The organism is Stenotrophomonas sp. (genome assembly GCF_059505245.1).
In genome coordinates this window covers 1-57,671 of the sequence record NZ_JCACKF010000020.1, presented here as the reverse complement: position 1 = coordinate 57,671, position 57,671 = coordinate 1, and the positions used below count along the sequence as shown (strand labels likewise).

General features: G+C 68.2%; 45 protein-coding genes and 1 pseudogene (1 of these 46 running past the window's edge). 29 read left to right on the top strand and 17 right to left on the bottom strand.

Features of this window, described 5'->3' with window-relative positions; translation table 11 throughout:
• From AC5JLE_RS08840 to AC5JLE_RS08830, 3 genes are all read left to right on the top strand, one after another.
• A protein-coding gene (locus AC5JLE_RS08840) for a lysis system spanin subunit (protein ID WP_014648116.1) crosses the window boundary here: on the top strand, positions 1-345 show its 3' portion. Its footprint begins 120 nt before the window's first position; only the last 345 of its 465 coding nucleotides appear in the window; its start codon lies beyond the left edge, outside the window; the stop codon is at positions 343-345.
• A 49-nt stretch (positions 346-394) separates the two neighbouring features.
• A complete protein-coding gene (locus AC5JLE_RS08835; RefSeq protein WP_032958962.1) occupies positions 395-1,258 on the top strand; it encodes an alpha/beta hydrolase in 864 nt (287 codons plus the stop codon).
• A gap of 84 nt (positions 1,259-1,342) precedes the next feature.
• Positions 1,343-2,281, top strand: coding sequence for an alpha/beta hydrolase (locus AC5JLE_RS08830; RefSeq protein WP_197561394.1), 939 nt, complete (start codon positions 1,343-1,345; stop codon positions 2,279-2,281).
• Positions 2,282-2,337: 56 nt separating this feature from the next.
• On the opposite strand, the gene AC5JLE_RS08825 is transcribed toward AC5JLE_RS08830, so the two are convergent.
• Both AC5JLE_RS08825 and AC5JLE_RS08820 read right to left on the bottom strand, forming a co-directional pair.
• A complete protein-coding gene (locus AC5JLE_RS08825; protein ID WP_014648113.1) occupies positions 2,338-2,760 on the bottom strand; it encodes a response regulator in 423 nt (140 codons plus the stop codon).
• 92 nt (positions 2,761-2,852) lie between these two features.
• Entirely contained in the window at positions 2,853-3,620 is a 768-nt protein-coding gene (locus AC5JLE_RS08820) for a CPBP family glutamic-type intramembrane protease (protein WP_496065224.1), read from the bottom strand.
• A 149-nt stretch (positions 3,621-3,769) separates the two neighbouring features.
• On the opposite strand from AC5JLE_RS08820, the gene AC5JLE_RS08815 reads away from it, so the two are divergent.
• Positions 3,770-4,075, top strand: a complete 306-nt coding sequence (locus AC5JLE_RS08815) for a TFIIB-type zinc ribbon-containing protein (RefSeq protein WP_241884284.1) — start codon at positions 3,770-3,772, stop codon at positions 4,073-4,075.
• Between the two features lie 77 nt (positions 4,076-4,152).
• On the opposite strand, the gene AC5JLE_RS08810 is transcribed toward AC5JLE_RS08815, so the two are convergent.
• The 6 genes from AC5JLE_RS08810 to AC5JLE_RS08785 all read right to left on the bottom strand — a co-directional run bounded on the left by AC5JLE_RS08810 (position 4,153) and on the right by AC5JLE_RS08785 (position 11,154).
• Positions 4,153-4,665: a GNAT family N-acetyltransferase gene (locus tag AC5JLE_RS08810; protein ID WP_069116296.1), complete on the bottom strand. Its 513-nt coding sequence runs from the start codon at positions 4,663-4,665 to the stop codon at positions 4,153-4,155.
• Positions 4,666-4,746: 81 nt separating this feature from the next.
• Positions 4,747-5,757: a copper resistance protein B gene (locus AC5JLE_RS08805; protein ID WP_496065223.1), complete on the bottom strand. Its 1,011-nt coding sequence runs from the start codon at positions 5,755-5,757 to the stop codon at positions 4,747-4,749.
• Positions 5,754-7,565 (bottom strand): copper resistance system multicopper oxidase, encoded by a 1,812-nt coding sequence (locus tag AC5JLE_RS08800; protein WP_075075731.1) that lies wholly within the window; start codon positions 7,563-7,565, stop codon positions 5,754-5,756. The genes AC5JLE_RS08805 and AC5JLE_RS08800 overlap by 4 nt, the downstream gene beginning before the upstream one ends.
• Positions 7,566-7,640: 75 nt before the next feature.
• Positions 7,641-8,024, bottom strand: coding sequence for a CopL family metal-binding regulatory protein (locus AC5JLE_RS08795; RefSeq protein ID WP_049406146.1), 384 nt, complete (start codon positions 8,022-8,024; stop codon positions 7,641-7,643).
• Between the two features lie 204 nt (positions 8,025-8,228).
• Positions 8,229-10,034: a DNA helicase RecQ gene (gene recQ, locus AC5JLE_RS08790; protein WP_032958973.1), complete on the bottom strand. Its 1,806-nt coding sequence runs from the start codon at positions 10,032-10,034 to the stop codon at positions 8,229-8,231.
• Positions 10,035-10,605: 571 nt separating this feature from the next.
• Positions 10,606-11,154 carry a Dps family protein gene (locus tag AC5JLE_RS08785; RefSeq protein WP_005410730.1) on the bottom strand — a complete coding sequence of 183 codons (549 nt, stop codon included), beginning with the start codon at positions 11,152-11,154 and terminating at the stop codon, positions 10,606-10,608.
• An 86-nt stretch (positions 11,155-11,240) separates the two neighbouring features.
• Between AC5JLE_RS08785 and hrpA the strand changes: the two genes are divergently transcribed.
• Complete coding sequence (gene hrpA / locus AC5JLE_RS08780) at positions 11,241-15,323, top strand: ATP-dependent RNA helicase HrpA (RefSeq protein WP_496065222.1); 4,083 nt, start codon at positions 11,241-11,243, stop codon at positions 15,321-15,323.
• 75 nt (positions 15,324-15,398) lie between these two features.
• Here the strand turns inward: hrpA and AC5JLE_RS08775 are convergent, their stop codons facing one another.
• Positions 15,399-15,923 carry a hypothetical protein gene (locus tag AC5JLE_RS08775; RefSeq protein WP_014648104.1) on the bottom strand — a complete coding sequence of 175 codons (525 nt, stop codon included), beginning with the start codon at positions 15,921-15,923 and terminating at the stop codon, positions 15,399-15,401.
• Positions 15,924-16,053: 130 nt separating this feature from the next.
• Between AC5JLE_RS08775 and AC5JLE_RS08770 the strand changes: the two genes are divergently transcribed.
• Complete coding sequence (locus AC5JLE_RS08770; RefSeq protein WP_032958977.1) at positions 16,054-18,210, top strand: RelA/SpoT family protein; 2,157 nt, start codon at positions 16,054-16,056, stop codon at positions 18,208-18,210.
• A gap of 30 nt (positions 18,211-18,240) precedes the next feature.
• A complete protein-coding gene (locus AC5JLE_RS08765) occupies positions 18,241-19,806 on the top strand; it encodes a hypothetical protein (RefSeq protein ID WP_496065221.1) in 1,566 nt (521 codons plus the stop codon).
• On the opposite strand, the gene AC5JLE_RS08760 is transcribed toward AC5JLE_RS08765, so the two are convergent.
• Positions 19,803-21,902, bottom strand: coding sequence for a glycosyltransferase (locus AC5JLE_RS08760; RefSeq protein ID WP_075075735.1), 2,100 nt, complete (start codon positions 21,900-21,902; stop codon positions 19,803-19,805). The genes AC5JLE_RS08765 and AC5JLE_RS08760 overlap by 4 nt on opposite strands.
• A 96-nt stretch (positions 21,903-21,998) precedes the next feature.
• Here AC5JLE_RS08760 and mrcB point away from each other — a divergent pair, with 96 nt between their 5' ends.
• The 4 genes from mrcB to tsaB all read left to right on the top strand — a co-directional run bounded on the left by mrcB (position 21,999) and on the right by tsaB (position 28,283).
• Complete coding sequence (gene mrcB, locus AC5JLE_RS08755) at positions 21,999-24,437, top strand: penicillin-binding protein 1B (RefSeq protein ID WP_032958979.1); 2,439 nt, start codon at positions 21,999-22,001, stop codon at positions 24,435-24,437.
• Positions 24,434-24,970: a hypothetical protein gene (locus tag AC5JLE_RS08750; RefSeq protein ID WP_014648099.1), complete on the top strand. Its 537-nt coding sequence runs from the start codon at positions 24,434-24,436 to the stop codon at positions 24,968-24,970. Before mrcB ends, AC5JLE_RS08750 begins: the two co-directional genes overlap by 4 nt.
• A 541-nt stretch (positions 24,971-25,511) precedes the next feature.
• Positions 25,512-27,560 (top strand): DNA repair helicase YoaA, encoded by a 2,049-nt coding sequence (gene yoaA, locus AC5JLE_RS08745; RefSeq protein WP_496065220.1) that lies wholly within the window; start codon positions 25,512-25,514, stop codon positions 27,558-27,560.
• 9 nt (positions 27,561-27,569) lie between these two features.
• Positions 27,570-28,283 carry a tRNA (adenosine(37)-N6)-threonylcarbamoyltransferase complex dimerization subunit type 1 TsaB gene (tsaB, locus tag AC5JLE_RS08740; RefSeq protein ID WP_032962098.1) on the top strand — a complete coding sequence of 238 codons (714 nt, stop codon included), beginning with the start codon at positions 27,570-27,572 and terminating at the stop codon, positions 28,281-28,283.
• 653 nt (positions 28,284-28,936) lie between these two features.
• On the opposite strand, the gene AC5JLE_RS08735 is transcribed toward tsaB, so the two are convergent.
• Both AC5JLE_RS08735 and gshB read right to left on the bottom strand, forming a co-directional pair.
• A complete protein-coding gene (locus AC5JLE_RS08735) occupies positions 28,937-29,821 on the bottom strand; it encodes an energy transducer TonB family protein (RefSeq protein ID WP_014648095.1) in 885 nt (294 codons plus the stop codon).
• Positions 29,821-30,768: a glutathione synthase gene (gshB, locus tag AC5JLE_RS08730; protein ID WP_014648094.1), complete on the bottom strand. Its 948-nt coding sequence runs from the start codon at positions 30,766-30,768 to the stop codon at positions 29,821-29,823. The genes AC5JLE_RS08735 and gshB overlap by 1 nt, the downstream gene beginning before the upstream one ends.
• A gap of 240 nt (positions 30,769-31,008) precedes the next feature.
• Between gshB and pilG the strand changes: the two genes are divergently transcribed.
• The 7 genes from pilG (at position 31,009) to AC5JLE_RS08695 (ending at position 43,016) form a co-directional block, all read left to right on the top strand.
• On the top strand, positions 31,009-31,410 hold the full coding sequence (gene pilG, locus AC5JLE_RS08725; RefSeq protein ID WP_005418455.1) for a twitching motility response regulator PilG: 402 nt from the start codon (positions 31,009-31,011) through the stop codon (positions 31,408-31,410).
• 18 nt (positions 31,411-31,428) lie between these two features.
• Positions 31,429-31,791: a response regulator gene (locus tag AC5JLE_RS08720; RefSeq protein ID WP_005410717.1), complete on the top strand. Its 363-nt coding sequence runs from the start codon at positions 31,429-31,431 to the stop codon at positions 31,789-31,791.
• Positions 31,791-32,321 carry a chemotaxis protein CheW gene (locus AC5JLE_RS08715; RefSeq protein WP_496065219.1) on the top strand — a complete coding sequence of 177 codons (531 nt, stop codon included), beginning with the start codon at positions 31,791-31,793 and terminating at the stop codon, positions 32,319-32,321. The genes AC5JLE_RS08720 and AC5JLE_RS08715 overlap by 1 nt, the downstream gene beginning before the upstream one ends.
• Positions 32,322-32,362: 41 nt before the next feature.
• Positions 32,363-34,399 (top strand): methyl-accepting chemotaxis protein, encoded by a 2,037-nt coding sequence (locus AC5JLE_RS08710; protein WP_496065218.1) that lies wholly within the window; start codon positions 32,363-32,365, stop codon positions 34,397-34,399.
• 100 nt (positions 34,400-34,499) lie between these two features.
• Positions 34,500-41,231 (top strand): Hpt domain-containing protein, encoded by a 6,732-nt coding sequence (locus tag AC5JLE_RS08705; protein ID WP_496065217.1) that lies wholly within the window; start codon positions 34,500-34,502, stop codon positions 41,229-41,231.
• Positions 41,218-42,555 (top strand): chemotaxis protein CheB, encoded by a 1,338-nt coding sequence (locus AC5JLE_RS08700; RefSeq protein WP_032959096.1) that lies wholly within the window; start codon positions 41,218-41,220, stop codon positions 42,553-42,555. The genes AC5JLE_RS08705 and AC5JLE_RS08700 overlap by 14 nt, the downstream gene beginning before the upstream one ends.
• Positions 42,552-43,016, top strand: coding sequence for a chemotaxis protein CheW (locus AC5JLE_RS08695; protein ID WP_014648089.1), 465 nt, complete (start codon positions 42,552-42,554; stop codon positions 43,014-43,016). Before AC5JLE_RS08700 ends, AC5JLE_RS08695 begins: the two co-directional genes overlap by 4 nt.
• 102 nt (positions 43,017-43,118) lie before the next feature.
• Here the strand turns inward: AC5JLE_RS08695 and AC5JLE_RS08690 are convergent.
• The 3 genes and pseudogenes from AC5JLE_RS08690 to bioA form a co-directional block, all read right to left on the bottom strand.
• Positions 43,119-43,232, bottom strand: a pseudogene (locus AC5JLE_RS08690) (16S rRNA (uracil(1498)-N(3))-methyltransferase); the annotation flags it as partial.
• A gap of 157 nt (positions 43,233-43,389) precedes the next feature.
• Positions 43,390-44,127, bottom strand: a complete 738-nt coding sequence (locus tag AC5JLE_RS08685) for a 16S rRNA (uracil(1498)-N(3))-methyltransferase (protein WP_496065216.1) — start codon at positions 44,125-44,127, stop codon at positions 43,390-43,392.
• Complete coding sequence (bioA, locus tag AC5JLE_RS08680; RefSeq protein WP_032959099.1) at positions 44,118-45,509, bottom strand: adenosylmethionine--8-amino-7-oxononanoate transaminase; 1,392 nt, start codon at positions 45,507-45,509, stop codon at positions 44,118-44,120. Before bioA ends, AC5JLE_RS08685 begins: the two co-directional genes overlap by 10 nt.
• A gap of 77 nt (positions 45,510-45,586) precedes the next feature.
• Here bioA and nudE point away from each other — a divergent pair, with 77 nt between their 5' ends.
• The 8 genes from nudE to AC5JLE_RS08640 all read left to right on the top strand — a co-directional run bounded on the left by nudE (position 45,587) and on the right by AC5JLE_RS08640 (position 51,679).
• Positions 45,587-46,150 (top strand): ADP compounds hydrolase NudE, encoded by a 564-nt coding sequence (gene nudE / locus AC5JLE_RS08675; RefSeq protein WP_005418435.1) that lies wholly within the window; start codon positions 45,587-45,589, stop codon positions 46,148-46,150.
• Positions 46,147-46,950: a 3'(2'),5'-bisphosphate nucleotidase CysQ gene (gene cysQ / locus AC5JLE_RS08670; protein ID WP_014038179.1), complete on the top strand. Its 804-nt coding sequence runs from the start codon at positions 46,147-46,149 to the stop codon at positions 46,948-46,950. Before nudE ends, cysQ begins: the two co-directional genes overlap by 4 nt.
• 13 nt (positions 46,951-46,963) lie before the next feature.
• Entirely contained in the window at positions 46,964-47,803 is an 840-nt protein-coding gene (gene mazG, locus AC5JLE_RS08665) for a nucleoside triphosphate pyrophosphohydrolase (protein ID WP_014648086.1), read from the top strand.
• Entirely contained in the window at positions 47,800-48,129 is a 330-nt protein-coding gene (locus tag AC5JLE_RS08660; RefSeq protein ID WP_014648085.1) for a YnfA family protein, read from the top strand. The genes mazG and AC5JLE_RS08660 overlap by 4 nt, the downstream gene beginning before the upstream one ends.
• A gap of 218 nt (positions 48,130-48,347) precedes the next feature.
• Positions 48,348-48,650 (top strand): Mpo1-like protein, encoded by a 303-nt coding sequence (locus AC5JLE_RS08655; RefSeq protein ID WP_014648084.1) that lies wholly within the window; start codon positions 48,348-48,350, stop codon positions 48,648-48,650.
• A 157-nt stretch (positions 48,651-48,807) separates the two neighbouring features.
• Positions 48,808-49,920, top strand: coding sequence for a glycine cleavage system aminomethyltransferase GcvT (gene gcvT, locus AC5JLE_RS08650; RefSeq protein WP_014648083.1), 1,113 nt, complete (start codon positions 48,808-48,810; stop codon positions 49,918-49,920).
• 93 nt (positions 49,921-50,013) lie between these two features.
• Positions 50,014-50,409, top strand: a complete 396-nt coding sequence (gcvH, locus tag AC5JLE_RS08645) for a glycine cleavage system protein GcvH (protein WP_014648082.1) — start codon at positions 50,014-50,016, stop codon at positions 50,407-50,409.
• 775 nt (positions 50,410-51,184) lie between these two features.
• Positions 51,185-51,679 (top strand): hypothetical protein, encoded by a 495-nt coding sequence (locus tag AC5JLE_RS08640; RefSeq protein ID WP_496065215.1) that lies wholly within the window; start codon positions 51,185-51,187, stop codon positions 51,677-51,679.
• A gap of 119 nt (positions 51,680-51,798) precedes the next feature.
• On the opposite strand, the gene AC5JLE_RS08635 is transcribed toward AC5JLE_RS08640, so the two are convergent.
• Positions 51,799-52,692 carry a LysR family transcriptional regulator gene (locus AC5JLE_RS08635; RefSeq protein WP_032960844.1) on the bottom strand — a complete coding sequence of 298 codons (894 nt, stop codon included), beginning with the start codon at positions 52,690-52,692 and terminating at the stop codon, positions 51,799-51,801.
• 114 nt (positions 52,693-52,806) lie between these two features.
• On the opposite strand from AC5JLE_RS08635, the gene AC5JLE_RS08630 reads away from it, so the two are divergent.
• Positions 52,807-53,565 carry an SDR family NAD(P)-dependent oxidoreductase gene (locus AC5JLE_RS08630; RefSeq protein ID WP_241884288.1) on the top strand — a complete coding sequence of 253 codons (759 nt, stop codon included), beginning with the start codon at positions 52,807-52,809 and terminating at the stop codon, positions 53,563-53,565.
• 102 nt (positions 53,566-53,667) lie between these two features.
• Here the strand turns inward: AC5JLE_RS08630 and AC5JLE_RS08625 are convergent, their stop codons facing one another.
• Positions 53,668-55,068 carry a serine hydrolase domain-containing protein gene (locus tag AC5JLE_RS08625; protein WP_032960851.1) on the bottom strand — a complete coding sequence of 467 codons (1,401 nt, stop codon included), beginning with the start codon at positions 55,066-55,068 and terminating at the stop codon, positions 53,668-53,670.
• A 284-nt stretch (positions 55,069-55,352) separates the two neighbouring features.
• Here AC5JLE_RS08625 and AC5JLE_RS08620 point away from each other — a divergent pair, with 284 nt between their 5' ends.
• Together AC5JLE_RS08620 and AC5JLE_RS08615 are read left to right on the top strand one after the other, a co-directional pair.
• A complete protein-coding gene (locus tag AC5JLE_RS08620) occupies positions 55,353-56,681 on the top strand; it encodes an NTP/NDP exchange transporter (protein WP_032960854.1) in 1,329 nt (442 codons plus the stop codon).
• Positions 56,682-56,757: 76 nt separating this feature from the next.
• Complete coding sequence (locus AC5JLE_RS08615; RefSeq protein WP_014648076.1) at positions 56,758-57,108, top strand: DUF1304 domain-containing protein; 351 nt, start codon at positions 56,758-56,760, stop codon at positions 57,106-57,108.
• Positions 57,109-57,671 lie beyond the last annotated feature (563 nt).

Below are 57,671 nucleotides of genomic sequence, written 5' to 3'. Positions count from 1 at the left end.
CAACAGGCCGGCGCGGTGCAGTCCGAACGGCGGTTGCGCCGGGATCAGGAAGAACGGAGCGAGGCGATGGCCTCACTGGGGGAACAACATGAACAGGATCGTGAGCGCGCGGCCGAGGTGGATGCCGATGTGGTGGCTGCCCTGCGCGCTGGCACTCTCCGCCTGCGCGACGACCTCGCCGCGTGCCATACCGGCCGTCTGTCCGAAGCCGCCGCCCGCACCGGCGAACGTGATGCGGGCGCCCAGTTACGAGCAGAGGTTGCGGCAGCGCTTGTTCGAATCGGACGCGATGCCGACGACCAGCTCCGTGCCTGCCAGGCCGTGATCGAACTGGATCGCCGTTGAGGGCGCCGGCGCAGTTATGCTGGCCGTCCTCTCGAAAATGGAAGTTCGCATGCGCGTCGTCGCTCTCTCCGCCCTGATCCTGCTGGCCGCCGCAGGGCCGGGCCTCGCAGCTGTTCCCACCGTGCCGGCAGCACCGCCGGCATCGACCGCTGCGGCCGCACCACTGGTGATCGGCGAGACCTTCACCGTGCAGTCGAAGGCACTGGGCGAGACCCGCCGCATCAATGTCTATCGTCCGCAGCCCTGGGGCCTGGATCCGAAGGCGCCGCTGCCGGTGCTGTACATGGCCGATGGCGGCATCGGCGAGGATTTCCTGCATGTGGCAGGGCTGGTGCAGGTGCTGACCGGCAATGGCAGCATGCGTCCGTTCCTGCTGGTCGGCATCGAGAATACCGAGCGCCGCCGCGACATGACCGGCCCCAGCAGCGACCCGCAGGACCAGAAGATCGCGCCACGCATCGGTGGCTCGGCGGCCTACCGCAGCTTCCTGCGCGATGAACTGATGCCGCAGGTACGCCAGCGCTACCCGACCACAGACGAGCGTGCGCTGATCGGTGAGTCGCTGGCTGGCCTGTTCGTGGTCGAGACGCTGCTGCAGGAGCCGACGCTGTTCAACAGCTATATCGCGCTGGACCCCAGCCTGTGGTGGAACCGTGGTGCGATGCTGGCCGGAGCATCCCGGCAGCTGCCGGCGGTGACGCGTGCACAGCCGCACGTGTTCCTGGCCAGCAGCGGGCAACCGGAACTGGCCGCATCCACTGCACGACTGGCCGAGATCCTGCAGCAGGCCTCGCCGTCGCCGCTGGTGAAGTACCTGCCGCTGCCGGAGGAAACCCACGCGACCGTCTACCACCCGGCCGCATTGCAGGCGCTGCGCACACTGTTCCCGGCGCCGCCGCCGGCCTCGCCCTGACCGCGCGTGGCGCGGCGCCGCGCGACGTGTGAGGATGCGGTAGCGACGCCACCCGGGTGCGTCGCCCGCAACGGGAGAGTGTGGATGCAGCGTGTGCGTGGATGGAGTGTGGCGGCCTGCCTGGCCATGGGGGGCTGTGCGATGTCGGTGGCGCCACCGGCAACTCCGGATGAAGCGAAGGAAAGCGCGGCCACCGCCGCGCAGGGCGTGGTGCTGCCGGATACCGAGGCGCTGCGCGTGCACGACCCGGTGGGACGCGATTACCCGATCTGGGTGGCGTTGCCGGCCGACTACGCCGCACATCCGGAAAAGCACTATCCGGTGCTGTACGTGACCGATGCGCTGTACAGCTTCCCGCTGGTGCGCAGCGTGCGCAACCTGGTCGGGCAGAAGGGCGTCAACATCGAGGATTTCATCCTGGTCGGGCTGCCGCCGCAGGAGGGGCTGACCTCCAAGCAGAGCCGCTCGCGCGACTACACGCCCAGCACCCCGGCGCGTACGGTCGATGGCTACTACAGCGACGACGTCTCCTACGGCGGGGCCGCGCACTACCGCGATTTCCTGGCGGCGCAGGTGCTGCCGATGGTCGATGCGCGCTACCGCACCGATCCCACCCGCCGCATGTTCGCCGGCCACTCCTATGGCGCGCTGTTCGGCGCCTATGTGCTGACCACCCAGCCGGACTTGTTCAGCACCTACATCCTGTCCAGTCCGTCGCTGTGGTTCGACCAGCTACTGCTGCCACGCATGCAGGACGTTGCCGTCATCCCGGCGCAGCCCACGCGCGTTCTGTTGTCGGTGGGCAGCTATGAAACGGACAAGCCCGGGCCGCGCTATTCAACCGGCAACGACATGCTGCGCCAGACCGCCGACTTCACCGCCCAGCTTCAGCGCAGTGGCCGCAAGCTGAAGGTGGACAACGTGGTGATCGACGGTGAGGACCACCTGACCGTCTACCCGCGGGCGATCACCCGTGCGCTGCTGGAAGTGATGCCGGGCGAGGGGCCGTATACCGGCGGTTGATGGCCGGTGGCATCCACGCATGGCATGGATACCGGGGTGTGGTGTGGATGAATGCCTCAGGCCGCCTGTGCGTCCGGCCCGGTCAATACGCCCACATCGGCGTGCCGGAAGCACAGCCGGATGGCGTCGAGCAGCTCGCTCATGTTGTAGGGCTTGGGCAGGAAATGGATGCCGTCGCGCAGCTGCGGCAGCACCTGGTGCTGGTCCATGCCCGACGTCACCAGGATCGGCAGCTGGGGATACAGGCTGCGGACCCGGTTGGCGGCTTCGATGCCACTGATCGCCCCCAGATTGACGTCGGTGAACAGCAGGTCAAAACGCTCACCGGCCGCCAGCAGGCCCAGCGCCGCTTCGGCAGAGCTCACGCCCACTACGTGGCAGGCCTGGCTTTCCAGCGCCAGTCGGCTCAGCTCGCGGGTTTCCTCGGCGTCCTCGATGAGCAGGACGCGGGGTTCAACGTGGCGCTTGGACAGCAACATGACGCGACAACTCCGGACAGCAACGGTGAAAAGGCGCGCAAGTATGCGCAAGCCGGTAGTGATCCCGACGTGCACGGCAAGCTAAGCGGGCGTTACAGCCCTCTCTGGCGCCTGAGCCGCACGTGCCATGCCAGCACCGCCACCGCGAGCAGGGCGGTGCCGATGCGCAGGCTGGTGGCCTGCCAGCCCAATGCGATGGCGTCATCGAGGCTGAACACATTCCAGGCCAGGTTCATCGAAACATGCAGGACCAGGCCGCACCACAGGGTGTCGCCGTCGAGGTGGTCGAGCCAGGCGAAGATGAAGCCGCCCAGCGCGATCACCGCGCCAATGAACAGTGCGATGCCGCCGCCGTCGAACCCGCCGAAGCCCAGCCAGTGCACCATGCCGAACAGCAGTGCCTGCGGCAGCGCGAGCAACGGCCACGGACCGCGCACGATCTTCACCAGCAGCACGAAGCCGAGGCCACGGAACAGCGCTTCCTCGGCCAGCGGGAACAGCGCGGCCAGCATCGTGGCATCCAGCGCAGTCAGTGCCGTGTTCGGAGTTCCGAGCAGCGCCAGTCCCAGCCAGCAGGGCAGGCTGGCCAGCAGCACCCACAACGGGCCGCCCCAGCCGTTTCCGCGCAGTCCCAAGCTGGCCATCAGGCCCATGTCACGGGGCCGCAGCAGCGCGGCCAGCAGCAGTGCCACCAGCACCGCCAGCGCGTTGTCCAACAGGCTGCCGCCATAGGGGATGGGCAGTGCGGGAACCGGTGTGCCGATGGCCGCGGCGATATCCCGCAGGTTCAGGCCAAGGCCGACACCCAGCAGCACCAGCAACAGGCGCGCGGTGGTGGGCAGGCGGGACAATACGGTCATGTACGCATTCCCTGCGGAACAAGGGCGCAGTGTGCCGCGCGGTACGCATGTGGGCACGCGCCGGAAGTCCCTGTGCCATCGGTCACGCGTTGCCGCACAGTCATCGCGGTGCAGGTACAGTCGAAACCAGACCGACAGGAGCAATACCGATGCTGTGCCCCGTGTGCAAGACCCAGACGCTGCAGATGGCCGAACGCCACGGCATCGAGATCGATTACTGCCCAAGTTGCCGCGGCGTGTGGCTGGATCGTGGCGAGCTGGACAAGATCATCGAGCGCGCAGGCGCCGGTGCGGCCGTACCGCCGCCAGCGCCCGTGCAGGCTCAGCCGGCGTCGCCGCCACTGGTGATGCACCGTGATACCCGCCACCTCGGCCAGCGCTACGAGGACAACCGGGGCCAGGGCTACAAGAAAAAGAAGAAGGACAGCTTCCTGTCGGAACTGTTCGATTTCTAGTTTGTAGCGTCGAGCCATGCTCGACTGGATATTGCAGACCCTGGCCAAGCATGGCTCGACGCTACATGGCTGCATGATCATGGCCGCCGCAGGATGAACTCGCGGTCGTGGGTATCACCGACGATGAAGTCGTACTCGCCGACCTTGCTGCAGCCATAGCGCGCGTAGAAGCGCTGCGCGCCGAAGTTTTCTTCCCATACGCCCACCCACAGGGTGCGGCGCTGCGGCCGGTCCAGCCAGGCCATGAACGCGTCCATCAGGCGTGCACCATGGCCGCCGTTCTGGTGTGCGGCCAGGATGTAGAACCGCTTCAGTTCGATGTCGCCCTCGCGTGCATCGGCGTGCGGCAGGGTGTTGGCACCGGCGGCCAGGTAGCCGACCACGGCGTCGCCGTCCATCAGCAGCCAGATGGCGCTGCGTGGGTCGGACAGTTCAGTGCGCTGCGGTTCGCTGCTGTAGTGCGCCTGCAGGAAATCATGCAGCTCCTGCGCGGGGTACGAGTCGCCCCAGGTTTCGGTGTAGGTGGTGATGGCGATCGCCGACAGGGCATCGACATCGGCAAGGGTGGCGCGGCGGATCTGCAACGACATGGCGGTGCCTGCACTGGAACGTGGCGCAGTGTAGCCGGCCCCGGCGGCTGCCGGGGCTGGCCATTGCGCACGAGCCGCTGCTCAGAACCACATGCGCACGCCGGCCACCCAGCGTGTGTCGCGCGCGTGGTCGCCGGCGTAGTCGGCGGTGTCGCCAAACGTGCGCTCGTGGCTGATGCCGATGTATGGCGCAAAGCGGCGGCTGAACTCATAGCGCAGGCGCAGCCCGGCTTCGACCTTGTTCAGTCCGCGACCAATGCCGTACTCCGGTTCATCCCTGGAAGCGACGGTGGCTTCCAGCAGCGGCTGCAGGATCAGGCGGTTGGTCAGCAGCACGTCGTACTCGACCTCGGCCTTGGCCAGCACCTGGCCGCCGGAACCCATATACAGCGTGGCCGAGCTCTCGAACTTGTACGGTGCCAGCCCCTGGATGCCGATGGCCGCCCACGTGCGCGAGTCGGCCGGGCGGAAGTCCTGGCGCACGCCGACCAGCACGTCCCACCACGGCGACACGCTGCGGCCATACAGTGCTTCCAGCGACGATGACTCGGTGCGGCCGCGGCTGCGTTCGCCATCGGTGCGCAGCCACAGGCGGTTGATGTTGCCACCGATCCAGCCGGTGGCCTCCCAGGCCTGGCCATTGCTGCTCTTGCCGTCCCAATGTTCGAGGCGGTCGATCAGCAGCAGGCTGTTGATCTCCGGCGCATGCTCCATCGCACCGTGCGCGATCGGTGGGAATGCGGCAGCGCGGTCGGCATCGGTCGGCACCGGGATGGGGTCGCGCGGTTCGGTGGGCGCGGGCGTGGCATGGCCCATTGCCCCGTGGTCCATCTGCGAATGGTCCATCGCCGCCGGTTGCATCGCGCCATGGTCCATCTTCGAGTGATCCATGCCGGCATGATCTGTGGCGCCCGAATCCATCTTCGAATGATCCATCTTCGAATGATCGGCCTGTTCGACCGGCGCGTTGGCGGTCTTTGCGGGCGGATCCATCGCGGCCATGTCATGCCCGGCGTGCGACTGCGCGAACACCGGCAATGCGGCGGCCAGGCCCAGGGCCAGCAGGCTGGGGGAAAGCAGTGAGCGGCTCATTCTTCGATCCTCACTTCGCGCATCATGCCCGCTTCCATGTGGTACAGCAGATGGCAGTGGTAGGCCCAGCGGCCGAGCGCATCGGCGCGCACGCGATAGCTGCGGCGGGTGCCGGGCGGCATGTCGATGGTGTGCTTGCGCACCTGGAATTCCTCCTGCGCGTTCTCCAGATCGCTCCACACGCCATGCAGGTGGATCGGGTGCTGCATCATGGTGTCGTTGACCAGCACGATGCGCATGCGCTCGCCGTAGTTCAGCCGCAGCGGTTCGGCGCTGGCGAACGGAATGCCATCGAACGACCAGGAGAATTTCTCCATGTGCCCGGTCAGGTGCAGTTCGATCTCACGGCTGGGCTCGCGGCCATCGGGGTCCTCGAACAGGCTGCGCATCGCGCCATAGGTCAGCACCTGGCGGCCGTTGTCGCGCAGGCCGATGCCGGGGTCGTCCAGCTTCGGTTCGGTGGCCGAGCTCTGCATGTCCACCAGCGGGTTGTTGCGCTCGCTGGCCGGGTGCTTCGGCGCCTTGCTGGCGGTATCGCCACCGGCAGGCGCGCCGTGGCCCATGCTGGCGCCGCAGCCGCCCTCCATGCCCTTCATCGCGGCCATGTCGTGGCCGCCGTGGCCACCACTGCCCATGTCGTGGCCCATGTCGCTCATCGTCAGCAACGGGCGTGGGTCGCGCTCGGGAATCGGCGCCTGCAGGCCATGGCGCACCGCCAGCGTGCCGGCAGCGTAGCCGGTGCGGCCCATGTCCTGGCAGAAGATCGTGTAGGCATCCTGGCCGCTCGGTTCCACCAGCACATCGTAGGTCTCGGCCGGCGCGATGCGGAATTCATCGATGCTGACCGGGTGGATGTACTGGCCATCGGCGGCGACCACGGTCATCTTCAGGCCGGGAATGCGCACATCGAAGTAGGTCATCGAGGCGCCATTGATGAAACGCAGCAGCACCTTCTCGCCGCTGCGGAACAGCCCGGTCCAGTTGCCGGCCGGGGCGGTGCCGTTCATCAGGTAGGTGTAGGTGTGGGCGTTGATGTCGGAGATGTCGGTCGGCGTCATCCGCATCCGCCCCCACATGCCACGGTCGGACAGCGCGGCTGACCAGCCCCCGCGCTTCACGTCACGCAGGAAGTCGGGCAGGGTGCGCTTGTAGTAGTTGTCATGCTCGGCGAGCTTCTTCATGCGCCGGAACAGCGCACCCGGATCCATGTCGGTCCAGTCGGACAGCATGATCACGTGCTCGCGGTCGTGCCGGTACGGCGCCGGTTCGGCCGGATCGATGATCAGCGCGCCGTACAGGCCGGCCTGCTCCTGGAACATCGAGTGGCTGTGGTACCAGTAGGTACCCGACTGCTTCAGCTGGAAGTGGTAGTGGTAGGTCTCGCCGGGGCCGATGCCGTTGAAGCTCAGGCCGGGCACGCCGTCCATGTTGGCCGGCAGCAGGATGCCGTGCCAGTGGATCGAGGTCGGGTGGCGTTCCAGCGTGTTGCGCACGAACAGGTCCACGGTCTGGCCTTCGCGCCAGCGCAGGATCGGCGCCGGCAGCGATCCATTGACGGTGATCGCCGGGCGGGTGCGGCCGGTGAAGTTGGCCAGTGATTCGCCGATGGCCAGTTCGATGCGGGTGTCGCTGAGCACGGCTGGGGCGCCGGCCAGGCGCGGGGTGGCCGTGGCGGCGGCGAGCGCGCGCTGTGGTGCGCCGACGGCGGCGATGCCGGCAACCACGCCGCCGGCGGCCAGGCCCTGCACGAACAGGCGGCGCGACGGCATGGGCACGGCGCCCGGACCGGGGGGAATGCGGGTATTCATGGTGGTGACTCCAGACACGTAAAGACGCCGGCAGGTGGCCGGCTACGGTGCGCAGGGCGCACGGTGCATGTGGAATCAGCCGATGGGAGGGCGTGAGATCGGCGGCAGCGGCGGCGCCGGACGGCCGGTGGCCGGCATCGGCTGCGGGGCCAGCGACAGCGCCGGGCCGGCCATGAACGGCAACGGCTGCACCACCAGCAACGGGTGCTGGGCACAGCTGCGCACGCAGTCCTTGATCTGGCAGTGGGCGTCGTGGGCGGAGGCCTTGGCCTGCGGGGCCGGGTCGGCCTGCATGCCGGCGTGGTGGTGGCAGTCGGCGTCACCGCCAGCTGCGGCGGCCGCGACGGCGTGTGCCATCCGCCCCATTTCTTCATGACCGCTGGCCATGGCCGCGTTCAGCCCGTTGAGCAACAGGCTGAGCATGAGCACGACACGAAGCAGGGTCGAGGCCAGGGACATGGCGCTAATCTAGCCGCAAGCGGGCGCGGATGCACTTCCGGCTGAATGGCCGGTTCAAGGTTGGAGCTGCACCAAGGTGGAGCCGGGGCCGCGCTCGGCTGCTGTTCGCGCAGGGGCAGCCGAGCGTGGGCTCGGCTCTACCGGGGCGCCCGCGCGCCGTTGGGACCATGCCCGGCGGCCGCGCAGCGCGGCAACGCGATACCGTCAGCCCTCTTCGCGCACGATCTCGACCAGGCGCGGGCCGTAACGGCTCAGCTTGGTGCCGCCGATGCCGCCGACCCGTGCCAGTGCATCCAGGCTGGTCGGGCGCTGTTCGGCGATGTTGCGCAGGGTGCTGTCGTGGAAGATCACGAACGCCGGCACGTTCTGTTCGCGGGCCAGTTCGGCACGCAGGCCGCGCAGGGCGTTGAACAGCGCCAGATCCTGCGGCAGTACCGACAGCCCGGTACGCTGCGCACTGCGCTCGCGCCCGCTGGTGCTGCTGGCCGGGTCGCGGCGCATGCTGATCTGGCGGCGGCCGGTCAGTACGTCGCGGCTGGCGTCGGTCAGGCGCAGGCCGCCGTGGCCCTCGCTGTCCACTTCCAGCAGGCTGGCGGCGACCAGTTGGCGGAACACGCTGCGCCAGGTGCGCGCATCCAGATCGCGACCGATCGCATAGGTGCTGAGCTTGTCGTGGCCCTGCTGCTTCACCTTCTCGTTCTCGCTGCCACGCAGGATGTCGATCAGGTGGCCGACGCCGAAGCGCTGGCCGCTGCGGTAGACGCAGCTCAGCGCCTTCTGTGCCGGAATGGTCGCGTCCCACGAGGCCGGCGGTGTCAGGCAGTTGTCGCAGTTGCCGCAGGGCTGGGGGTAGGTCTCGCCGAAACCGGCCAGCAGCACCTGGCGGCGGCACTGCATGGATTCGCAGTAGCCCAGCAGATGGTCGAGCTTGGCCCGCTCCAGCTGCTTGCGCTCTTCGCCGGCCTCGGACTGCTCGATCATCTGCTTGAGCAGCACCACGTCGCCCAGGCCGTAGCACAGCCAGGCCTCGGCGGCCTCGCCATCGCGACCGGCGCGGCCGGTTTCCTGGTAGTAGCCTTCCATCGACTTGGGCAGGTCGGTATGCGCGACAAAGCGCACGTCCGGCTTGTCGATGCCCATGCCGAAGGCGATGGTGGCGCACATCACGATGCCGTCCTCGCGCAGGAAGCGGCGCTGGTTGTTCGCGCGCACGTCCGGCGGCAGGCCGGCGTGGTAGGGCAGGGCGTTGAAGCCCTGGCCGCAGAGGAATTCAGCGGTCTCCTCGACCTTGCGCCGCGACATGCAGTAGACGATGCCGGCCTCGCCACGGTGGCTGCGCAGGAAGTCGGTCAGCTGCTTGCGGGCGTTGTCCTTCTGCACCACGGTGTAGCGGATGTTGGGGCGGTCGAAGGAGCTGACGAAGTGGCGTGCTTCCTGCAGATCCAGGCGCTCGGCGATCTCGCGCTGGGTTGGCGGATCGGCGGTGGCGGTCAGCGCGATCCTCGGGATCTGCGGCCAGCGCTCGTGCAGCACGGTCAGCTGGCGGTATTCCGGGCGGAAGTCGTGGCCCCACTGCGACACGCAGTGTGCTTCGTCGATGGCGAACAGGGCGATCTGGCTGCGCGACAGCAGCGACAGGAAGCGACCGGTCAGCAGCCGCTCGGGAGCGACATAGAGCATGTCCAGCTCACCGGCGAGCAGTTCGCGCTCGACGCGGCCGGCAGTCTCGGCATCCAGGGTGGAATTCAGGTACTCGGCGCGCACGCCGAGCTGGCGCAGGGCTTCGACCTGGTCCTGCATCAGCGCGATCAGCGGCGAGATGACGATGCCGCAACCGTCACGCAGCAGGGCCGGGACCTGGTAGCACAGCGATTTGCCGCCGCCGGTGGGCATCAGCACCAGGGCATCGTGACCGGCAGCCACATGCTCCACGATGTCCTGCTGCGGACCACGGAAATCGTCGTAACCAAAGACGCGTTGGAGCAGGTCGTGCGCGGGACGGGAAGCCATCCGGTTAGTTTACCCCGGAGGGAGGGGTAGGGGTTCGGCAGGGCTGCGCCCTGCACCTGCTGCAAGCCAGTGCAACGTCAAAGGCAACAGCCGGCTCTGGGCTGTCTGCTTATTGGGCGGGGCGGTGTGGGCTTGCAGGACACGCCGTAAACCCGTCCTTGGGGGCTCGATGGCGCCATCCATGGCGCCAACGGTCCTGCAAGCCCACACCGCCCCACCCCCGACAGTTTCCCGGTGACGGGGGGCCAGATCAATCCACGCCATGCGTGGATGAAAACTGTCAGAACTCGACAAACAAAATGGGTCAGATCCGTTTTCCTGGGGAAAACGGATCTGACCCCAATGGCTTTGCCGGCAGATCGCGGAAAACTGCCGAAGGCGGGGTGGGTCCGGTGCCAGGGGTGTCCGCGGCATGGATGCCGCGGCCAAGCCCCCAAGGACGGGTTCACGGCGTCCCCTGCTACCGGACCCACCCCGCCTACCCACAGGAGGCCAGCTTTTGCTCTGGCTCTGGCCTTGGCTTTAAGGCCTCTGCGGGTGCAGGGCGCAGCCCTGCCGGGCCCCCCAACTCTTACTGCAGCAGCGAGCGCAGCATCCAGGCGTACTTCTCGTGGGTCTGCAGCCGCTGGGTCATCAGATCCTCGGTCGGGGCGTCGTCTCCCTTGGCCGCCACCTCCAGCACTTCACGTGCCGTACGGCAGACTGCTTCGTTGGCGACCACCAACTGGCGTACCATTTCACGCCAGTCCGCGCTGTCGGTCAGGCCCGGTTCCTCGGCGATCGAGGTCAGCGCAGCGAATTCCCGGTAGGAGCCCGGGGCATTGAAGCCCAGCGCGCGGATGCGCTCGGCCACGTCGTCCAGTGCCGCCCACTGCTCGGTGTACTGCGTCTCGAACATGGTGTGCAGCGAGTTGAACATCGACCCGGTCACGTTCCAGTGGAAGTTGTGCGTCTTCAGGTAGAGCGTGAACGCATCGGCCTGGAAGCGCGACAGACCGTCGGCGATCTTCTTGCGGTCGCCCTGGGTGATCCCGATATCGATGTTCGGCGCCGACGGTGCCGCCGCTGCAAGCTTCTGCTTGCCGGTCTTGGCCTTGGTCGTGCTCTTGGTCTTCGCCATGGGGTTCCTCCTTGTGGAATCGTTGGCCTTCACAATAAACCGGTCGTGATGACTGGTCGCTATCAAAGTTTTGAACGAACCGATTGATGAACTCTATCGATAAAAATCCATCGTCCCGCCTGCGCCAACAGCGCGCCGCCATCGACGGCGCCATGAGCCGCGACCGGGGCCGTTTGCTGGGGATGCTCTCGCGTTGCCAGGCCAAGCCACAGGATGCGGCGTTGGCCGCTACCTTCGAGCAGGCCTTGCAGGCGTCGGTGCAGCGCCGGCAGGTCCGGGCGCAGCAGCAGCCGTCCATTACTCTGGACCCGCAGCTGCCGATTGCGCGTGAAGCCGACGCCATCATCGGGCTGATCCGCGACCACCAGGTGGTGGTGATCGCCGGTGAAACCGGCTCGGGCAAGACCACCCAGCTGCCGAAACTGTGCCTGGCCGCAGGCCGTGGCCAGGCCGGCATGATCGGCTGCACCCAGCCGCGACGGATTGCCGCACGTGCGGTGGCAAGCCGCGTGGCGCAGGAACTGCAGAGCGAACTGGGCCAGTTGGTCGGCTACCAGGTGCGCTTCAACGACAAGGTCAGCGACGACAGCCGCATCAAGTTCATGACCGACGGCATCCTGCTGGCGGAGATCGCCAGTGACCGCTGGTTGTCGAACTACGACACGATCATCGTCGACGAGGCGCACGAACGCAGCCTCAACATCGATTTCCTGCTGGGCTACCTGAAGCAGCTGCTGCGCAAGCGCCCGGACCTGAAACTGATCGTCACCTCGGCCACCATCGATACCGAACGCTTCGCCCAGCATTTCGACAATGCGCCGGTGATCAGCGTCGAAGGCCGCACCTACCCGGTGGAAGTGCGCTATCGCGCGCTGGAAGGCGAGGGCGAAGACCAGGGCGAACGCACCGTCAACGACGCCATCGTGTCGGCCATCGACGAGATCACCCGCCTGGATGCGCGCGGCGACGTGCTGATCTTCCTGCCGGGCGAACGCGAGATCCGCGATGCGCACCAGTCGCTGGAGCGCCGCAAGTACCGCAACACCGAGGTGCTGCCGCTCTATGCGCGGCTGTCCAACCAGGACCAGGACCGGGTGTTCAATCCCGGGCCGAACCGGCGCATCGTGCTGGCCACCAACGTCGCGGAGACCTCGCTGACGGTGCCGCGCATCCGCTACGTGGTCGATCCGGGCTTTGCCCGCGTCAAGCGCTACAGTCCGCGCAACAAGCTGGACCGCCTGCACATCGAGCCGATCTCGCAGGCCAGCGCCAACCAGCGCAAGGGCCGCTGCGGCCGTATCGCCGAGGGCATCTGTTACCGCCTGTACGCCGAAGCCGATTTCCAGGCGCGGCCGGAGTTCACCGATCCGGAGATCCGCCGCTCCAGCCTGGCCGGGGTGATCCTGCGCATGCTGCAGCTGGGCCTGGGCCGCATCGAGGAGTTTCCGTTCCTGGAAGCGCCGGACGAGCGTGCGGTGGCCGATGGCTGGCAGCAGCTGACCGAACTGGGTGCGATCGACGCCGAGCGGCGCATGACCACCATCGGCAAGCAGATGGCACGCCTGCCGGTGGACGTGAAGCTGGCGCGCATGCTGGTCGCCGCGCAGGCCGCCGGCTGCCTGCGGCCGATGCTGGTGATCGCCTCGTTCCTGGGCATCCAGGACCCGCGCGAACGTCCGCCCGAAGCACGCGGTGCCGCCGACAGCGCGCATGCGCAGTTCGCCGATGGTCGTTCCGAGTTCGTTGGCGTGCTGCGCCTGTGGGATGCCTACCGGCAGGCCCATGAAGACCTGACCCAGTCCAAGCTGCGCGACTGGTGCGGCCGTCATTTCCTCGGCTTCCTGCGCATGCGCGAGTGGCGCGAGCTGCACCGCCAGCTGCGGCTGCTGTGCGAGGAACTGGGCTGGAAGGAAGAGGCCAACGAGGCGTCGATGGCGCCGTTGCTGGCCGGCAGCAGTGCGCCGGCGGCAGCGCGTGATGATGCCGCCGCAGTGAAGGCCACCCGTGGCCAGTTGCACCGCGCTGCACGCCTGGCCCGCGAAGGCAAGGCCGAAGCGGCGCCGACGCCGGTGGCCGTACGTGCACAGAAGGAGCAGGCACCGGCGGGCGGCGGCTTCAGCGAACGCGTGCGCGCGGCTGCCTACCAGACCCTGCACCGGGCGTTGGTGGCGGGCCTGCCGACGCAGATCGGGCACCGCACCGAGAAGGGCGATTTCCAGGCGCCACGCCAGCGCCGTTTCCTGCCGTTCCCCGGTTCGGCGCTGTCCAAGCGCCCGCCGCCGTGGTTGCTGGTGGCCAACCTGCTGGACACGCAGAAGGTCTGGGGCATGACCCTGGCCGCGATCGAGCCGGACTGGGTCATCGCCGAACTGCCGCACCTGCTGCTGCGCAAGCACTTCGACCCGCACTGGTCGCGCGCGCAGGGCCAGGTGCTGGCCTCCGAGCAGATCAGCCTGTTCGGCCTGGTGCTGGCACCGAAGAAGCCGGTGCACTACGGCCGCATCGCACCGGGCGAGGCGCACGACATCTTCGTGCGCCAGGCGCTGGTGACCGGCGAGATCAACACCCGCGCCAGCTTCGTGGCCGACAACCAGAAAGTGCTGGAGGTCGCCCGCGAGGAGGAAGCGAAGCTGCGCCGCGCCGGCATCGTGGCCGACGAGGACTGGCAGGCGCGCTGGTACCTGGACCGGGTGCCGCCGCAGATCCATTCGGCGGCAGGGCTGGATGCCTGGTGGAAGGGGCTGGCGCCGGAACAGCGCAAGACCCTGCACTGGTCACTGGTCGACCTGTTGCCGGGTGAGGGCAGCGAACAGGAGCGCTACCCGAAGTACCTGCCGCTGGGCCAGGCGCGCCTGCCACTGCACTACCGCTTCGAGCCGGGTGCCGATGATGACGGCGTGACCCTGGACGTGCCGCTGCACCTGCTCAACGCGCTGGACCCGGTGCAGCTGGGCTGGCTGGCGCCTGGCTTCGTCGCCGACAAGGCCTCGGCACTCATCCGCAGCCTGCCCAAGGCGATGCGCCGCAACTACGTGCCGGCGCCGGACTTCGGTCGTGCGTTCTTCGAGGCATTCCCGCAGCCCAGCGCCGATGCCATCACTGGCGAACTGGCGCGCTTTTTGTCACGTGCCACCGGCGCGACGGTGACGGCGCTCGATTTCGAACCCGCTTCGATCGAACCGCACCTGCACATGAACCTGCGCCTGCGCGACGAGCACGGCAAGGTGCTGGCGACCTCGCGTGATCTCGATGCGTTGCGCGCGAAATTCGGCGGCCGTGCCGGCGATGCCTTCGCTGCACGCGCGGGGCGCGAGATGGCGGCCGATGGCCTGCGCACGTTCCCGGCCGCGCCGATTCCGCTGCAGGTGCCCGGTGAAGCCGGCGTTCCGGCCTATCCGGCGCTGCTGGACGAGGGCGACAGCGTGGCGCTGCGCATCTTCGCCGATCGCCAGCAGGCGCAGGAGGCCCACCCGCTGGGTGTGCGCCGGCTGCTGGAGATTGCCCTGGCCGAGAAGGTCAAGCAGGCGCGCAAGCAGCTGCCGGTGGGTGCCAAGACCGGCCTGCTGTATGCCGCGATCGAATCGCAGGAACGCCTGCGTGGAGACCTGGTGGATGCGGCGATGAACGCGGTGCTGGCCGAAGGCCTGGAAGACATCCGCGATGCGGCAGCCTTCGAGCAACGCCGCGAGCATTCGGCCAAGGCCCTGTTCGGCGAGGCGATGTCGCGGCTGAAACTGGCCGAGTCCATCCTGGCGCTGGTGGCGGAACTGAAGCCGTTGCTGGAGGCGCCGTTGATGGGCTGGGCGCGTGGCAACCTGGACGACATGGAAGCGCAGCTGGCCGGGCTGATCCACCCCGGCTTCCTGCGCGACACGCCGGCCGACGCGCTGGCGCAGTACCCGCGCTACCTGAAGGCGATGATCCTGCGCACCGAGCGTGCCAAGCGTGATCCGCCGCGTGACCAGGCGCGCATGCTGGAATTGCACCCGTTCCTGGAGGCGCTGGAAGCGGGCGAGCAGCAGGGCCTGCGTGATCGCCCGCAATGGCAGGCGCTGCGTTGGGATCTGGAAGAGCTGCGGGTGTCGTTGTTCGCGCAGGAGCTGGGGGCGCGCACCGGCATTTCGGCGAAGAAGCTGGCGCAGCGGGTGGCTGCACTTCGCCAGGCGTGAACGCGCGCCATGGTCGCCCCATCGGGCGACCATGGCCGCCGGGCATGGATCCGGCACGGCCGGAATGCCCGGGCGTTACTTGGTGCGACGAACCTTCGGTTGCACGTTCACCCCGTCCACCTTCATGTACCAGGCGCCCATCACGCCCGGGCGCATGCTGACGTTCGGCGCTTCCTTGCGGCCACCGGAATAGTGCGTGGCGTCTATCTGCTCCCACTCCTGGCCGTTCTGCAGCACGTAGCGGCGGCCCTGGCCGAAGCCACGGAATTCGCCCTGCAGGGTGCTTTCGATCGGTTCGCTGCTGCCGAAGTCCAGAAAGCCGCGGTTCTTCTTGATCACTTCCTGGCGGCCTTCTTCGCGCGCTGCGGCGACGGCCTGGGTGGTGGCCGCCTCGACCTTGCCCTGCAGCCAGCGGTTGAGCGTGGCCAGTTCAGCGGCGCTGAGCTTGTCCAGGCCGGCGGCCTTGAACTCGGTGGGCGACATCTGCTGCTGCAGGTCGCCCTCCACCACGCGCTGGGCCAGCGCAGGCGCGGACAGGGACAGCAACACGGCGGCACAGGCCAGCAGCCGTGGACGGACGCGCAGGGCAATCGAAGGCATGGCGGGTCTCTCCTGGATGTGTTGGCGAGTGTAGCGGCATGTCTTCATGCCGGGTGATGGTGGCCGCAGTGATTGTCCCTGAACGGCGCCGGCGCTAGTGTAGGGGCCTCTGTCTTGCCTGCTCGATGCTGTGAACCGCGCTTCCGTCCCTGGCCTGGATGCCTTGTTGAACCGTCCCTCGGCAGCGGTGCTGCCTGCTCCGCTGCGCCAGGCCCTGCGCGAGCATTGGGAAGCGCCGGATTGCGACCACCAGATGCGTGCCACATGGTCGGTGCTGGGCGATACCCTCGATGCGCTGGCGATGCTCTCGGCCGACGAAGGCGCGGTGGTGGCAGCATTGCTGTTTGACCTGCCGGGCCTGCGTGCCAGCCTGGACCAGCTGCCGCTGGGCAGCCACCAGGCGGCGGTGATCGGCCTGCTCGACGGCCAGGATGCGGCCGACCCGGTGTGGGCGCTGCACGCCGGCCGTGAGGCCGGACGCAACAGCGAGGGCCTGCGCCGGCTGCTGCTGGCGATCATCCGCGACCTGCGCGTGGTGCCGATCCTGCTGGCGCGCCAGCTCGCGAGGATGCGCGCGGCCGACAAGCTGGACGACGAGCAACGCCGCGCGCTGGCCCAGCTGACCCGGGACATCCACGCGCCCCTGGCCAACCGCCTGGGCATCTGGCAGCTGAAGTGGGAGCTGGAGGACCTGGCGTTCCGCCACCTGGAACCGGAAACCTACCGCCGCATCGCCCGCGAGGTGGACGAAACCCGCATCGCCCGCGAGCGTTACGTCGAGAACGTCAAGAAGGTGCTGTCGCGCGAGCTGGTCGCCCAGGGCATCAAGGCCGAAGTCAGCGGCCGCCCGAAGCACATCTACAGCATCTGGCGGAAGATGCAGAAGAAGCGGCTGGCCTTCGACCAGCTGTATGACATCCGTGCGGTGCGCGTGATGGTCGACGACGTCGCCGCCTGCTACGCCGCGCTGGGCGTGGTGCACGCGCTGTGGGCGCCGGTACCAAGCGAGTTCGATGATTACATCGCACGCCCGAAGGCCAACGACTATCGCTCGCTGCATACCGCCGTGGTCGGCCCGGAAGGGCGCACCATCGAAGTGCAGATCCGTACCCATGAAATGCACTCGCAGGCAGAGCTGGGCGTGGCCGCGCACTGGAAGTACAAGGAAGGCGGCAAGGGCGCGGAGAAGTCCTTCGATCGCAAGATCACCTGGATGCGCCAGCTGCTGGAGCAGGCGCAGGACGGGCAGGGCAATGAACTGGCCGGGGCGCTCGATGCCGAGCTGACCGAGGACCGGGTCTATGCGCTGAGCCCGAAGGACGAGGTGCTGGACCTGCCGCAGGGCGCTACGCCGCTCGATTTCGCCTACCAGGTGCACACCATGGTCGGGCATCGCTGCCGCGGCGCCAAGGTCAACGGCCGTATCGTGCCGCTGACCTATCGCCTGCGCAGCGGCGACCGCGTCGAAATCCTGACCGGCAAGGAGGCCGACCCGCGCCGCGACTGGCTGATGCCGGCCAATGGCTTCCTGGCCAGCAACCGCTCGCGCGAGAAGGTGCGCAGCTGGTTCCACAAGCTGGACCGCGCGCGCAACGTGCAGGCCGGTCGCGAGCTGCTCGAGCGCGAGCTGAAGCGGCTGGGCCTGCAGCACTCGGACCTGGCCGTCGCGGCCAAGAAGTTCCATGCCGACAGCGTCGATGACCTGTACATCCAGGTGGCGCTGGGCGATACCGGCCCGAACCAGGTCAGCCGGACGTTGCTGGAGGCGGAACGTGCCGCCAGCCAGCCCGCGCCCGCGCCGACCCTGCCGCGGCCGACCGCGCGCCGCGAGAACCTGGGCAAGTCCAAGTTCACCGTGCAGGGCGTGGGCAACCTGCTGGTGCAGCTGGCACGCTGCTGCCAGCCGGTGGCCGGCGAGCCGATCGTCGGCTACCTGACCCGTAGCCGTGGTGTCACTGTGCATCGTGCAGACTGTGCCGCGCTGGCCCGGCTGGCCGCCGCCAGCCCGCAGCGCATCCTGCCGGTGGAGTGGGGCCAGGCCGGTGGCGGCTACGAAGTGGACGTGGTGGTCGACGCGGTCGACCGCCGCTGGTTGCTGAAGGACATCACCAACCTGATCGCCCAGGAAGACGCTTACGTGCTCGACATCCACAGTGACAACGTGCGCAACAGTGGCCGTGCTCATCTGCGGCTTCGGCTGAAGGTCAGCGACTACGGGCAGTTGTCGACGCTGCTGGGCAAGCTTGATGCGCTGCCGGGCGTGAGCGAGGCGCGTCGCCTCGGCTGAGCTTCACGCTGCCCCGGCTACCCTGCACGCATGGAACGCGAGCCCCCGCATCGCCCGCATGGCGCTGAACATCCTGCGCTGGACCGCGTCCGTCGCGAGGGCCGCTGGTGGTGGCTGCAGGCACGCCATGCGCGCCGGGTCTGGCGCTGGGCGCTGCTTGCGGCGCTGGCCGTGTTCGTGCTGCTGGTCCTGCTGCGCAAGCCGCTGGCCGACTGGTTCTGGGATGAGCCGCAGATCGAACAGCTGCTGGCCGAGGGGGATCGTGCGCTGGCCGCCGGTCGTTTGAGCGATGCCGATGGCAGTGGTGCGCGCGAGCGCTACCAGGCGGTGCTGGCGCTGGACGGTGATCGCCCGCAGGCGCGCCAGGGCCTGGCCAATACCGGCGCGGCAGCGCTGCAACAGGCGCGCGATCGCCTGCACGCCGGTGACCTGGACGGCAGCGCGCAGGCACTGGCACTGGCCCGTGAGCTGCAGGTGCCGCAGGGCGAAGCCGATGCGGTCGCCCGCCAGCTGCAGGCGCGACGCAGTGCCGGAGCCGGTATTGGTGCGTTGTTGGCCCAGGCGCGCAACGCGTTCGCGGCCGGACGCCTGGATGATGGCGACAGCAGTGCGTTGCCCTTGTTCCAGCGCATCCTTGCCCTGCAGCCGGACAACCTGCCGGCGCTGGAAGGGCGCGAAGATGCGCTGAGCGACCTGCTGCTGCAGGCACGCACGCTGGCAGGGCGCGGAGAGCTGGCCGAGGCGGCCGCGATCCTGCGTCGTGCCCGCCAGTTCGATGCCGGTCATGCCGATCTGCCGGCCAGCGAGGAAGCCCTGGCGCGCGCGGTGGACCAGCGCCTGCAGCAGGCGCAGCGGGCACTGCAACGACAGCAGCTGGACGCCGCAGCCCAGGGTTTCCTGGCAGTGCTTGCGGTGGCGGCCGATGATCCCAATGCCCAGCGGGGGCGTGAGCAGGCGCTGCAGGCGGTGGTCGTGCGCAGCCAGACATCCGCCGACGACTTCCAGTTCGATGCGGCGCAACGCGATGCAGCCCTGGCGGCGGAGCTGGGCGCTTCGCAGGCAATCCGGCAGCAACTGGCACAGCGCCTGCAGCGTGCGCGCCAGGCGCAACAGGCCCTGCAGCAGCCCGCGACCAGTACGGCGCAGCGCGAACGCCAGCTGCGCGACCACCTGCGCAAGATCGAGCGTGCCGAACGTGCAGGGCAGTGGATCAGCCCACCGGGGCACAGCGCGTTCGACGCACTGCGCGAAGCCCAGTCACTGGCCCCCCGCGACACGCGGGTCAAGGCTGCCGCAGCACGCCTGCTGCCCGCCAGTCGCCGCTGCTTCGACGACAATCTGCGGCAGAACCGGGTACAGGCGGCGGGTGCCTGCCTGCAGGCCTGGCAGACGCTGTCACCGACCGCAGCGGGCCTGCCCTCGGCGCGGCTGCGGTTGGCCCAGCGCTGGCTGGCGATCGGCAGCGAACGGCTCGGCAATGGCGACCTGGCCTTTGCCGCGCACGCTTCCGAACAGGCGCGGTTGCTGCAACCGGACCTGGCCGAACTGCCGGCGTTCGAAGACCGCCTGCGTCGCGCCGGTGGACGGGCGGACTAGGCGAAGAACACCCGCTGCACGGTCGCGCGGGCGGCATCTAGTGAGAAATGCTGGGCGACGTTGGCCAGGCCGGCATCGGACAACTGCTGCCACAGCTGTGGATCCTGGTACAGGCGGATCACCGCATCGGCGAAACCGACAGCGTCATCGGCCACCAGCACGTCCTGGCCGGGATGCAGGTGCATGCCTTCCACGGCGCAGGTGGTACCGACCACCGGCTGGCCATGGGCCATGCTCAGGTTGATCTTGCCCTTCACGCCGGCGCCGAACCGCAGCGGCGCAATGGCGATGCGCGCGCCGTCCATGTAGGGCGTGATGTCTTCGACGAACCCGTGCATCTGCACACCGGGCTGGCGTGCGGCCAGTGCCAGCAACGACTCCGGCGCCGCGGCGCCGATGCAGTGCAGGCGCACTTCCGGCAACCGGGCGCGGATGCGGGCAAAGACCTCGCCGATGAACCATTCCATGCCGTCCAGGTTCGGCGGATGACGGAAGCCGCCGACAAACACCAGGTCGCGCCGCTGCTCGAATACGGCGCCGGCACCGGCGACCTCATGCAGGTTGGAGATCAGCTCCACCCGTACCTGCGGCGCATCGGACTGCAGCTGCTCCCGTTCGGCCGCACTGACCAGCACGGTGATGTCGCACTGCTCCATCACGGCCAGTTCGCTGCTGCGGGTACGTTCCGCTGCACGCAGCAGGGTTGCGTCGCCGGCCACTTCGGCACCGCGGCGTTCGCGCAGGTAGTGCAGGTCGACGGTGTCGAACACGGTCCGTGCCTGCGGTGCATAGCGCTTGAGCAGCGGCAGGCATTCGTGGGCGACGTGGTGACGCACCAGCATTGCCACGTCGAAACGCGATCCGTGGCTGCGCAGCCAGCCGGCTACGCTGTCCAGGAAGGGCGCGTACCAGACTTCCACGCCCATCCGTTGCAGCGCTTCGGTGGCCGCACCGGCGTGCTCGCGCCGGGTCGGTACGAACACAACGTGGGCGCCGCCCTGCAGCAGCAGGCGGATCAGATTGACCTGGCGCAGTGACCCGGAATCGCGATCCGGTTGCGGTACTTCCTCGTCCAGGATCAGCACCTGGCGCCGGCCGCGCAGCAGCAGCGCCGGAGACGGCACTTCGCCGACCGCCGGATGACGGCCCAGTTCGGTGGCCCAGCGGGCGGCGAAGATGGCCTGGTTGCGTACCTGGTAGGCCTTCACCCCGCTGCCGGTGTCGGTACCGTTGCTGGTGCCTTCGTCGTGGATCACCCGGCTGGCCGGCTGCACCAGCACGCGCAGGCCGTGTGCACGCACGCGGAAGGCCAGGTCGGTGTCCTCGTAGTAGGCCGGCTTGTAGCGGGTGTCGAAGCCGTCCAGCTGCTGCCAGAGGGCGCGTGGCAGCATCAGCGCCGCGCCCGAGCAGTAGTCGACGTCGCGCAGGCTGGCAAAGCGCGGATCATCGGCGGCCTCGAAGCGGCCGTAGCTCCAGCCACTGCCATCGGCGAAGATCACCCCGCCCGACTCCTGCAGGCGGCCATCCGGGTACAGCAGCTGGCTGCCGACCAGGCCGGCGTCGGGCACGCTGCCGAAGGTGTCCAGCAGGGCGTCGAGCCAGCCCGGCTGCGGCACCGTATCGTTGTTCAGCAGTACCACGTAGCGGCCGCGTGCGCGCGATACACCGTCATTGCAGGCTTCAATGAAGCCGCCGTTGTGCGCACGCACTTCATAGCGCAGCCCGGCCACCTGCGGCATCCACTGCACGGTGGCATCGCTGCTGCCGTCATCCACTACCAGGATCTCGCACGCGGCGGCCGGCGGGTGCGCCGCCAGGGCGCGCAGGCAGGCCACGGTGTGGGCGACGTGGTTGTAGACCGGGATGACGATGCTCACCTCCGGCGACTCGCTGAACGGCACCGTGAAGGGGGCGAAATCCTGCGCTGGCGGCAGGAACAGTGGCGTGCGCGGGGCGGGGACGGCGCGCTGGGCATGCACGCGGATGCGTTGCCAGGTGGCACGCCAGCCACGGGTGCGCAGGCTTGCCAGGCTCCGGCGGGCCAGGCCCGACAGGCGGTTGATCAGGTATCGGATCTCGGCCAGGGACATCGCCATCCGGTTGCAACTCCAGCTTAAGCAGGGGAACCCGGGAGAATTCGCCAGCCGCAGCGGCTGGGGTAGACTCGCCAGACCCTACATTCTCGCATTCCCGTGCCCCGACGCTACGATTCCGACGACATCGACGATTCCGACGACGACCAGCAGGACAACGGTCCGCTGTGGCGGCGCCGGCTGATCACCTGGAGCATGGCTGCGGTCGCGTTGGGATTGGGTTTCCTCATTCCCTATACGCTGTACCTGAACCAACAGGTGACCCAGCGTTTCGGTGAACTGCGCTGGCAGATCCCGACGCGCGTGTACGCGCGCCCGCTGGTGCTCACCCCCGGCAAGGCGATGGATGCGTCTACGCTGAAGACCGAGCTGGCCGCCTCTGCCTACCGCGATGACGGGCAGGGCAAGGAGCCGGCCACCTATGCGGTGAACGGCGGGCGCTTCGTCATCTCCAGCCGCGGCTTCAACGACGTTGACGGCCGGGTGGCCCCGCGCCGGGTGGAGCTGTCGCTGGCCGATGGCGGCGTGGCCTCGCTGCGCGACGCCGACAACCGCAAGGCGCTGAAGGCCGCGCGGCTGGATCCGGCGCGCATCGCCACCCTGTACGGCCAGAAGCAGGAAGAGCGCCGCCTGATCCGCATGGACGAGGCGCCGGACCTGCTGGTGACTGGCCTGCAGGCGGTGGAGGACAAGGACTTCAACCGCCACCACGGCATCGACCTGTCCGGCATCGCGCGCGCGGTGTGGGTGACGATCCGTTCCGGTGGCCAGAGCCGCCAGGGCGCTTCGACGCTGACCCAGCAGCTGGCCCGCAGCGGCCTGCTCGGCATCGGCAAGGAGCAGACGGTCACCCGCAAGTTCAATGAGGTGCTGTACGCACTGATCATGGAAGCGCGTTATGACAAGCGCACCATCTTCGAGGCCTATCTCAACCAGGTGTACCTGGGCCAGCGCGGCAGCCAGGCGATCCATGGCATGTCCTCCGGCGCCGAGTTCTGGTTCGGCCGTGACCTGCAGTCGCTGGAGACCGAGCAGATCGCACTGCTGATCGGCCTGGTCAAGGGGCCGTCCTTCTACGACCCGCGGCGCAACCCGGAGCGCGCGCTGGATCGCCGCAACTTCGTGCTGGGCAAGCTGCACGAGGCCACGCTGATCGACGATGCCGAGTACCAGCGCGCGCTGAAGGCACCGCTGGGCGTGCCCAAGACGCCGGGCCTGGTGGCAGCCAACCGCTTCCCCGCCTACGTTGACCTGGTCCGCCGCCAGCTCGGCCATGACTATCCGGAATCGGCGCTGCAGGGCGCGGGCCTGAGCGTGATGACCGGCATGTCGCCGTCCGCGCAGGCCTATGCCGAAGGCGCGGTGACCCGCACCATCAAGTCGCTGGAAAGCAAGCGCCGCCCCGAGCTGCAGGCCGGCATGGTGCTGACCGACGTGCACAACGGCGACGTGCTGGCGGTGATCGGCAGCCGCGAAGTGTCCGAGGTCGGCTTCAACCGCGCGATCGAGGCGCAGCGTCCGGTCGGTTCGCTGCTCAAGCCGTTCGTCTACCTGCTGGCCCTGGCGCAGCCGGACCGTTACTCGCTGGCCAGCTGGGTGGATGATTCGCCGGTGACGGTGCAGCTCGGCCGCGGCCGCAACTGGAGTCCCGGCAACGCGGACAACCGCAGCCACGGCACGGTGCGCCTGATCGACGCACTGGCGCATTCCTACAACCAGGCCACGGTGCGCGTGGGCATGCAGGTCGGCCCGGAGCGCGTGACCCAGCTGATCCATGTCCTGGCCGGCATCAAGGCTGACGCCAACCCGGCGGTGATCCTCGGCTCGACCGACCAGAGCCCGTACGCGATGGCGCAGCTGTATCAGTTCCTGGCGTCCGGCGGCGAGATCCAGCCGCTGCACGCGGTGCGTGGCGTGCTCGATCCGCAGGGCAAGCTGCTCAAGCGGTACGACAAGACCCCGGCACCGGCGCAGGAAGGCGACTCGATTGCCGCCAACCTGATCAGTGTCGGCCTGCAGCAGGTGGTCGCCAGCGGTACCGCGCAGCGGCTCAATGCCGATGGCCTCGGCCGCCTGCAGCCCGCCGGCAAGACCGGCACCACCAACGATGGCCGTGACAGCTGGTATGCCGGCTACACCGGTGATCACCTGGCAGTGATCTGGATCGGCAACGACCAGAACGCGCAGGCCGGCCTGTATGGCGCCACCGGCGCGATGCGGGTCTGGTCGGGCATCTTCCAGCGCCTGCCGAGCGCGCCGCTGCGGGTCAGCAACAAGGGCCTGGACTGGCAGTCGGTGGCCCCCACCGGCCTCAACAGCACCGATGAAGGCTGCCCCGGCGCGCGTCGTTTCCCGTTCGTGGTGGGCTATGCGCCTGCCTATGCGCCGTGCGCGCCGGCCGCGTCGCCGGAGGGGCAGGGCGAGGCCGACGGCGAGGGCGGTGGCTGGCGCAGCTGGTTCGGCCTGGACCGCAAGCCGGAAGCGCCTGCCGAACCTGCCGCGGCACCTGCCGCCGCCACTCCTCCCCCGAGCCGATGATGCCGATGAACATGCGATCCCTGCTGCAGCCCCTGGCCCTGACCGGCCTCAGCCTGGCCCTGGCCGCCTGCGTGAGCAGCGCACCACCTGTGGTCAAGCCGGTCGATACCACCACGCCGGCGCAGCGCCTGGCTGCGGTGGATGCTGCAGCGGGTCCGGACGACAAGGAATTGTCGGTACAGCCGCTGCGTGATTCGCAGGTGGAAGATCTGCGGGTAACCGCACTGGCACAACGCCAGGCGAACGACCTGGCCGGCGCGGCCAGCAGCCTGGACCACGCGCTGGAGATCGTGGCGGGTGACCCGGCAGTGCTGCAGGAACGTGCCGAACTGGCGCTGCTGCAGGGCCAGTGGGCGCAGGCGGAGACGTTCGCGCGCAAGGCGGTGGATCTGGGCTCAAAGACCGGGCCGCTGTGCCGCCGGCATTGGGCGACGATCGAGCAGTCGCGCCTGGCGCGGGGCGAGAAGGAGAATGCGGTGTCGGCGCATGCGCAGATTGAGGGCTGCACGGTGCCGGGGATCAAGCGGTACTGAATTTCCAGCCAACGGCGCAGCCCCTCGTGGCTGTGGGTTGGTCGCTGAAGCCAGAAGCAAAAGCCGCGCTTGGCCGCGGCATCCATGCCGCGGACACCCCCGCGAACCCACCCCGCCCGACCTCTGACAGTTTCCGTGTGCGTCCAGCCACGGAAAAGAAAAAGAAAATCAAAAGCGGGTCGCGCGCTGCGCGCACTCGTTGTGGGGTCGGATCCGTTTTCCGCAGGAAAACGGATCCGACCCCTTCTTGTTTTCCGTTCCACCCACCGCTTCTGAAAGGGCAGTCGAGCAAGCTCGACGCGACGCCGCGCGTGCATCCGTCACTGGGAAACTGTCGAGGTTGGGGCGGGAGGGGCAGGCAGGACCGTTGGCGCCATGGATGGCGCCATCGAGCCCCCATGGATGGGTTTACGGCGTGTCCTGCCTGCCCCTCCCGGCCTGCCCAGCACGTAAAAATCCAGAGCCATGAACACCGCTGTTGCTGTTGCCCTGGCTTGAAACGGGTGCCGGGCAGCGCCCGGCCGGGTATCCTCTCCCTCTGATGTCCGACCTTGTCCATGCCAGCCGCGAAGCCCTCAGCGAAGGCGGCGCGCTCGCCTCGCATCTGGATGCCTTTGTCCCGCGTCCGGCACAGCTGCACCTGACCGACGCCATCGCCGAAGCGCTGCAGCAGCGCGACCTGCTGCTGGCCGAGGCCGGTACAGGCACCGGCAAGACCTTCGCCTATCTGGTGCCGGTGCTGCTGTCCGGGCTGCGCACCATCATCTCCACCGGTACCCGCGCGTTGCAGGACCAGCTCTACCACCGCGATCTGCCGCGCGTGCGCCAGGCACTGGGCGTTGGCCTGCGCAGCGCGCTGCTGAAGGGGCGCGCGAATTACCTGTGCCGCTACCGCCTGCAGCAGGCGCGGGGCGAACCGCGTTTTTCCAGCCCGGAGCAGGCTGCGCAGTTCCAGCGCATCCTGGCCTGGTCCGGCCGTTCGGAGTTCGGTGACATCGCCGAACTGGAAGGCCTGGCCGATGACTCGCCGCTTCTGCCGATGGTCACTTCCACGGTCGACAACTGCCTGGGTACCGATTGCCCGTTCTGGGACGACTGCTTCGTGGTGCGCGCGCGCCAACGTGCGCAGGCTGCCGACGTGGTGGTGGTCAACCACCACCTGCTGCTGGCCGACCTGGCACTGAAGCAGGACGGCTTCGGTGAGTTGCTGCCGGGGGCGCAGGCCTTTGTCATCGACGAGGCGCATCAGCTGCCCGAGTTGGCCGCGCAGTTTTTCGGCGAAGGCTTCGGCATGCGCCCGTGGCAGGAACTCGGCCGCGACTGCCTGGCCGAGGCGCGCGGCGTAGGCGGCGCGCAGTCGGCCCTGCAGGAACCGGTCGACCAGTTGCAGCAGGCATTGCTGGCGCTGCGCTCGGCGATGGAGGGGCTGCCGCCACGGGGTACGCAGTGGCGTGCACTGGCGATGCCACTGGTGCGCGATGGATTCGATACGGTGATGGCCGGCCTGGTGACGCTGGAGCAGGCACTGCAACCGCTGCGCGAGGCGGCGGCGGGTCTGGATGCCTGTCATGCGCGGGCACGCGAGGCGGTGTCGCGGCTGCAGCGCTGGCTGGGGGATGATGAGCCCACCCTCGATTTCGATACCGATCCGGCGGAGACCCCCCGTGCCGCCGATGTGCTCTGGTATGAGCTCACCCCGCGTGGTTTCCGCTGCCAGCGCACGCCGATGGATGTGTCCGGCCCGCTGCGCGAGCATCGCGAGCGCAGCCGCGCGGCATGGATCTTCACCTCGGCCACGCTGACCGTGGGCGGTGGCTTCGACCACATCGCCACGCGCCTGGGCCTGGACGATCCGCACACGCTGGTCCAGCCGAGCCCGTTCAACTGGCCCGAGCAGGCGTTGTGCTACCTGCCCGAAGGCCTGCCCGATCCGGCGGCGCGCGGGTTTGGCACCGCGCTGATCCAGACCTTGCGGCCGGTGTTGCAGGCCTCGCAGGGCAGGGCGTTCCTGTTGTTCGCCTCGCACCGTGCATTGCGCGAGGCCGCCGAGGCACTGCGCGACGGGCCGTGGCCGTTGTTCGTGCAGGGCGAGGCGCCACGCGCGGCGCTGCTGCAGCGTTTCCGCGAATCGGGCAATGGCGTGCTGCTGGGCTCGGCCAGTTTCCGCGAGGGCGTGGACGTGGTCGGCGAAGCGCTGAGCGTGGTGATGATCGACAAGCTGCCGTTCGCGGCACCGGATGACCCGGTATACGAGGCGCGGCTGGAGGCGATCCGCAGCCAGGGGGGCAGCCCGTTCCGCGACGAGCAGCTGCCGCAGGCGGTGATCGCCCTGAAGCAGGGCGTTGGCCGCCTGATCCGCAGCGAAAGCGACCGGGGCGTGCTGGTCCTGTGCGATCCGCGCCTGCTCAACCGTGGCTATGGCCGGGTCTTTCTTGAGTCGCTGCCGCCGTTCCGGCGCACCCGCAGCCTGGCCGATGTGCAGGCCTTCTTTAGGCCACAATGGCTGCCCGTGGCCGATGATGCGGGTGCCTCGGCCGCCGTTGCGGCGGGCCCGGAGCCTGCTCCCGGTGCCACGTTCCCCTTGTTCTGACCTGATCCAATGAAACTGCTTGCCTTTGAAACCGCCACCGAAGCCTGTTCCGTTGCCCTGCATGTCGATGGGCAGGTGCTGGAACGCTTCGAGATCGCCCCGCGCCGGCACGCCGAGTTGAGCCTGCCGTGGGCCGAGGCGCTGCTGGCCGACGCCGGCATCAGCCGTCGCCAGCTTGATGGCATCGCCCTCAGTCGCGGTCCGGGTGCGTTCACGGGCGTGCGCCTGGCGATTGCCATTGCCCAGGGCATCGCACTGGCACTGGACCGTCCGCTGCTGCCGGTCTCGACGCTGCAGGTATTGGCGCTGCGCGCACCGGCGGAAGAAACGCAGATCCTGTCGGCCATCGATGCGCGGATGGGCGAACTCTACGTCGCCCGCTTCGAGCGCGTGGACGGCCTGCCGGTCGCGCGCGATGCCGAGCGCGTCTGCGCGCCGGCGGCGGTGGCGCTGCCGGAAGGGCTGTCGGCCTACGGTGTTGGTACCGGGTTCGCCGCAGCCGGGGGTGCGCTGGTCGCGCAGCTCGGTACAGGTTTGCGCGGATTCGACGCCACGGCATTGCCGCGTGCGTCGGACGTGCTCGCACTGGCGGTGCCGGCGTTCGCGCGCGGCGAAGCCATTGCGCCGGAGAAGGTCGAGCCGGCCTACCTGCGCGACAACGTGGCACTGACCCTGGTCGAGCAGCAGGCCGCGCGCGAGGCGAAGGCGAAGGCCAACGGCTGAGCCCCTCGTGGCGGGGTTGGTTGATCGCATAAACCCAAAGCCGCGCTTGGCCGGGCGGGGTGGGTTCGCGGGGGACGCCGTAAACCCCGCTCCGCGGTCCGGCCCAGCCGCTGGCGGCTGTGCGTTCGGGCGCTTGCGAAGCAGTGCTTCGCAAGCAAAGCGCCCTCATCCATGGGGGCTTGGCCGCGGCATCCATGCCGCGGACACCCCCGCGAACCCACCCCGCCCGACCTCTGACAGTTTCCGTGTGCGTCCGCCACGGAAAATCAAAAGAAAATCAAAGTCAACAGCGGATCGCTTCGCTCGCATCCACGCGTAGCGTGGATGTGTGTCGACCAAGGTCGACACCTACCAACAGCAATGATGCGTCGGGATCTGTCAGAGGCGGGGCGGCATGGGCTTGCAGGACCGTTGGCGCCATGGGCCCGAGGCACGCCTCGGGCGGGTTGGGCAGGACGCTCAACCCCGGTCTTGCCGCGTGCGCAGGACAGCGCACACGAGCAAGGCGCCATCGAGCCCCCAGGGACGGGTTTACGGCGTGTCCTGCAAGCCCATACCGCCCCGCCAAACCCAATATCCCGACCGCTGCTGTTGATGTTGACTTTGACTTTGCTTCCAGCGGGTCCCGGGCCGCAGGCCCGGGCAACAAACCCCTACCGGTCGTCGTGCAGGGTGCCACCCGGCAGGAACACCCAGGTGCGGGTGACCTGCAGGATGTCGATCTCGTCCTCGGTCTTCGGCAGCGGCGGGAATGGCTGCGCAAGCTGCACCACCCGCAGCGCCGCCTCATCCAGTAACGGCGTCCCGCTTGAACGCAGGATCCGGCTGCTTTCCACGCTGCCATCGCGGCGCACGCCCACGCTGATCACCACCTGGCCGCCGAGCCGGCGCTGCCGGGCCTCGTCCGGGTAATTCAGGTTGCCGACGCGCTCGGCGCGGTCGACCCAGGCGCGCAGGTAATTGGCGTAGGCATATTCGCGCGTGCTGGCCGACACGAACTTGCGGTTCGGGCGCTTGGCGTACTGCGCCGAGCGCAGATGCACCTCGGCCGCCAGCCGCGCCATCTCGGCATCACGCTGCTCGCGTGCCGTCAGCGGTGCATCCGGTTCCGGCTGCTCCGGTGTCGGGCGCGCCTGCGCCTGGGCCACTGCCTCTTCGCCGTTGCGGCTGCTGACCACCCGCGCCTGCGGCGGGGGCGCCGGCGCGGCCGATTGCTGCTGTTGCGGCACCGGGCTCAGCCCCGCCTGGGCCTGCGGAACGATGCCGGCCTGGTTGTCGCGCGGGCGCTGCGCACGGTCGTGCTCGCCGCCACCTTCCTGGCTGGCGGCGGCAAGGAAATCGGCCTGCTTCGGGGTCAGTGCGGTGCGGGTCTGGCTGAAGATCACCTCCAGCGTCGGCACCAGTGGTGCGTCGCCTTTCACCGCAAAACCCACGCCCAGGATCAGCAGGGCGTGGACCACGATCGACAGCGCGATGGTCGCGCCCAGCCGTTGCGCTTCGCGCGCCGGCGGGGGCAGGACGGCAGGTGCGGCCGCCATCAGCGCAGGCCGGCCTCGAGCGCGTCGAACAGGGTGCCGGCGATGTTCAGGCCGTACTGCGCGTCGAGCTCGCGCACGCAGGTCGGGCTGGTCACGTTGACCTCGGTCAGGTAATCGCCGATCACGTCCAGGCCGACGAAGCGCATGCCACGGCGCTTCATCTCCGGGCCAACCTGGCCGGCGATCCAGCGGTCACGCTCGCTCAGCGGGCGCCCTTCGCCACGGCCGCCAGCCGCCAGGTTGCCGCGGAACTCGTCACCCTGGGGAATGCGCGCCAGGCAGTAGTCGACCGGTTCGCCGTCGACCAGCAGGATGCGCTTGTCGCCGGCCGTGATGTCGGGAATGAACTTCTGGGCCAGCGCCAGCTTGCGGCCGCCGTCGGTCAGGGTTTCCAGGATCACGTTCAGGTTCGGATCGCCCTGGCCGCTGCGGAAGATCGAGCGGCCGCCCATCCCATCCAGCGGCTTCAGCACGGCCTGGCCGTGCTCCAGCGCGAAGGCCTTCAATGCCTTGGCATCGCGGCTGACCAGGGTCGGCGGGCAGCACTGCGGGAACAGCAGGGCGGCCAGCTTCTCGTTGTAGTCGCGCAGGCCCTGCGGGTTGTTGACCACGCAGGCGCCGGCAGCGGCAGCCACGTCCAGCACCTGCGTGTCGTAGATGTACTCGGCGTCGACGGGCGGGTCCTTGCGCATCAGCACGATCTGGCCGCGACCGAACTCGGTACGGCTGAACGCGCCCAGCTCATACCAGCCGGCCGGGTCGTCGCGCACCTGCAGCGGTGCGGTCTGGGCCACCGCCACGCCACCTTCCAGGGCCAGCCCGCCGGGCCGCACGTAGTGCAGGGCATGGCCACGGCGCTGGGCTTCCAGCAACATGGCGAAGGTGGTGTCCTTGGCGATCTTGATGTGGGCGATGGGGTCCATCACCACGATGACGTTCAACGGCATGGGCGCACCTGTCAGGCAAGGCGTTGATGGTAGCGGCAACGCCGGCCGTGCGCCTCCCCGCCGTAGTGCAACGCAGCGTCCGCCTGCCGGCAGCGCAGTCATTGCGAACCCGGTCACGTTCAGCCCGGTGCTACCCCCTGCGCGGCAGGCCGGCCTTGAAGCGGGCGCGGGAAGTGCGATATAGATACGCTTTCGCAGCGGCTCCCGCCAGAGATTGGGCCGTGCGCTTGGGGATAGGCAATGACTGAAAACACGACTGCGGGCGGGGAACTCGCAGGACTCCGGGTGATGGTCATCGATGATTCGAAGACCATCCGCAGGACTGCGGAAACGCTGCTCAAGCGCGAAGGCTGCGAGGTGGTCACCGCCACCGACGGCTTCGAAGCGCTTGCCAAGATCGCAGACCAGCAGCCGCAGATCATCTTCGTCGACATCATGATGCCGCGCCTGGATGGCTACCAGACCTGTGCGCTGATCAAGGGCAACCAGCTGTTCAAGGCGACCCCGGTGATCATGCTGTCGTCCAAGGATGGTCTGTTCGACAAGGCGCGGGGGCGCATCGTCGGCTCGGAGCAATACCTGACCAAGCCTTTCACGCGCGAAGAACTGCTGGGTGCCATCCGCACATACGTCAACGCCTGACCAGGGGGGAAAGGCACAATGGCTCGTATCGTCCTGATCGAGGATTCACCGACCGACCGCGCGGTGTTCACCCAGTGGCTGCGCCGTGCCGGCCACGAGGTGCTGGAAGCGGACAACGCCGAGGATGGCCTGCAGCTGGTCCGCGACCAGGTGCCGCAGCTGGTCCTGATGGACGTGGTCCTGCCCGGCATGAGCGGGTTCCAGGCCACCCGGGCGATGGCCCGCGATGCGGCGATCAAGCACATCCCGGTGATCATCGTCAGCACCAAGGCGATGGAAACCGACAAGGCCTGGGGCCTGCGCCAGGGCGCAGCCGATTACATCGTCAAGCCGCCGCGCGAGGATGAACTGATCGCGCGGATCAACGAACTGGTGGCCTGATGCGCTCGCCCTTCGACATCCTTGAAGCCTACGAACGACGCAGCCTGGCCCATGCAGTGCAGCTGCCCGGGCGGCAGTTCGCCCAGGACCTGTGGCGTGGCGTCGGTTACCGCGTCGGCCAGCGCCGGCTGGTGTCCGATTTCTGCGAAGTGGTGGAAATCGTGCCGATGCCGCCGGTGACCCCGGTGCCCTGCGCGCAGCCCTGGCTGCTCGGCGTGGGCAACCTGCGTGGCAACCTGTTCCCGGTGGTCGACCTGAAGTACTTCCTGGAAGGCACGCGCACCGTGCAGCAGGAAGGCCAGCGCGTGCTGATCATGCGCCAGGCTGGCGGCGACGTCGCACTGACCATCGATGAACTGTTCGGCCAGCGCAGCTTCGAGCTGGACCAGCAGATCGACGCGGGCACGTTGGCCGAAGGCCGCTACGGCCATTTCGTTGACCGTGCCTTCCATGCCGACGGCCATGACTGGGGCGTGTTCTCGCTCTCGCTGCTGTCGCGCACCCCTGAATTCCGGCAAGCCGCGGCCTGAGGCCGGGCATCGCCCCCTGCATTGAAGATCGAGGTTGAACGATGAGTACTGCTTCGGACGCCACCAAGACCGGCAAGCTGCGGCTGGGCGGCAGCAACCTCTGGCTGTTCCTGCTGCTGGCATCGATGATCCTGTTCGGCGTCAACACCGGCGTCGCCACCTGGCAGGGCAGCCGCCTTGCCGACGCCGGCTCCAAGGCCGCCGACCTGCAGGTGCTGTCGCAGCAGCTGGCCAACCAGGGACGTGACGCGGTCGGCGGCAACGCCCAGGCCTTCACCGCCTTCAAGGCCACCCGCAACGCGATCGAACAGAACGTGTCGACGCTGCAGGGCCGCTATGGCAAGGAGCCGGGCGTGTCCGGCGCCATCGCCACCCTGGGCGAAACCTGGGCGCCGCTGGGCAAGCAGGCCGGGCAGCTGGTGGCCAGCGAGCCGGCGGTGCTGGCGCTGGCCGGCAATGCCAACAACTTCACCGGCGCGGTACCGGGCCTGCAGGCCCAGCTGAACGAGCTGGTGCGCGCGATGTCCGCCTCCGGCGCCCCCTCGTCGCAGGTGTACAGCGCACTGCAGCAGGTCGTGGTGGCCGGTTCGATGGCCCGTCGTGTGACCGAAATGCGTGCCGGTGGCAGCGCCGCAGCGACCTCCGGGGATGCGCTGGCGCGCGACATCACCGTGTTCTCGCAGGTGCTCGACGGCCTGCGCAACGGCAACGAGGAACTGGGCATCACCGCCGTGCGCGGTGCTGCCGCCGTGGCCGCACTGGAGCAGTCGCAGCAGAAGTGGGAAGCGATGAAGCAGGACGCCGACGCGATCCTGGCCAGCTCGCGCCAGCTGTTCGCGGCGCAGTCGGCGGCGACCGCGCTGGGCCAGGGCTCGGCCCACATGCTGGAAGACAGCCGCAAGCTGTTCGATGCGTTCTCCTCGTTCGGCTCGGTGTCCGACACCCGCCTGTTCCCCAACTTCTGGATCGGCGTGGTGTCCGGCGCGCTGTCGCTGATCGCGATCATCGGCTTCGTCTCCACCAACGTGCGCAGCCGCTCGCGCGAGCAGGAACTGCGTTACCAGACCCAGGTGGAATTCAACAGCCGCAACCAGCAGGCGATCATGCGGCTGCTGGACGAAATCTCCTCGCTCGGTGAGGGTGACCTGACGGTGAAGGCCTCGGTGACCGAGGACATGACCGGCGCGATCGCCGACGCGATCAACTATGCGGTGGACGAGCTGCGCCACCTGGTGACCACCATCAACGACACCTCGGCCAAGGTCGCGATGTCCACCCAGGAAACCCAGGCCACCGCGATGCAGCTGGCAGAGGCGGCGGGCCACCAGGCCAACCAGATCACCTCCGCCTCGGACCGCATCGGTGAAATCGCAGCGAGCATCGAGCAGGTTTCGCGCAACTCGGCCGAGTCGGCCGACGTGGCACAGCGCTCGGTGGTGATCGCCGCCGAAGGCGCCGGCGTGGTGCGCGAGACCATCCAGGGCATGGACCAGATCCGCGACCAGATCCAGGAAACCTCCAAGCGCATCAAGCGCCTGGGCGAGTCGTCGCAGGAAATCGGCTCGATCGTGGAACTGATCAATGACATTTCCGAGCAGACCAACATCCTGGCGCTGAACGCGGCGGTGCAGGCGGCGTCGGCGGGTGAAGCGGGCCGCGGTTTCGCGGTCGTGGCCGACGAAGTGCAGCGCCTGGCAGAACGTACCTCGGGTGCGACCCGACGCATCGAAAACCTGGTCCAGGCCATTCAGGCCGATACCAACGAAGCGGTCACCTCGATGGAGCAGACCACGGCCGAAGTGGTGTCCGGTGCGCGCCTGGCCGAGGACGCCGGTACCGCGCTGACCGAGATCGAGCGCGTGTCCAACGCCCTCAATACCCTCATCAAGAACATCTCCATCGCCGCCCAGCAGCAGTCGGCCGCGGCCTCGGACATCACCCGCACCATGGGCGTGATCCGGCAGATCACCGGCCAGACCTCGCAGGGTGCCGGGCAGACCGCAGAGTCGATCGGCCACCTCGCGCAGCTGGCGGCGGACCTGCGCCGGTCGGTCGCCGACTTCAAGCTGCCGGCGTGACGCGGGCAGGGTGGCGAGCAAGGAACCAGTCGATGAAGCATTTCCATTCCCCACGCCAGAATCCGCGCGGCCACCGCGCGGCGGCGAACGGAGCGCGTCCATGAGCAGTCTGCGCGATGCGATGAGCCACGCAGCGCTGGGCTGGGTCAAGCCCGAGCTGGACGAGACCCTGCGCCAGGTGCGCAACGAGGTCGAGTACTACGCGGAAGACCCGAGTGATGCCAGCCGCATGCGCATCTGCGCCGGCTACCTGCACCAGGTGCAGGGCACCCTGCGCATGGTTGAACTGTATGCCCCGGCGATGGTGGCCGAAGAGCTCGAGCAGCTGGCCAATGCCATCGGCGCCGGCCAGGTGGCCGACCGGGATGAAGCCTGTGCGACCCTGATGCGTGGCAGCGTGCTGCTGCCGGACTATCTGGAGCGCCTGCAGAACGGCCATCGCGACATTCCGATCGTGCTGATGCCGCTGCTCAACGAGATCCGCGCGTCGCGTGGCGAAGAAGGCGTCAACGACAGCGTGCTGCTGGCCTTTGCGCCGGACAGCATCACCGCCACCGAGGCCGAACTGGACCATGCCCGGGGCAGCCTGAGCGGGCGCAACCGCGAGCTGCTCGATACCGTCGGCAGCGCAGTGAAGGAAGAACTGCTGCGCATCAAGGATGCGCTTGACCTGCACCTGCGCACCGGCGGTGCACCGGAACAGTTGCAGACCCAGGCCAACGAACTGGGCGCCGTGGCCGACACGCTGGGCATGATGGGCCTGGGCGTGGCCCGCGGCGTGGTCGTGCAGCAGCGCGACGCGCTGCGTGGCGTGGTCGAGGGGCGCCAGCAGATCGACGAGAACCTGCTGCTGGATATCGCCGGTGCGCTGCTGTACGTCGATGCCTCGCTGGACGACCAGGTTGCCCATCTGGGCGCCGGCGGCAGTGGCGAGGACGATCCGAGCGCGGTGGAGAACCGGCGCACGGTGGAAGTGCTGGCCCATGAAGCCATCGCCAACTTCGCTGCCGCCCGCGAGCATTTCGTCGCCTTCATCGAAACCAGCTGGAACCATGCCGAGCTGCAGGATGTACCGCGCCTGCTGGGCGATGTGTCCGGCGCGCTGCGCATGCTCGACCTGGGTACCGCCGCCGATTACCTGCGTGGCGTGCAGCAGTACATCGAGGCCGAGCTGATCGGCCGCCAGCGCGTGCCCAGCGGCCGCCAGCTGGACACCCTGGCCGATGCCATGGCCAGCCTGGAGTACTACCTGGAAGCCCTGCGCGATCGTCGCCCGGGCCGCGAAGACATCCTCGAAATCACCCGCAGCAGCCTCGAGGCACTGCGCTACTGGCCGCTGCCCGAACGCAACGCCGCCGCACCGGAAGCGCCGGCAGCGCTTGCGATCGAACGTGAGCCGCTGCCGGTGCAGGTCGAGCCGCTGCAGCCCGAGCGCATCGAGGTACCGGTGCAGCCTGCTGCGCCCGCGGCCGGCGACGTGCCGGTATCGCTGCCGGACTTCACCTTCGATCCGCCGCCGGCCACACCGGCACCGAGGGTGCCCGACAACAGCCTGATGTTCGGCGCGCTGGGCACCGCGGGCGTCGTGGCCGCCAGCCCGTTGGATGCTGGCGCCTCGCCGCTGCCAACACAGGCTGATGCCGAGGCATCGCTGGTCTTCGCCGCGTCCAGCGCACCTGCGCCTGATGTCCCGCAGTGGGAGCTGGCGCCGTTCTACCCCGAAGCCGAGGCGGCCGCACCCGCCGGCGACGAACGCGCGCCGACGTTCGCCAGTTTCGATCCCGTCAGCTTCGAACTGGCCGACAGCGATCACGCCGATGCACCGCAGTGGTCGCTGTCCGAGGCGCCGCAGGTGCTTGAGGAAAGCGCAGCGCCTGCGATCGACAAGATGACGGACAGCGTGGTTTCGCCCGTGACCGGATTCGATGCTGGGCCGGTGTTCGATCCGGTAGCGGCCGAACAGGGCGCGGTTGCCGAGGCCGACGACGTGGTGTTCCGCTTCGACGCCGATGCATTGGACAACGCTGACGATGTGCTGTCGCTGCATGCGATGGAAACGTTGTCGCTGGACGATGACGCCGGGTTGCATCCGTCGCTGGAGATCGTCGATGCCGTGGCACCGCCGCTGGCCGATGCATCGCCTGCGGCGGAGGTCAGGGTGGACGAGGCTCCGGATGACCTGCCGGCATCGTCGATCACGCCGCCGTCGATCGAAGCGCCCGCCCCGGCAGCGGAAACGTCGGCGCCGGCCGTGTCGGTGATCGATATCGACACCATCGCGCCGATCGATTTCAGCGAAGCCGATGCCCAGTTCTTCGCCGAGCTGAGTGCAGCCGCTGCCGGCTTCAATCCGCAGGCGATGCCCACCGCGGCGGCACCGGAAGCGGTCGTTGCGACCGGCGCCGACGCCAATGCCGATGCGACTACGGGCTTCGACGCCGGCTTCGACGACGACGCCGAGAACATCGACGAGGACATCCGCGAGGTGTTCCTGGAAGAGTTCGACGACGAGCTCGCCAATCTGGGCACGCTGCTGCCGGCGTGGCGCATGCAGCCGGACAACATGGACCGGCTGCGCCCGATCCGCCGCATCTTCCATACCCTCAAGGGCAGTGGCCGCCTGGTTGGCGCACGTACGCTGGGCGAGTTCGCGTGGAAGATCGAAGGCATGCTCAACCGCGTGCTGGATGGCAGCCGCGCCGCCTCGCCGGCGGTGCTGGCGATGGTCGACAACGCACATGCGGCGCTGCCACAGCTGAACGCAGCGCTGCGCCACGGCCAGCGCATCAGCGTCGACCTGCAGGCCATGCAGGCCATTGCCGATCGTGTCGGCGCAGGCGAGGAAACCTACTACGTACCGCTGCCGGGTGCGGCTGCGCCGGTTGTACCGGTTGCTGAAGCTGACGGCGAAGACGAGATCAGCCGCATTCTCGACGCGGAGGCTGCCGCCTCGGCGCCGGCCGATACCGACGTGGAGGCCGAAGTGGCCGGTACGCCGGCCAACATCGACAGCGTGCTGCGCGAGATTCTCGAGGCCGAGGTGGAAGTCCACCAGGCCACCCTGCAGGACTGGCTGCGTTCGGCGCAGCAGGCGCCGCAACCGGTCAGCGATGCACTGCTGCGCGCGGTGCACACCATGAACGGCGCCTTCGCGATGACCGAAGTGCCCGAGATCACGGCGGTGACCGGCGGCGCGGAGTCCTACATCAAGCGCGCACTGGCCGCCGAGGTGGTCCCGGGTGATGAAGGCGTAGCCGCCCTGGATGCGACTGCGCAGGCGATCACCGCCACCATGGAAGCGTTGCAGGCCGAACAGCCGCGCATCGCGCCGCAACAGGTACTCGCGCAGCGCCTGCAGGCGCTGGCTGGCGCGTTGCCGGAAGCGCGCTGGCCGATGGTGGGCCTGGAAGACGAAGAAGACGATCTGGCGCTGGATGACGAACCGCCGGTGGAACTGGACGCGGATGCATCGACAGCCGTCGCGCCTGAATCCGATGCGGTGCCGCATTCGTTTGCCGCACCGGAGCAGGACGCGGAAGCACGTGCCGATACTGCCGAAGCCCCGGTCGCCGACGTGGCGATCGAGGCCGGGCTGGAGGTCGGTGAGCTGACGGCCAGCGATGATCTTTCGCGCTACTTCGATGCCGGATGGCCGTCCGTACCGGGTGAGGAGGATGCGTCGCTGCCGGTGGTCGAATCGATCCAGGTGGCCGACGACGTTCCAGCCGTTGCCGCAGCCGGTGTCGAGGCGGAGGCCGAAAGCGTGCTGCCGTTGCCCGACGATGCCGGTTTGACCGTCGTGGATGATCTGTCGCCGTACCTGGATGCCAGTGCGCTGCCGGTCGACGACCGCGACGCCGAAGAGACTCCGGCCGCTGTCGAAGCCGTCGCATCTGACCTGAATGCGCCCTCGGCTGATCACGCGCACGTCGCTGATGCCACGGCGTTCGAAATGCCTGCTGCACTGCCACTCGACAGCGAGCTGTCGAGCCTGCAGGATGAAATGGCTGCGCCGGGGTTTGCAGAACCGGTCTCGCTGGAAGCCGCGCTCGAGGCCGGCCTGCACGTGATCGACGAAGAGCAGCCCCTGGCCGACGACGGGCAATGGCCCGTGCTCGGCCTGCAGGCCAGCGAACTCGCGCCGGGCGAGGCGGAAGCCTTTGCCGAGGATGCGGACGTCGGCGGGGAGGCGGCGATCGGTGAAGGAGAGAGCGCCGATCAGCCGTCCCCGGCGACGGTGAATGAGGAGATCGCGGAGGCCGCAGCGCAGGCCACCGCCGAACCGGTTCGCTTCTTCGAACTGGAAGACGCGCCGGGCCAGGCGGAGGTCCACGCCGAAGCCGCCGACGTCGATACGGTTGCGGTATCGGATGCCGTGGCAGCCAGCGCGCCCGAAGCCGACGTGCCTGAAACCGTGACACCTGACATCCTTGCCATGCCGGTGCCGGAAGACAGCACCGATACGCTCGACTTCAGCGTCTACGATCGCGAGCTGGTCGACATCTTCGTCGAGGAAGGCAAGGACCTGCTCGACCACTGCGATGGCCTGATCAGCGAGCTGCGTGATGCACCGCAGGACCGCGAGGTGCTGGCCGGCCTGCAGCGTGACCTGCACACCCTGAAGGGTGGCGCACGCATGGCCGGCATCAACGCCATCGGTGATCTCGGCCACAGCATCGAATCGTTGCTGGAGGCGGTCGCCGCCGGTCGCACCGAGATCGAACGCCGCGATGTGCAGTTGCTGGAGCGCGGATTCGATCGCCTGCACCAGCTGCTGACCCGCACCGGTAACCACCGCGTGGTGGAACCGGCGCAGGATCTGGTCGATGCGTTCGAAGTGCGTACCACCACCGATATTGCCGCAGCAGCAGCGGCTGCCGCAGGCGCAGCGGACGTGGCGAGCGTTGCAGAAACCGCGTCGGCAGCGGTCGCCGGCCCGGCGCCGGCGCTGCTCGATGCGCCGTTGTCGGCACCGCTGCCGGCTGAAGGCGTGATCGATGAAGATCCGCTGGCGCGCCCGCAGCAGGAACAGGTGCGCGTGCGCGCGGATCTGCTCGACCGCCTGGTCAACCATGCCGGTGAAGTGGCGATCTACCGCTCGCGCCTGGAACAGCAGCTTGGTGCCTTCCGCGGCGCGATGGGCGAGCTGGAGCGCACCAATGCGCGACTGCGCGACCAGCTGCGCCGACTCGACCTGGAAACCGAGGCGCAGATCGTCGCCCGCTACCAGCGTGAGCAGGACCAGGCCGATCAGAAGTTCGATCCGCTGGAACTGGACCGCTTCTCCACGCTGCAGCAGCTCAGCCGTGCACTGAACGAGTCGGCGGCCGATCTCGGGGGCCTGCAGGGCGTGCTCGACGATCTGTCACGCCAGTACGATTCGTTGCTGCAACAGCAGTCGCGCGTCAGCTCCGAGCTGCAGGATGGCCTGATGCGCGCGCGCATGGTGCCGTTCGATGGCCTGGTGCCGCGCCTGCGCCGCGTGGTCCGCCAGTCCGGAATGGATACCGGCAAGCAGGTGCACCTGACCCTGGAGGGCACCCACGGCGAACTGGACCGCAATGTCCTCGATCGCATGGTCGCGCCGCTCGAACACATGCTGCGCAACTCCGTGGCCCACGGCCTGGAGGCGCCGGAACAGCGTCGCGCCGCCGGCAAGCCGGAGGAGGGCGAAGTCGCCATCCGCCTGCACCGTGAAGGCTCGGAAATCGTGCTGGAAGTGGCCGATGACGGTGCTGGCCTGGACCGCGAAGCGATCCGCCGCCGCGCCATCGATCGTGGCCTGTTGGCCGCCGATGCGCAGCCCAGCGAGCAGGAACTGGACAACCTGATCTTCGCCTCCGGTTTCTCCACCGCCGACCAGGTCAGCCAGCTGGCGGGTCGTGGCGTGGGCATGGACGTGGTGCGCAACGAAGTGCGCCAGCTCGGCGGCTCGGTCGACATCCAGTCGGTGCGTGGCCAGGGCGTGCGCTTCACCTTGCGCCTGCCGCAGACGCTGGCCGTCACCCAGGCGGTGTTCGTGCAGATCGGTGAAACCACCTTCGCCGTGCCGGTGGCCTCGGTCAGTGGTATCGGCCGCCTGTCACGCGAACGCTTCGAGGCCGCCGACAGCAGCTACCGCTACAGCGGCGAAGACTATCCGCTGTATGACCTCGGCAGCCTGGTCGGGCAGGCCCCGGCACGCGCCGATGGCCAGGACCAGGTGCCGCTGCTGCTGGTGCGTGCCGGTGACCTGCGCGCTGCCGTGGCGATCGACCAGGTGCTGGGCAACCGCGAAATCGTGGTCAAGCCGGTCGGCCTGCAGATCGCATCGGTACCGGGCATCTACGGTGCCACCATCACCGGCGATGGCCGCGTGGTGGTGATCCTGGACGTCGCGCCGCTGGTGCGCCGTTTCCTCGCCAATCCGACCGCACCGGTGCTGGCCAATGCACCGCGCGACGAACGCCAGGTGCCGCTGGTGATGGTGGTCGATGACTCGCTGACCATGCGCAAAGTGACCGGACGCATCCTGGAACGCCACAACTTCGAAGTCAGTGTTGCCCGTGACGGCGTGGAAGCACTGGAGCGGCTGGAAGAGCGCGTGCCGGACCTGATGCTGCTGGATATCGAGATGCCGCGCATGGACGGCTACGAGCTGGCCACGGCGATGCGCGCCGACCCGCGCTACAAGGATGTACCGATCGTGATGATCACCTCGCGCAGCGGCGACAAGCACCGCCAGCGCGCCTTCGAGATCGGTGTCCAGCGTTACCTGGGCAAGCCGTACCAGGAACTGGACCTGATGCGTAACGTGTACGACCTGCTGGGGATCGCCCGTGTCCGTGAGTGAAACCCATCCGGCCCCGGCCGTCGCCCTGCTGGCCCGCCCCGGTGCGGCGCGCGAACGCCTGCGCGAGGCGCTGTCGCATGCAGATGTGCAGCTGGTCCTGGAAGATGACCCGAACGGCCTGGAGCCACAGGTCCTGCAGGCTGCGGATCCGCAGTTCGTGGTGATCGCGCTGGAAGCGGCCATCGAGGACGCACTGGAACGGCTGGACGCCGTGCTCTCGGCACCGGGGCTGACCCTGGTGTTCGATGAGGCCGAGCTGGCCGCGCGCCGCGACGGCTGGGAGGCGCAGCGTTGGGGGCGCCATCTGGCCGCCAAGCTGCACGGCCACCAGCAGGTGTTGCCGCCGGGTGCCGAGGAAGAGCCCAGCCTGCAGCTGGAGCCCGGCCATCCGGCGCCCGCGCCGGCGCCGCAGGAAGAAGCCCTGCAGCCGCATCTGGCGCAGGCGCTGAGCTGGGCCGATGACGTTCCGGCCGACGGTCTGTACTCGCCGCCGGCACACCTGCACGAACCGATCGCGCTGGAGCAGGCCCTGGCGGCACTGCAGCCGGACGTGCCCGAACCACGGGATCCGCCTTCGCCGCCGCAAGCGCCGGCCGAACCGGCGGCGCCTGCGGCACCGCCGATCTCCTTCGATCACACCGCCTGGTCGCTGGTCGAGGAATCGATCGAAGCGCCGGCACCGGCAGAAGTGGCGGCGCCGGCCGCCGCGCCGCAGCCCTCCTTCGATACCGATCATTTGACCCTGGTCGATCTGGATGCCGCCGCCCCGGCCGGTGCGCGCGCCGCATCAGTGCTGGTGCTGGCCGGCATCGGTGGCCCGGATGCGTTGCGTCGCCTGCTCGGCGCACTGCCCGCGTCGTTGAGCGTGCCGGTCCTGGTGCACATGCGCCTGGACGGTGGCCGCTACGGCAACCTGGTCAAGCAGATGTCGCGTGTTTCGCCGTTGCCGGTGCAGCTGGCCGAGGCCGGCCAGCGCGCCGCGCCGGGCGAGGTCCACGTGCTGGCCGATGATATCGGCGTGCGCGCGGCCAGCGATGGCCTGCATTTCCAGAGCGATGCCACCGGTATTTCGCTCGCTGCATTGCCGGCCGCACACACCGCGCTGGTGCTGCTCAGCGGTGCCGACCTGGCCCATGTCGGCCCGGCGCTGGACCTGGCGGCCGCCGGTGCGTGGGTGGCCGGGCAGGTAGGCGAGGGCTGCTACGACCCGGCTGCGGCCACCGCCGTGGTTGCTGCCGGCATGGTGGCCGGTGAACCGCAGGAGCTGGCGCAGGCAATTGCCGCGCGCTGGGGTGAGCAGGACGACAACGGAGAGGCACCATGAGCTACGCCAGCAACGACGAAATCCGCGGCGTCCTGATCCAGGCCGGCAACGAGCGCGTACTGCTGCCCAATGCCACCGTGGCCGAAATGATGTCGCGCGTACCGGTGCAGCCGGTCTCCGATGCGCCGCGCTGGCTGGTTGGCGAGATCGGCTGGCACGGCTGGCAGGTGCCGCTGGTGTCGTTCGCACGCCTTTCCGGGCTGGGCGAAGAGACGGTGGCCGGCCACAACAAGGTGGTGGTGCTGAAGTCCCTCAGCGGCAACGCGCAGCGCCCGTACTACGCGCTGCTGACGCAGAACTTCCCGCAGCTGATCTCGGTGCCGCGCGACGGCCTGCTGGCCGACGCCTCCGAAGAAACCCTGCCGCAGATCGTGCACATGCGCGTGCTGCTGGGTGAGCAGAGCGCGCTGCTGCCGAACCTGGATGCACTGGAAGCGGCGCTGGATTCCTTGGCGGCCTGATCGGCAATCCGCCGGTCGGGTTCCCGGTAGTGCCGGCCGCTGGCCGGCAACCTCATGATCCCGTGGATGCCGGCCAGCGGCCGGCACTACCACGAATCAGCCTTACCCCAGATCGCCCAACCGCGCCTGCAACGCCGCGATCGCGGCCAGTCCGGCCGTTTCCGTGCGCAGGATCCGCGGCCCCAGTTGCAGCCCCTGGAACCCTGCCGATTGCAATCACGATGCCGCCAGCGGGAGCGGCTTCCAGCGTCGACATCCGCTGGCGGCCTGATCGGCAATCCGCCGGTCGGGTTCCCGGTAGTGCCGGCCGCTGGCCGGCAACCTCATGATCCCGTGGATGCCGGCCAGCGGCCGGCACTACCACGAATCAGCCTTACCCCAGATCGCCCAACCGCGCCTGCAACGCCGCGATCGCGGCCAGTCCGGCCGTTTCCGTGCGCAGGATCCGCGGCCCCAGTTGCAGCCCCTGGAACCCTGCTGCGGCCAGTTGATCGCGGTCGCGTGGCGACCAGCCGCCTTCCGGGCCGATTGCAATCACGATGCCGCCAGCGGGAGCGGCTTCCAGCGTCGACAGGCGATGTGCTCCCTGCGGATCCAGGGTCAGCCGCAGCGAATCGGCTGGCAGCGCCGCCGCAGCCTGCGCCAGCGACAGCGGCGAACCTACCGGCGGAATGCGCGCGCGCCCGGACTGGCCGCAGGCCGAGGTCACCACGTTGTTCCAGTGCGCCACGCGCTTCTCGGCCCGTGCCGCGTCCAGCTTCACCTCGGTGCGCTCGGCGTTGACCGGAATGATCGCGACCACGCCCAGCTCGGTGGCCTTCTGCAGGATCAGGTCCATCTTCTCGCCACGGGCGATGCCCTGCAGCAGGGTGATCGCCAGCGGGGATTCGTTGTCGATGGCCTGCACGGCGTCGATGCGGACCTGCACCTCGCGCTTGCCGGCCACGGTCAGCGTCGCGCTGTAGTCGTGGCCATCGCCGTTGAACAGCACGCAGGTATCGCCTTCGCGCAGGCGCATCACCCGCACCAGGTGGTTGGCGGTGTCTTCCGGCAGGGTCACGGTCTGGCCGCTGCGCAGCGCCAGGTCGATGGGGCAGCGGGTCACGCGCATGCAATCGCCTCGTCGATGGCCGCCAGCGTGGTGTGCGCCAGCAGCTCCAGTTGTTCGTCGTCCACGCAGTAGGGTGGCATCCAGTACAGCACGTCGCCCAGCGGGCGCAGCACCACGCCGCGCTTGAGGGCGGCCTTGTAGGCCTGCAGGCCCAGCCGCAGGCCCGGGTCGAACGGCGTGCGCTTGTTGCCGTCGCGCGACAGCTCGAACGCCACCACCATGCCGGCCTGGCGCACGTCGGCCACGTGCGGGTGGTCGGCAAACGGTGCCGCCAGCGTGCCCATCACCGAGGCGATGCCCCGGTTGCGCGCGATCACATCGTCGTCGCGGAAGATGTCCAGCGTCGCCAGCGCCGCGGCGCAGGCCAGCGGGTTGCCGGTGTAACTGTGCGAATGCAGGAAGGCGCGCTCGCGCGAGTCGTCGAGGAAGGCGTCATACAGCGCCTGCGTCGCCAGTACGGCGGCCAGTGGCAGGAAGCCGCCGGTCAGGCCCTTGGACAGGCACATCAGGTCCGGCATCACCCCGGCCTGCTCGCAGGCGAACAGGGTGCCGGTGCGGCCGAAGCCGGTGGCGATCTCGTCGGCGATCATGAACGCGCCATGGGCATCGCACAGTTCGCGCACGCGCTGCAGGTAGACCGGGTCATGCATGCGCATGCCGCCGGCACACTGCAGGCGCGGTTCCAGGATCACCGCGCAGACCTCGCCCGGGTGCTGGTCGAACAGCGTGGCCAGGCCATCGGCCGCCTGCCGTGCGCGATCGGCCGCGCTCTGGCCCGGTTCGGCCAGGTAGGCATCGGGCGACGGCGCGAACAGGCCCTCGGCCAGCAGCGGCGCATAGACGCGGCGGTACAGCGGAATGTCACCCAGCGCCAGCGCGCCCAGGGTTTCGCCGTGGTAGCCGTTCTCGAGCGCGATGAAGCGCGTGCGCCGGGGCTCTCCGCGGTTCTGGAAGTACTGGAAGGCCATCTTCAACGCCACTTCCACGCCGGCGGATCCGTTGTCGGCGTAGAACACCTTGGCCAGCGGTTCGCGGCCGGCCTGGCGTGGCGCCAGTGCCAGCAGGCGTTCGGCCAGGGTGATCGCCGGCTCGTGGCCGAAACCGGCGAGCATCACCTGTTCCAGTTGCCCGGCCTGGGCAGCGATGGCACCACCGATGCGCGGTTCGGCATGACCGAACAGATTGGTCCACCAGCTGCTGACCGCGTCCAGATAGCGGTTGCCGTCGTGGTCGATCAGCCATGCGCCTTCGCCACGGGCAATCGGTACCAGCGGCAGGGTGTCCGGATGCTCACGCATCTGCGTGCACGGGTGCCACAGCACCTGCAGGTCGCGCTGCCGCCAGTGGCGGGCCAGCGGGGAGGGGGTTGGGTCTGCTAGCATTTCGGGCTCATGAACATGTTGCTGCCTGCACATTCTATCGGCCCCGGCGCAGCCGCCGGTCGCCGCGGAGATTCCGCATGAACGATGACCGTGCCGGCCGTCGCTTGCCGATCATCCATCGGATCACCGATGAGGAGAACGGCCCCTTCCAGCGCCAGCACCTGGACCTGGAGTTCTCCAACGGCGAACGCCGCCGCTTCGAGCGCCTGGTCAGCCGTGGGCACGGTGCGGTGGTGGTGGTGCCGATGCTCGACGACGAAACCGTGCTGCTGGTACGTGAATACGCCGCTGGCATGCACCGTTACGAACTGGGGCTGGTGAAGGGCCGGATCGATGCCGGCGAGACGCCCGAGCAGGCGGCCGACCGCGAACTGAAGGAAGAGGCCGGTTATGGTGCGCGCCGGGTCGACGTGCTGCGCGCGATGACCCTGGCCCCGACCTACATGAGCCACCAGTCGTGGCTGGTGGTGGCGCGCGACCTGTACCCGGAAAAACTGGCCGGCGACGAGCCGGAGGAGCTGGAAGTGGTGCCGTGGAAGCTGGCCGAACTGGACCAGCTGATGCTGCGCGAGGACTTCTCAGAGGGACGCTCGCTGGCGGCGCTGTTCATTGCCCGCCAGTGGCTGCAGGGAACGCGATGATCAAGCTGACGACGGACCTGCGCGAGACCGCCATCGCCATCGCCCAGGAAGCCGGACAGGCCATCATGCAGGTGTATGCCGATGGCTTCGACGTGCAGATCAAGGACGACAACAGCCCGGTCACCGCAGCTGACCTGGCCGCCAACCAGGTCATTGAACTGGGCCTGCGCCAGCTGACCCCGGACCTGCCGATCCTGTCCGAGGAATCGGCGCAGGTGGGCTGGGAGCAGCGCCGCCACTGGGGCGCCTACTGGCTGGTGGACCCGCTCGACGGCACCCGCGAGTTCGTCAAGCGCAACGGTGAGTTCAGCGTCAACATTGCCTTGATCTACCAGGGCGCACCGGCATTCGGCGTGGTGCTGGCGCCGGTCACCGGCATTGTCTGGCATGCCATGCGCGGGGAACTGGCCTATCGGCGGCAGGGTCTGCACGACACCGTGCTGCGCACCCGCACGCCGGCCACTGCTCCGCTGCGCGTCGCCGCCAGCCGATCGCACCGTTCGCCGGAAACCGAGGCGCTGCTGGCGCGCATGGGCCGCATCGAGACCATCGCGCAGGGATCGTCGCTGAAATTCTGCCGGATCGCCGAAGGCGGCCTGGATGTCTATCCGCGGCTCGGCCCGACCTCTGAATGGGATACCGCCGCCGGCCAGTGCGTGCTGCATGCGGCGGGTGGCGCGGTGCTGTCGGCCGCGACCGGCAAGCCGTTCCGTTACAACCGCCGCGAAACGCTGTTGAACGGCGATTTCATTGCCCTTGGTGATACCAGCCTGCCGTGGCGCGACTGGTTGTCCGACTGAACCTGGAGGCCGCATGAGCGCGCACGACACCCCTGCCACCGGCAGCGAGGCAAGCCATCAACTGGAACGCCTGCTGGTCATCATGGCGCGCCTGCGCGACCCGCAGGGAGGTTGCCCATGGGACCTGGAGCAGGACTTCTCGACCATTGCCCCGTACACCATCGAGGAAGCCTACGAGGTGGCCGATGCGATCGACCGCGGCGACCTCGACGATCTCTGCGACGAGCTCGGCGACCTGCTGCTGCAGGTGGTGTTCCACGCACGCATGGCCGAGGAGCAGGGGGCATTTGCCTTCGCCGATGTCGCACGTGCGATCAGCGACAAGATGCAGCGCCGTCACCCGCATGTGTTTGCCGATGTCAGCGTCGACGATGCCGACGGAGTGATGCGCAACTGGGACGCGATCAAGCGCGCCGAGCGTGCCGCCAAGGGCGAGCAGGACACCTCCGCACTGGCCGGTATCTCGCGTGGCCTGCCGGAATGGCAGCGCGCCGTGAAGCTCCAGTCGCGCGCGGCCAGGGTCGGTTTCGACTGGCCGGGCCCGCTGCCTGTGCTGGACAAGGCGGCCGAGGAGCTGCAGGAGCTGCGAGAGGAATTCGAGCGCGGCGATATCGCGGGCAACAAGGCGCGCCTGCAGGAAGAACTGGGCGACCTGCTGTTCGTCTGCGCCAACCTGGCCCGGCACGCCGATATCGATCTGGGCGCCGCACTGCGCGGGGCCAACCACAAGTTCGAGCGGCGCTTCCGCGCGATGGAAGCGCAGGCCGAGGCGCAGGGGGAGGCGTTGGCGGCACTGGACCTGGATGCGCAGGAAGCGCTGTGGCAGCACGCCAAGGCAGCAGAAAAAGCGTGAAGACGCTTGGCCTGTTCCTGCTGACCGCGCTGGCCGAGATCGTCGGCTGTTACCTGCCATGGTTGTGGCTGCGCAAGGGAGGCAGCGTCTGGTTGCTGCTGCCGGCCGCGGCCAGCCTGGCCCTGTTCGCCTGGCTGCTGACTCTGCACCCGACTGCCAGTGGACGGGTCTATGCCGCCTACGGTGGCGTGTACATCGGCACCGCGCTGTTCTGGTTGTGGCTGGTCGACGGCATCCGCCCCAGCCGCTGGGACCTGTTCGGTGCAGCCCTGTGCCTGGCCGGCATGGCGGTGATCATGTTCGGTCCGCGCACGCCCCCGGTGTAGCGTCGAGCCAGGCTCGACCGCGCCCACCCTTTTGTAGAGCCGAGCCATGCTCGGCTGCTTCTCCGGGGAGCAGTCGAGCAAGCTTGGCGCTACAAAGGCCAAGGCAGCCGAGCATGGCTCGGCTCTACAACGGCCGCCGGGCCATGCCCCGCAAGCGCGCAGCGCTGCATCCCGGTAAGGCGCATGATGGCAGTGACCACGGCCCCCGGAGCACGCGCATGTCCCGCTTCGCCAGCTTCCGCGAGTTCTATCCGTTCTATCTCAGCGAGCACCGCCACCCGGTCTCGCGGCGCCTGCATTTCATCGGCAGCTGCGGGGTGCTGCTGCTGGCTGCGGCTGCCGTGTTGCGCGGCCAGCCGACGCTCCTGCTGGCCGCGCTGTTCTGCGGTTATGGATTCGCCTGGGTCGGCCACTTCTTCTTCGAGAAGAATCGCCCGGCCACCTTCCGGCATCCGCTGTATTCATTCATGGGTGACTGGGTGATGTTCGTCGACATCCTGCGTGGGCGGGTGCGCCTGTAACAGGCGGTTGCGGGGAGCGCAGCCATTGCCTTGCCCGAAAGGGAAAGGGCGCGGCGGGCCGCGCTTCCGCTTCCACGAACCGCTGCGCTGCGGCACGCCTGCGGGCGACCGATCTGGGATAATGGGAATTCCTGTTTCCTCTGCTGCCGGACCGGTCATGACCCAGAAGACGCTGCTCAACGATACCCACCGCGCCCTTGGCGCCAAGATGGTCGATTTCGGGGGGTGGGACATGCCCATCCACTACGGCTCGCAGCTGGACGAACACCACCTGGTGCGTCGCGAAGCCGGCGTGTTCGACGTCAGTCACATGACCGTGGTCGACCTGCGCGGTGACCAGGTCAAGCCGTTCCTGCGCCGCCTGCTGGCCAATTCGATCGACAAACTGAAGGTGACTGGCAAGGCCCTGTACTCGTGCATGCTGAATCCGCGCGGCGGCGTCATCGACGACCTGATCGTCTACTACCTGGGCGACGATTTCTTCCGCATGGTGGTCAATGCCTCCACCCGCGAAAAGGACCTGGCCTGGCTGCGTGAGCAGGCGGCACCGTTCGGTGTTTCCGTCGAGCAGCGCCCGGACCTGGCCATCCTCGCCGTGCAGGGCCCGCAGGCGCGCGACATCGTGATCGGCCTGGCCCGCGAAGCCGACCGTGCAGCACTGACCAAGCTGGGCCGCTTCGCCGCCCTGCAGGCGCAGTCCGACGACGGCGTCGAGTTGTTTGTCGCCCGCACCGGCTACACCGGTGAAGACGGTTTCGAGATCCTGCTGCCGCAGGATGCCGTGGTCGCCTTCTGGAACCGCCTGCTGGCGGCAGGCGTGAAGCCGGCCGGCCTCGGTGCGCGCGACACCCTGCGCCTGGAGGCCGGCATGAACCTGTACGGCCAGGACATGGACGAAGAGATCAGCCCGTATGAAGCGGCACTGGCCTGGACCGTGTCGCTGGACGAAGGCCGCGACTTCATCGGCCGCGACGTGCTGGAGGCGCAGAAGGCCGCCGGCACCGCGCGCCAGATGATCGGCCTGGTGATGGACGAGAAGGGCGTGCTGCGCCACGGCCAGGCGGTGACCACCGCTGGCGGCCAGGGCGAGATCCTGTCCGGCACCTTCTCGCCGACCCTGGCCAAGGGCATCGCCTTCGCCCGCGTGCCGGCCGGTGAACTCGGCGAGGTCACCGTCGACATCCGCGGCCGGCAGGTGCCGGTGCGCGTGGTCAAGTTCCCGTTCGTGCGCGAAGGCCAGGCCCAGCCCGGCGTGCTCGCCGACGCCTGATCCGAACGTGCCGGTCGTCACTGACAGCAGTGGCGGCCGGTTGGTTACACTAGCCCCGTTTTTTCCACCCTTGCATATCTCTGGAGCAGTCCCATGAGCGAGATCCCCGGCGACCTCAAGTTCCTCAAGTCCCATGAGTGGGCCCGTGTCGAAGGCAATGGCCGCGTCACCGTCGGTATTTCCGACCACGCCCAGGGCCTGCTGGGTGACCTGGTCTACGTCGAACTGCCGGAAGTCGGCGCCGACGCCAAGGCCGGCGAACAGATCGCCGTCGTCGAGTCGGTGAAGGCCGCCTCGGACGTCTACAGCCCGATCAGCGGCAAGGTCGTCGAGGTCAACTCGGCCCTGTCCGACAAGCCGGAAACCATCAACGAAGATGCCTACGGCGAAGGCTGGATGTTCGTGATCGAACTGACCAACGCCGAAGAGGTCAACGAGCTGCTGGACCCGGACGCGTACGCCGAAGCCCTGGAGAACGACGACCACTGAGTCGTCGTTTCCGGATTCTGGAACGGCCACCTTCGGGTGGCCGTTTTTGTTTTGGCGACCGCGTCGGACTCATGACGCGGGGTTCGCTGTGCACCCTCGGCGTGGCATCAGCCGACAGGCGAACGGTGCCGATGGGCGTGCGCAGTTTTGCGCAAATCCGCGTTTCAGCCCCGCGCCGAAGCGTTCGAATGTGAAAACTTTTCGCCCCCCGTTGCGGCGCCGTTGTGCTGGCGTTGGCGGCGGTGCCGGTGACCACCGACGATGCGCGTACGCCGTTGTGCCTTGCCTGCGCCTGTCTACGCGGAGTGCTTATTTCAAGTGTTTTTTGATCAACGCCTGCATTGGCATCGATGCAGGCAACGTGCGTGCGCGCCGCTTCCACCGTCGTTGCAGGCCGTGCAGAGTGGTGGCGCCGGCGGCGCCCGGGAAGGCGCGGATGTGAAAATTTTTCGCGGGGGTTGTTGACAGTAAAAAAAACCGTGATTAGGTTTCGCCTCAGCAGACCTTGCCTGCCCAACCGAGTGCGCAGAATCAATCGTCCGATGCGAAGCAGCCCCTTCAAGACCACCGCGACCCTGATGACGGTGGACATGGCCCCGCTTCCCCCGGAGAAATGCAAGGCAACTCCCGTTCCGATGCCCGCTCCGCCGATCGAGGCGGGCATTGCCGCATCCGTAACGGCGCGCCTGACGCGCCGGCGGTCCCCGCACGCAGCATCCGCGGGTTTGATCCAACTGGGCGTTTCAACTCCCTATCACTGACGAGGAGCCATCCCATGGCAACCAAGAAAGCTGCGAAGAAGAAGCCCGCCGCCAAGAAAGCGGTGAAGAAGGTCGCGAAGAAGGCCGCTGCCAAGAAGGCAGTGAAGAAGGTCGCGAAGAAGGCAACCGCCAAGAAGGCAGTGAAGAAGGCTGCGAAGAAGGTCGCCAAGAAGACCACTGCGAAGAAGGCAGTAAAGAAGGCGGCGAAGAAGGTAGCCAAGAAGTCCGCTGCCAAGAAGGTAGCCAAGAAGGTTGCCAAGAAGGCCACCAAGAAGACTGCCAAGAAGGCCGCGGCCCGCAAGCCGGCCAAGAAGGTCGCGAAGAAGGCCACTGCCAAGAAGGCCGTCAAGAAGACCGCCAAGAAGGCAGTGAAGAAGACCGCGAAGAAGGCCACCAAGAAGGCTGCCCCGAAGAAGGCAGCGAAGAAGGTTGCCAAGCGCAAGCCGGCCGCCCGCAAGAAGAAGGCCGCTCCGGTCGCTCTGCCGGCAACCCCGGCGCCGCTGATCTAAGTACTTCCCGATAGCCGCATCCTGAAACCCCCTTCCCTGGCTGCCCAGCGGGGAGGGGGTTTTTTTATGGGCCACTCGTAGCGTCGAGCCAGGCTCGACCGCTTTGCTGACGGTCGGCGCTAGCCGTGCGGCGCCGCTGGAAAGCGCTCCATCAGGAAGTCGAGGAAGCTGCGCAGGCGGGTGGAGTGGTATCGGTCGTGCGCATAGACCACGTGCATCGGCCGACCGGCCTGACCGTATTCCGGGAACAGCTGCACCAGACGCCCCGCCTCGACATCGGCGGCCAGCAGCAGCGTCGATTGCAGGACGATGCCGAGGCCGTGCAGCGCCGCCGAACGCAGCGCTTCGCCATTGTTGATCTGCAGTCGGCCGTCGGGCACGTGGTCGAGCTCGCCAGCGTCGTCCTGCAGCCACTGCGCAAGCGCACTCGGTTCGAACGACAGGCATTGATGGCCGGCAAGTGCGTGCACGCTGCGTGGCGTGCCATGCCTGGCCAGATACGCCGGCGAGGCGCACATCATCAAGCGATAGGGGGCCAGTGCTCGTGCCACCAGCACGCTGCTGTCGGCCAGCGTGCCGATGCGCAGTGCCGCCTCGAAGCCCTCTTCGGCCAGGTCGACCACACGATCGGTCAGCGTGGCTTCGACCCGGACATCCGGATGACGGGCCATGTACTCGGCCAGCGCCGGTACCAGCGCGTGTGTACCGAAGATCACCGGTGCGCTGATGCGCAGCGTGCCCGCCGGTGAGAGCTGCTGGTGCTGCGCCTGCGCGTCGGTTTCCTCCACCAGGCGCAGGATCTCCTTGCAGCGCGCGTAGTAGTCCTCGCCGAACGGTGTCATGTGCTGGCGCCGGGTGGTACGGCTCAACAGCTGCATGCCCAGCCGGGCTTCCAATGCGCGCAGGTGCTTGCCGGCCATCGTTGCCGAGATATCCATCGCCGCGGCTGCCGCACTGAGGCTGCCCTTGTCCACGATCAGCACGTAGACCTGCATGCTCTCCAGCAGGTTCATCTGACACCCCGGGTGTTGAATGCTGAAACCTGCGTGGAGTTTATCAATCAGGGGTGATCAAACAGCATGTCGTGCACGGACCGGATTCGCCGGCCACGCTGACAGGAGAACACCATGGACTTGAACCTTGCTGGCCGTACCGCGTTGGTGACGGGCGCGGCCAGCGGCATCGGTGCCGCCGTCGCCAGGCAGCTGGCGGCCCAGGGCGTGCGCATTGCCATCACGTCGCGGCAGCGGGCACCGCTGCAGGCGCTGGCGGCGCGGATCGAAGCCGAAGGCGGCGCCGCACCGGTCATCGTGGCCGGCGATGTCACAGTTGCCGGCGACCTCCGGTACATCGCGGACGCATCCCGTGAGGCATTGCAGCGTGTCGACATCCTGGTCAATGCCGCAGGCGGTTCCCGGCCGACGACGGTCGATGCCGATGACGATATCTGGGAGGAAGCGATCGCCCTGAACTTCTCCGCCGCACGACGGCTGACCCAGGCGCTGTTGCCCGGCATGCAGGCGCAGGCATGGGGACGGGTGATCAACTTCAGCGGTTCGATGGAACCGCGCGCGGTGAACGCGGCCACCGCGGCGAAGGTGGCATTGCACCTGTGGAGCAAGGGCCTGTCGTCGGAGGTGGCGGGGCAGGGCATCACGGTGAACGCGATTGCACCGGGGCGCATCAACAGCGCGCAGATCCTGGACCGCCTGCACCCCACCGAGGAAAGCAGACGCGCGTTCATTGCCCGCAACATCCCGATCGGACGCTTTGGTGAACCGGAGGAAGTGGCGCCGCTGGTGGCGTTCCTGGCCTCGCCGCTGGCGGGTTACATCACCGGTGCGGTGATTCCAGTGGACGGCGGCATGCACTACTTCGCGCACTAGCGCTGCGGAACTGCAGAGCCGAGCATGGGCTCGACGCTGCAACGGCCAACAAAAAGGGCGACCGATGGGCCGCCCTTCGCACACACGGTCGAGCCCGCCTGGTCAGCGCGGCGAAGCCACCGCGCGGTTGCCCGAGGCGCCCTTGCCCTTGCGCTTGTCCTGCTGCGCCGGGCTTGCGCCCTCGGCCATCAGGTTGTCGCTGCCGAAGTCGGTGTCCACGTCCAGCCAGCGCTGCGCCGGCAGGCCAAGAGCCGAGTCGAGCACGGTCGGCAGCAGGCCGCTGGGCAGGCCGCTTTCGCCATTCCAGAGGATGGCGATGCCGAGGTCACGTTCCGGCACCAGCGCGACCAGGCCGCGATAGCCCTGCACGGCACCTGCATGGAACACCACGTCGTGGCCGGCGTAGTCGAAGGTACGCCAACCCAATGCGTAGCCCGCCGAGTGCAGGCGCTCACGGCGCCAGCCCGAACGCATCTCGCCCGGCGTGTTGATCAGGCTTGAATGCAGGGTGGCCAGCAGCGGTGCCGGCAGCACGTCGGGGCGATGTCCGGTGTGGGCCAGCAGCCACTGTGCCATGTCGCTGGCGCTGGCGTTGACGCCAGCCGCCGGAGCGACGCGGTAATAGGTGGGCTTGGGCGTCAGCGAGACCCAGCCGTTGCGGCTGCGCACGTGCGGACGCGCCCAGCGCGAGCTGGCCTGGATGCCGGCCAGACCGAGGCTGGCATCATTCATGCCCAGCGGCTTGAAGATGCGGCGCTCGACCGACTGCTCGTAGAAGCTGCCCGAGGCCGCATAGACAACGTCGCCGATCAGGCTGAAGGCCACATTCTGGTAGGCGTAGCAGTCGCCCGGCAGGCATTTCAGGCTGGTGTTGGCCAGCTTCTGGGTCAGCGCGTAGTACTCGGCGTTGCCTTCGATGTCGCGGTCGTAGGCGTTGTACGGCAGGCCGACGCGATGGCTGAGCACGTCGGCCACGGTCAGGCGGTCGGTGGCTTCGGGCGAATTGAGGCGGAAGCCCGGCACGTAGTCGGTGACCTTGCTGTCCCAGCGCAGCGTGCCGTCGTTGACCAGCAGGCCGGCCATGGTGCCGGCGAACGCCTTGGACAGCGAGGCCAGGCGGAACACGGTGTGCGCATCGACCGGCAGCGGGTTGTTGACGTCGGTGACGCCATAGCCACGCGCGCTGAGAATGCGGCCGCCCTGCACGATCGCCACCGCCATGCCTGGCACGCGCTCGCCATAGGTCAGCTGCTGCGCCATCGATTCGATGTTGGCGACGTTGAAGCCAGCCGCCGGCGCCTGGACGCGCGGCACCAGACCGGTGCGGTAGGCCGCAGGCTGGGTGTGGGCGACGGTGGCAGCCGTCGCGGATTCGATGTTGGTCGGCATCGGCGGCAACGCCGGCGGTGTCTGCGCGGTGGTGGACAAGGCAACGGGCATCAACATGCCCAGCAAACCGGTGGCCGCCGAACGGATCGGACGACGCAGGCTGTTCTTTTTCATCGGTTGGACCCGTGCGCGACTGCTGATGGCGATTCTAGCGCCGCTTTTCCCCTGTGCACAAACAAAGCGAAGATGAATGCGCATCTTGTTGAAAAAGTTGGAATTTTGACGCCCCGAAAGTGTGTATCGGAACGTGTCGTCCAGGCCGGTCGTCGCGTCCGTCCGCAGGCGCGAGGGCGCGTCACGCTGGCGATGTTGCAGTGCATTGGCTAACGTACGCGCTTCACCGCCCCGGAGCCTGCCATGCTGCTGTCCAACCGCCGTCTGTGGGCGAGGGGCGCTGCATGAGCGCTGCATCGGGCAAGGGGCCGCTGCAGGGCCTGGCGGCGGCGCTGCGCGAGTCGCCGGCGCTGTGGTGGTCGTTCCTGTACTTCTTCTGCCTGCTCAGCGGCTACTACGTGCTGCGCCCGGTGCGTGAGGCCATGGCCGCCTCGGCGGACCTGGAAACGGTGTTCCCGCCCGTGCTGATCACCTGGTTCGCCAGCCATGGCATCGCGTTGAAGGACTTCGTCCTGCAGTTCCTGTTCTCCTGCGTGTTCGTGATCATGCTGGTGCTGCAGCCGGTGTACGGCTGGCTGGTCAGCCGCTTCCCGCGCCGTGTGTTCCTTCCCATGGTGTACGGCTTCTTCATCGTCACCCTGCTGGGGTTCTACGCACTGTTCGACAGTCACGTGCCAGGGCGGGGCATGGCCTTTTTCCTCTGGGTGATGGTCTTCAACCTGTTCGCGGTGGCGGTGTTCTGGAGCTTCATGGCCGACGTGTTCTCCAACGCACAGGCGCGTGCCTACTACGGCTACATCGGTGCGGCCGGCACCGTTGGCGCGTTCCTCGGCCCGTTGATCACCAGCGCGCTGGCCCAGCGCGTGGGCATCGCCAACCTGATGCTGGTCTCGGCAGCATTCCTGGTCGTGTGCCTGTTGTGCATCTGGCGGCTGCGGCATTGGGCGGTGCTGCGCGAACGCGAGCAGCAACTGGTGTCCGGCGAGCAACCGATGGGCGGCAGCGTGCTGGACGGCCTGAAACTGATCGTGCGCGAGCCGCTGCTGCGCTGGTTGGCGGTGATGGTGGTGTTCGGCGTGGGCGTCGGCACGCTGCTGTACAACCAGCAGGCCAGCATCGTGCGCGCGGCGTTTACCGACCCGGCGGCCAGTACCGCGTTCTTCTCGCGCATCGACCTGGCGGTGAACGCGCTGGCGCTGCTGATGCAGGTGGGCCTGACCCGCTGGCTGCTGTCGCGCCACGGCATCGCGCCGGCGCTGCTGATTCCCGGTTTCGCGATCCTGATCGGCTTCTCGGTGCTGGCAGCCTCGCCGATGCCGTTGATGGTCGCGGTGGTGCAGGTGATGACCCGCGCCAGCGAATTCGCACTGGCCAAGCCGGCGCGCGAGACCATCTACACGCGCGTGGACCGGCAGTGGCGCTACAAGGCCGGCGCGGCGATCGACACCGTGGTGTACCGCGGCGCGGACCTGGGGTTCACCTGGATCCACAAGGCACTGACCCTGTTCGGTTCGCACGTGGTGTTCATCGGCGGCGTGCTTGTGGCCGGCTTCATGACCCTGGCTGCGTTCGGCGTGCTGCGCGAAGAAAAGAAGCTGCCGCGCGACCGTTGATTTGCCGGGGTCAGGGCCCTTTCCCGCGGGGAAAGGGCGCTGACCCCATTCTCCTTCCCTGTCCAAGGAACCGCACATGTACTGGATCGCACTCGCCCTGACCTTGCTGGTCGCACTGCTGCACGTCTATTTCCTGGTGCTGGAGATGTTCCTGTGGACCCGCCCGCTGGGCCTGAAGACCTTCCGCAACACGCCGGAGAAGGCCGGGGCCACGCGCGTGCTGGCGGCCAACCAGGGCCTGTACAACGGCTTCCTGGCGGCAGGCATCGTGGTGGGGCTGGTGATCGATCAGCCGGTGCTGGTGACGTTCTCGCTGGCCTGCGTGGTGGTGGCGGGGTGCTACGGCGCGTACAGCGTGAGCCGCCGTATTTTCATGATCCAGGCGGTGCCGGCGATCCTGGCGTTGGTGTTTCGCGCGCTGGCGTAGTTTCCAGCCAACGGCGCTGCCCCTCGTGGGTTGGTCGCGTGGAGCGGGTCATGTGTTGGGGGTGGCGGGTGGGCCGTGCAGGGGACGCTGCAAGTACGTCCATGTAAGCTCGATGGCGCCATCCATGGCGCCAACGCCCCTGAACGGCCCACCCGCCACACCCCTGACAGTTTCAGGGCGCGGCCAGCCACGGAGAAGAAAAAGAAGTTCAAGAGCAACAGCAACAGCAAAAAGCGGCCGGTGGGCCGCTTTTGCTTTTGCTTCTGCCCTTCTTTTTTCTCTTGCGTGGGTGGACGCCGCAGAGATGCGTCCGAGGCTGGGGGCGGTGGGTTCGCGGGGGTGTCCGCGGCATGGATGCCGCGGCCAAGTCCCCAGGGATGGGTTCACGGCGTCCCCCGCGAACCCACCGTCCCCAGCCTAACCAGGGCTTTCCGCGATCAACCGTCCACCCACGAGGGGCTGCGCCGTTCGCGGGGACCTTATCTCTTGCCAATCTGGCACCTTGGGTGCCGAGAGCCCGGCGTGGGCGACCGTGTGGATCCAGGTCTTGCGACCGAGAAGTA

Coding starts and splice junctions, on each gene's coding strand:
- AC5JLE_RS08685 (WP_496065216.1), bottom strand. CDS start 44,127: ATGCGCGTGACCCGCTGCCCCATCGACCTGGCGCTGCGCAGCGGCCAG.
- cysQ (WP_014038179.1), top strand. CDS start 46,147: ATGATCAAGCTGACGACGGACCTGCGCGAGACCGCCATCGCCATCGCC.
- AC5JLE_RS08625 (WP_032960851.1), bottom strand. CDS start 55,068: ATGAAAAAGAACAGCCTGCGTCGTCCGATCCGTTCGGCGGCCACCGGT.
- AC5JLE_RS08615 (WP_014648076.1), top strand. CDS start 56,758: ATGTACTGGATCGCACTCGCCCTGACCTTGCTGGTCGCACTGCTGCAC.
- bioA (WP_032959099.1), bottom strand. CDS start 45,509: ATGCTAGCAGACCCAACCCCCTCCCCGCTGGCCCGCCACTGGCGGCAG.
- AC5JLE_RS08710 (WP_496065218.1), top strand. CDS start 32,363: ATGAGTACTGCTTCGGACGCCACCAAGACCGGCAAGCTGCGGCTGGGC.
- AC5JLE_RS08640 (WP_496065215.1), top strand. CDS start 51,185: ATGGCAACCAAGAAAGCTGCGAAGAAGAAGCCCGCCGCCAAGAAAGCG.
- yoaA (WP_496065220.1), top strand. CDS start 25,512: ATGTCCGACCTTGTCCATGCCAGCCGCGAAGCCCTCAGCGAAGGCGGC.
- AC5JLE_RS08805 (WP_496065223.1), bottom strand. CDS start 5,757: ATGAGCCGCTCACTGCTTTCCCCCAGCCTGCTGGCCCTGGGCCTGGCC.
- AC5JLE_RS08815 (WP_241884284.1), top strand. CDS start 3,770: ATGCTGTGCCCCGTGTGCAAGACCCAGACGCTGCAGATGGCCGAACGC.
- AC5JLE_RS08720 (WP_005410717.1), top strand. CDS start 31,429: ATGGCTCGTATCGTCCTGATCGAGGATTCACCGACCGACCGCGCGGTG.
- AC5JLE_RS08825 (WP_014648113.1), bottom strand. CDS start 2,760: ATGTTGCTGTCCAAGCGCCACGTTGAACCCCGCGTCCTGCTCATCGAG.
- nudE (WP_005418435.1), top strand. CDS start 45,587: ATGAACGATGACCGTGCCGGCCGTCGCTTGCCGATCATCCATCGGATC.
- AC5JLE_RS08635 (WP_032960844.1), bottom strand. CDS start 52,692: ATGAACCTGCTGGAGAGCATGCAGGTCTACGTGCTGATCGTGGACAAG.
- AC5JLE_RS08760 (WP_075075735.1), bottom strand. CDS start 21,902: ATGGCGATGTCCCTGGCCGAGATCCGATACCTGATCAACCGCCTGTCG.
- hrpA (WP_496065222.1), top strand. CDS start 11,241: ATGAACTCTATCGATAAAAATCCATCGTCCCGCCTGCGCCAACAGCGC.
- AC5JLE_RS08750 (WP_014648099.1), top strand. CDS start 24,434: ATGATGCCGATGAACATGCGATCCCTGCTGCAGCCCCTGGCCCTGACC.
- AC5JLE_RS08785 (WP_005410730.1), bottom strand. CDS start 11,154: ATGGCGAAGACCAAGAGCACGACCAAGGCCAAGACCGGCAAGCAGAAG.
- AC5JLE_RS08835 (WP_032958962.1), top strand. CDS start 395: ATGCGCGTCGTCGCTCTCTCCGCCCTGATCCTGCTGGCCGCCGCAGGG.
- AC5JLE_RS08800 (WP_075075731.1), bottom strand. CDS start 7,565: ATGAATACCCGCATTCCCCCCGGTCCGGGCGCCGTGCCCATGCCGTCG.
- gcvH (WP_014648082.1), top strand. CDS start 50,014: ATGAGCGAGATCCCCGGCGACCTCAAGTTCCTCAAGTCCCATGAGTGG.
- AC5JLE_RS08715 (WP_496065219.1), top strand. CDS start 31,791: ATGCGCTCGCCCTTCGACATCCTTGAAGCCTACGAACGACGCAGCCTG.
- mazG (WP_014648086.1), top strand. CDS start 46,964: ATGAGCGCGCACGACACCCCTGCCACCGGCAGCGAGGCAAGCCATCAA.
- gshB (WP_014648094.1), bottom strand. CDS start 30,768: ATGCCGTTGAACGTCATCGTGGTGATGGACCCCATCGCCCACATCAAG.
- AC5JLE_RS08630 (WP_241884288.1), top strand. CDS start 52,807: ATGGACTTGAACCTTGCTGGCCGTACCGCGTTGGTGACGGGCGCGGCC.
- AC5JLE_RS08820 (WP_496065224.1), bottom strand. CDS start 3,620: ATGACCGTATTGTCCCGCCTGCCCACCACCGCGCGCCTGTTGCTGGTG.
- AC5JLE_RS08765 (WP_496065221.1), top strand. CDS start 18,241: ATGGAACGCGAGCCCCCGCATCGCCCGCATGGCGCTGAACATCCTGCG.
- AC5JLE_RS08795 (WP_049406146.1), bottom strand. CDS start 8,024: ATGTCCCTGGCCTCGACCCTGCTTCGTGTCGTGCTCATGCTCAGCCTG.
- AC5JLE_RS08695 (WP_014648089.1), top strand. CDS start 42,552: ATGAGCTACGCCAGCAACGACGAAATCCGCGGCGTCCTGATCCAGGCC.
- AC5JLE_RS08810 (WP_069116296.1), bottom strand. CDS start 4,665: ATGTCGTTGCAGATCCGCCGCGCCACCCTTGCCGATGTCGATGCCCTG.
- pilG (WP_005418455.1), top strand. CDS start 31,009: ATGACTGAAAACACGACTGCGGGCGGGGAACTCGCAGGACTCCGGGTG.
- gcvT (WP_014648083.1), top strand. CDS start 48,808: ATGACCCAGAAGACGCTGCTCAACGATACCCACCGCGCCCTTGGCGCC.
- AC5JLE_RS08830 (WP_197561394.1), top strand. CDS start 1,343: ATGCAGCGTGTGCGTGGATGGAGTGTGGCGGCCTGCCTGGCCATGGGG.
- recQ (WP_032958973.1), bottom strand. CDS start 10,034: ATGGCTTCCCGTCCCGCGCACGACCTGCTCCAACGCGTCTTTGGTTAC.
- AC5JLE_RS08735 (WP_014648095.1), bottom strand. CDS start 29,821: ATGGCGGCCGCACCTGCCGTCCTGCCCCCGCCGGCGCGCGAAGCGCAA.
- AC5JLE_RS08775 (WP_014648104.1), bottom strand. CDS start 15,923: ATGCCTTCGATTGCCCTGCGCGTCCGTCCACGGCTGCTGGCCTGTGCC.
- AC5JLE_RS08705 (WP_496065217.1), top strand. CDS start 34,500: ATGAGCAGTCTGCGCGATGCGATGAGCCACGCAGCGCTGGGCTGGGTC.
- AC5JLE_RS08655 (WP_014648084.1), top strand. CDS start 48,348: ATGTCCCGCTTCGCCAGCTTCCGCGAGTTCTATCCGTTCTATCTCAGC.
- AC5JLE_RS08620 (WP_032960854.1), top strand. CDS start 55,353: ATGAGCGCTGCATCGGGCAAGGGGCCGCTGCAGGGCCTGGCGGCGGCG.
- tsaB (WP_032962098.1), top strand. CDS start 27,570: ATGAAACTGCTTGCCTTTGAAACCGCCACCGAAGCCTGTTCCGTTGCC.